We start from the raw sequence: 56,135 nt of genomic DNA, 5'->3' as shown, positions 1-56,135 counted from the left end.
GTGAATTTCCCGCGCGGCGACTGGTACGCTTTGGCGAGTTTAATCGCCGCTTCGACCGATTCGGTGCCGCTGTTGCTGAAGAAGCTGTATTTCAGCTTACCGGGCGTTAAGGCTGCCAGCGTTTTCGCGAGCATGGCGCGAAGCGGATCGAGCAGTTCCTGGCTATGGAGAGGTTGTTTCGCAAGTTGATTCTGTACGGCGGAAACCACAACTGGATTACGGTGCCCCACGTTGAAAATACCAAAACCACCCAGGCAATCGATAAACTCCTGTCCCTGGGTGTCGACAAGCGTATTCAGACTCCCCGCTTGCCACTCTACGGCTCCGTAATCCCCGCCGGCGGTAACAGATTTGCGATACTCCAGAAAACCAGGATTCACATGCTCTTTAAAGTAATCAATGACCTCACGGTTAAGTTGTTTCATCTCCTCATGATCAAGCGTTCGCTTTTCAATGAGATTCAGTGCGTGCGCGGTACAGGCAAGAGCCGAGGCGCTGGAAGGTAACCTGTTCAAAATATGCTCCCGGGGATCGCGTATCACATGATACTGAGTTAAGTATTGCAGGGATTACGCCACCTCAGATGCCTTAACAAAAATCGGGATAAACGCCAGGTGAAATCAGAGTTGCACAATATTTAATCATGCCATCGCGCGCCGCACGGGATAAGGGATAACGAGCCGGGGATGGGGTTTCGTCAATTGCACTGCTCCAGGGCAGGAAATGCGCCTTAAGTGTGCGCCGGGGGATCATGCTTTGTAGGTAGTTTCGTGTCGAAAGTATTTTAAATCAATTAATTAGAAAAGCGTACGAAAAGTGCGGTTTAACCGAGATTTGCGATCTCAATCATATTTAACAACTAAAGATAAATTTTTTATCGCCGAAAAAACATAAGCCACAAAATTAACATTCAAATAACCTGCAAGGGATGCTCACTATGTCCTCTCCTGACTATGTCACCCAGAATGAATATCCGCTGGACGATGACACCACGCTTATGTCGACCACCGACCTCCACAGCTACATGACCCACACTAACGACACCTTTGTGCAAGTGAGTGGCTTTACGCTTCAGGAGTTGCTCGGGCAGCCGCACAACATTGTGCGCCACCCGGATATGCCGAAAGCGGCTTTTGCCGACATGTGGTACACGCTGCAAAAGGGCGAGCCCTGGAGCGGGATTGTCAAAAACCGACGTAAAAATGGCGATCACTATTGGGTACGCGCCAATGCGGTACCAATGGTGCGTAACGGTCAGATGACGGGCTATATGTCCATTCGTACCCGCGCCACCGAGGACGAGGTCGCCGCGGTGGAGCCGCTTTATAAGGCGCTCAATGAAGGACGTAGCAAAAAACGCATTCATAAAGGGCTGGTGGTACGCAAAGGCTGGCTCGGCAAATTACCGGCGATGCCGCTGCGCTGGCGCGTGCGTAGCGTAATGGCGGTACTTTTTGCGGTGATGTCCGCAACGCTGATTGCCAGTGCCGCAGGCTGGGCTTCGCTGGTGGCGGCAGCCGTGGTGATGCTGCTTGGCACCCTGGTGTTTGAGCAACAGATTGTCCGCCCGGTGGAAAACGTCGCAAGGCAGGCGCTCAGGGTCGCTACCGGCGAGCGTAACAGCGTGCAGCATCTTAACCGCAGCGATGAACTGGGGCTGACGCTGCGGGCCGTCGGACAACTGGGGCTGATGTGCCGCTGGCTTATCAACGACGTCTCCAGCCAGGTGGTGAGCGTGCGCGACGGCAGCGATAGGCTGGCGCAGGGTAATGAAGATCTCAACGACCGCACGCGCCAGACCGTGGCTAACGTGCAGCAGACCGTGGCAACAATGAACCAGATGGCGGCGTCGGTGCAGAGTAACTCTGAGACCGCAGCCGAAGTCGACAAGCTGTCGATGGCTGCCAGCAGCGCGGCCACGCAGGGCGGCACCGTGATGCAGACCGTGGTGAAAACCATGGATGACATTGCCGACAGTACCCAGCGCATTGGCTCTATTACCTCGCTTATCAATGACATCGCCTTCCAGACCAATATTCTGGCGCTGAACGCCGCGGTTGAGGCGGCACGCGCGGGCGAACAGGGGAAAGGCTTTGCGGTGGTGGCGGGCGAAGTGCGTCATCTTGCCAGCCGCAGCGCGAACGCGGCTAACGATATTCGCAAGCTGATCGACGCCAGCGCCAGCAAAGTGCAGTCGGGCGCCGATCAGGTCCACGCCGCGGGACGTACCATGGATGATATTGTCGAGCAGGTGAAAAACGTCACGCAGCTTATCGCGCAGATCAGCCACTCCACCTCCGAGCAGGCTACAGGCCTGACAGAGCTGACCCGTGCCGTGGCAGAACTGGACAGCATTACGCAGAAAAATGCTGACCTGGTCGAAGAGAGCGCGCAGATTTCCGCGATGGTTAAGCACCGGGCCGGACGTCTTGAAGATGCGGTTACCGTGCTGCATTAAGAAATGCATGCTTCGATAAAGCCGTTTATTCCTCCGGGGTAAACGGCTTTTTTGTTTTTCAGAATAAGTTATGTTGTTAATGAAATATTAAGTAACTAAAAAAAGAACCCGATTTTTAATTGCTCCGCCCCGGATTTATTGATAGTGAGAAATAAAAAAACGATCAAAGTCATAAAGTTAGCGCGTTTCCTACCGATAACAGCGATCGTCTGAGAAATAATCACATCGATGGGGTAAATATGTTCATACATGACGTAAAGATCAGCACGAAATTATTTCTGGCGTTTGGATTATTTATTGTCCTGATGGTCGTCAGCGCAAGCTTGTCTCTGATGAGCCTGAATCGGGCAAACAATGGAATGCAAACCATTCTTACCAGCGACTATCCAACTACGGTAAAAGCGAACCAGTTAATCGACAACTTCCAGGAATTTATCAGCACGCAGCAGCTCATGCTGCTGGACGAACAGGGAACGTACACGACGCAATCAGAACAGCGTCTGAAGGCGATAAGCGAGCGCATCACCGCAATCCTGAGCGAGCTGGACAACGCTCTCAAGGATAAAAAATCCCAACAGGTGCTGGCGGACATCCACGGCGTACGCCAGCAATATCTTGACTCGCGCTACCGCATTTTGCAGGCCGTGCAGAATAACGACCGTGCGGGCGCGATAAACGAGATGATGACCAACACCCTGGACCTGCAACAGTCTTATAAAGCGAAAGTGCAGGCGCTGATTGCGATCCAGGATCATGAAATGCAGAGTGCGGGCGAGCAGGTGGAAGGCGATTTCCGCACTAATCGTCTGCTGCTGATCCTGATTACGCTTTTCAGCGTCGCGGCAGCCAGCCTGACTGGCTGGTTCATTGTGCGATCCATTACCCGCCCGCTGAACGACGCGGTGAATTTTGCGGAGGCCATCGCCGATGGCGATCTCACCGGCAGCATTACCTCGCACGGTAAAGATGAAACCGGACTGCTCCTCACCGCACTGATGGAGATGAAAACGCGCCTGCTGGAGATTGTGCAGCAGGTGCAAACCGGATCGGAAAACATCTCCAGCGCCGCCGCACAGATTGTCGCGGGCAACCAGGATCTGGCTGCCCGCACGGAGGAGCAGGCCAGTTCCGTTGAACAGACGGCCGCGTCGATGGAGCAGATTACCGCCACGGTGAAGAACACCGCCTCCCACACCGGAGAAGCGACGAACCTGTCTGCCGATGCGGCTGCCGTGGTCAAAAACAACGGCGAGATGATGAAGCAGGTCACCAGCAAGATGCGCCTGATTAACGAAACATCGAACAGGATGTCCGACATCATCGACCTGATCGACGCCATTGCCTTCCAGACCAACATTCTGGCGCTGAACGCGGCGGTCGAAGCGGCGCGCGCAGGTGAGCATGGTCGCGGCTTTGCGGTGGTGGCGGGCGAGGTACGCCAGCTCGCGCAGAAAAGTGCAACATCTGCGAGTGAGATCCGCCAGCTGATTGAAAGCTCCACAAGCCAGACGCAGGACGGCATGAACCTTGTGGAGAAAGCCAGCGGGCTTATCAACGGCATGGTCGGCAACGTGGAAGAGATGGACGTCATCCTGCGTGAAATTCGCCAGGCCAGCCATGAACAGACGGAAGGTATCTCGCAGATCAACAGCGCGATTGGCCTGATAGACGCCACCACCCAGCAGAACTCCGCGCTGGTGGAGGAGTCCGTTGCGGCGGCGGCATCCCTTAACGAACAGGCGATGCACCTGAAAGAGCTGGTCCGCGTGTTCCGCGTGAGCGACGGCGTGCTGGCTTAATCCAGCTGGGAGATCTCCAGTGCCGCGCGGTCAATCACGCCGATAATCTGTTTTAACTGCGCGTCGCTGAGTTCTCCCTGATTAACTTTCAGATCCAGAACCGCTTTGAAGTTATCCAGCGCCCGCTTCATCTGTGGGTTTTTGCGCAGCTGGAACCCGACGGAGCGCGCCTTGATACGCGTCTGGATCTGCTCCAGCTGTTCCCTATTGTCATCCAGCCATTGCTGCCCGGCGGCGTTAATTGCAATCCGCTTACGGCCGTTCTCTTCTTCGGTAATGGTGATCAGCGCCTGATCCTGCAAGTAATCCAGCGTCGGGTAGATCACGCCAGGGCTTGGCGTGTAATGTCCCTGCGTCAGGTTCTCGATCTCTTTAATCAGCTCATAACCATGGCTCGCGTTGCGGGTCAGGATATCCAGGATCACCAGCCGCAAATCACCATGGCCAAAAAATCGTGGCCGGCGTCCGCCGCCGTCGTGTTCGTGTCGCATGTTTCTTCCTCAATCTGATATATCTAAACTATATCTAAGATATATTCAGATGCAATCTAAAAGATCTTGATTTCTGAGTTAATAGCAATCATTATCATTAAAAATTCATTCCGATATATCGTATTCACCTGAGAAGGGCATCAACATGGCATCTACCCGTTACCCTCAACGTGTCCGCAATGACCTGCGTTTTCGTGAGCTGAACGTGCGGCGCACTGAGCGAGTCAGCGCAGGATTTCAGCGCATTGTACTATGCGGCGAGGCGCTGGAGGGCTTTAGCTCTCGCGGCTTTGACGACCATACCAAAGTCTTTTTCCCCGCACCGGGTACCCCTTTCGTGCCGCCTGTGGTGACCGATGAAGGCATCGACTGGGGCGATGGGGTGCGTCCGCAGGCGCGTGACTACACCCCGCTGTACGATGACGAAAAACACGAGCTGGCGCTCGATTTTTTCGTGCATGATGGCGGCATTGCCAGCAACTGGGCGGTAGAGGCGAAGGTGGGCGACAAGCTGACCATCGGCGGTCCGCGTGGTTCGCTGGTGGTGCCGGAAGATTACGCCTGGCAGTTGTACGTGTGCGACGAGTCGGGTATGCCCGCGCTGCGTCGCCGTTTAGAAAGCATCGCAAAACTGCCTGTTCCCCCGGCGATCCACGCCATCGTCACCGTGGGCGATGCGGCGTACCAGGACTATCTGGCGCACCTGAGCGGGTTCAACATCACCTGGGTTATCGGCCACAACGAGCAGGCGGTAGCCGACCATCTTGCAGCGCTGGCCGTGCCGGAAGAGGATTACTTTATCTGGCTGACCGGAGAGGGGAAGGTGGTGAAACGCCTGAGCCGTCAGTTTGAAACCGACGCAATTGACCCACAGCTGGTACGTGCCAGTGCGTACTGGCACGCCAAATAATCAGGCTGCGGGATCCAGCTGCGCTTCGCTCACCTGATGTTCGAGCGAGGCGCATACCTCTCTCAGCGCTTTCTCCTGCTGGGCAAAGTAGGCTTCCATATTGCTGAGCGACGAGACGAGCAGCCAGGACTCTTCCTTCTCCAGCTCTGCCAGCTCGTTCACCAGGGTGTCGATTTGCTCACGCACCTGCGCCATTTTTTTGCGAATACGTTCCAGGTCGTTCAGCCTGTCGCTCGCCATCATCGGTTCAAACCCTTGTTGCAGACGGGCGACCAGCGAGCGAATGGCCTTCACGTCGCCGCGCTGTTTGGCCTGGTTGAGTTGCACCATCATCCTGTTGGCTTCCTCTTTTAAATCATCGGCAACCAGATCCGGGTGGCATAGCTTGCTCGCCTGACGCCAGAGCCGCTTCAGCTCGTTCCGATCCTCTTCAGAGAGATCCTTGCCTTTACGCAGGCGCACTTCGGCATCATGATGCTGTTCGCGATACTTTTTGTACTCTTCGTTGGCCTCATCGCGCGCCTGACGTGCTGGCTCTTCTTCACGCGTTAAACCGGTCTCCAGCTCCATCGCTTCGGCCAGCAGGTTGGCAATCAGATTACTTTGCTGCTGAAGATGCTTGCGCGCCTCTGCCGCCTGAACGGAATCTGCAGGCAGATCTCGCCAGCGCCGGGTGAGCGTTGTCAGAACCTCTACGGCCTGCGCCATATAGCCCTGGCAGCGGCGGTAATCCTCTTCCCGACGACGCGTCTCCGCCTGCTGACGACGCAGGTTAAGCTCCGCCAGCGTTTTACGCAGGGCGAGGATCTGCTGCATCAACGGCCCGAGGCGGGAGAAATAGAGATCGTTGAATTCATCAAGCTGCTGTACCCGGGCGTTACGGCGATCAATCAGATCGCGCAAGCGCTCTTCCAGAGCCTTCAGCTCCAGCTTGCTGGCCGCCAGTTGCGGGTCACGCCACGGGGTAACGGCGCGCTGGCTTTGCAGCCAGGCGGTGATAGCGCGAAGGGCTGCGGTGTAATTTTTCTGCTCAAGCGCCGCGACGATGGACAGGAGATTATCGTCAAAGGCTTCCTCTTTGAGACGTTTCAACTGGCTCCGGATGATGTCGTCATCTTCCAGCTCAATGGCATTTTTAATGATTTCTAGCCGTTTGATCGGTGTGCTCATGATGCCTTTCGCTCTGGCGCTTAAGTATTTGAGTTAAGGTTAGTTGTTGTAAAAGCTACTGGAAATAATACACACGGATGATGATCGGCGCGATGGGGGATTTCTTTAGAATTGCAGAATGTGAAGATGGGCGCGTAAAAGATGAAATGAGCAGGTTGCTTTTGATGATAAGCGCTAATCCGTTGAAATAACTAGCAATCGCTTTAAAACCAAGACCAGTCCCTACTTAAAATTACCAGGTAAAACGCGTATTCCCCCGAATAGTTTGCCCTTTCGGGAGTGCTTACGCTTCGTGTCACTGACTTTTCCTGACACCGGCAGACGATGGTTCGCCGTGCGGAATGCTTTTCCAAAGGAGTGTTGATGAAGATGAAAGCTATTGTAGTCGCCCTGCCGATCGCGATGATCCTGGCTACCGTTCTGGCGGCAAACAGAAAGAGCACTTAGGCGGTGAGCGTCTGTATGTCGACCGGGGCACTATTTCGATATGGGTAAGATCGACAGTGGATATAACAACTATGCGAACATGCGTGGCTTAAAGGATGAGCAGATGAAGGCGCATATTGTCTCTAACGAATTTACGCTGGGCATGTGTTACGTGTTTTAACCTGTTGTGAATATCACTGCTTTAAAGCAAGGCCAACACCGTGGGAGTGTGGGGCTGGCTTTTTTCTTGTGCGCATGTGGCATGTGGGGTTCCTGATTTCCATCAAAACCAACGATTATGTTTTACATAAAAATAGGTAACGATGATGATCCATGTCAGGGTAAGAATACCAAAATAGTCAGGGATGAAACGCGCAAAAAGATAAGCACCAGCAACGATGAGCGCTATAGGGATATAATAAATATATGATTGCAAAAACCATAATATTGCTCGTTTCATCTTCTTAATAACTCATATAAAGCATCGCCGATTATTTCCTCATTGTTGCCACCTGATTCAATTTGATAAATTATTTTTGTCATTTGCGGTTCAATAAGAAAGTAAAGCATCTCCAGATTCTGTTGGTACAATGCCTGGTAATATGCAGAGTCCTGAAATTTGAGCTTATTAGCTGCTAGCGCCGCCACCTGTGCTTTCGAATAGATTATAGCACCGTTAACATACATTGATGATAAAGAATTAACCATTCTGATATGCGACTCGTGAAAATCGCCGCTACTGATTATCAGCTTTGCAATAGTTAAGGACAGCGCTAGTTTGCTAGATTTCTCAGCGTACTCATAAGCCTTATCGCCTAATTCCTTTTTAAGAAATGCAGCGAGATTGTTACTTTTTTGCTCTCCCAGTCTTTTGAGAGTTTTCTGAAAGTAAATCTCAACCATATCAAGAGCAACATCGTTTCGGTTATAGATTTCGGCAAGTGCTAATGTGAGACGGCGGTCTTCATTTATTAGCTCGCGACAGGTATTGCGGTAGTAATCGTCTGGTATCAGGCACGAACCATAGTTAATTATACGTTGTGTACCAAGCTTTAGATTTTCGATAGCACTCATATTGGTAGCTTGTATTTCTCGCAATGCTTTGGTTAGCGCCAGGGCTAGATTCCTTTCTGATTGCAACTTCATTTTTGCATAGCCGTCTGCCATTGTAATTTCCCTTGTTGTAACATTACCCTGTCAATAATTGATCATCATTGTCATAGGGGGCAAGGAAGGAAATGAAAAAAAGCGGTAGAGTGGCAATTTATGTTCTAGTGGTGATTATTTTCTTTCTAACTATTCCAGAGATCGTCGTTCGTGTACTCACTCCGGAGCAGTTTGCTCGATTGGGTGATTTTACAAGCTTTGGTGGCTTGTTTAGTCATATCCTTTCTTTATTGATTTTCCTTGGCTTATCTTCAATTCTGCTGGGCATACTCGCCATTTTTGTAACGAAAAAAATTTACCGCCATGTCACTCGATACAAAAGCTAATCTTCAAAACTGATCCACAAGGCGGCAGGTGAGGGGGGAGTTAAGTGTGTTCTGATCTGCGTCATACAATTGGGGTCTGGATCGAGATCGGGTTCAGTTAAGATGCCATGTAACGATAATGGAACACTGTCAGTTACATAGAAAAAGCCACTCGTTAGAGTGGCTTAATTATATGATTCTAAAGCTAAAATTTGGTGGCCCCTGCTGGACTTGAACCAGCGACCAAGCGATTATGAGTCGCCTGCTCTAACCACTGAGCTAAGGGGCCGTGGCGGTGAATTATAAAGTAACTCCCCTCATCAATCCAGCCATTCACACCTGCCTGCTGTTTTTATAAACAACGCATAATCAATCCTTTATACTTATCTTAAGATGCATAGACAGGAGTAGAGATGATCAACGATATTCTGGCCCCTGGCCTGCGGGTGGTGTTCTGCGGAATCAACCCGGGCAAGTCCTCGGCGTACACCGGTTTTCACTTTGCTCATCCGGGAAATCGCTTCTGGAAGGTGATCCACCAGGCCGGTTTTACCGACAAACAGCTTAAGCCGGAAGAAGAGCAGCAGCTGCTGGATACGCGCTGTGGCATCACCATGCTGGTCGAGCGTCCAACGGTGCAGGCGAGCGAAGTAAATCTGCATGAGCTGCGTACTGGCGGGCGGGAACTGGTGAAGAAGATTGAAGACTACCAGCCCGCGGCGCTGGCGATCCTCGGCAAACAGGCGTACGAGCAGGCGTTCAGCCAGCGCGGTGCGAAGTGGGGTAAGCAGAACATTACCATTGGCGTAACGCAGGTGTGGGTGTTGCCGAATCCGAGCGGGCTGAACAGGGCGACGCTGGACAAGCTGGTGGAGGCGTATCGGGAACTTGATGAGGCGCTGGTGGTGAGGGGGCTTTAGCTCCTCTGCGGCCTGATGCCCTCACCCTGACCCTGACCCTCTCCCACAGGGAGAGGGAATAAACAAAAAAAGCTCCCGATTGGGAGCTTTTTCATTTCAGGACCGATTAATCGTCCAGGAAGCTACGCAGTACTTCAGAGCGGCTCGGATGGCGCAGCTTACGCAGCGCCTTCGCTTCGATCTGACGGATACGTTCGCGGGTAACGTCAAACTGTTTACCCACTTCTTCCAGCGTGTGGTCGGTGTTCATGTCGATACCGAAACGCATACGCAGCACTTTGGCTTCACGGGCGGTCAGGCCAGCCAGCACGTCGTGCGTGGCAGCACGCAGGCTCTCGGTGGTGGCAGAGTCCAGCGGCAGCTCGAGGGTGGTATCCTCGATGAAATCACCCAGATGCGAATCTTCATCATCACCGATTGGCGTTTCCATGGAGATTGGCTCTTTAGCGATTTTCAGCACTTTACGGATCTTGTCTTCCGGCATCAGCATGCGTTCAGCCAGCTCTTCCGGCGTCGGCTCGCGGCCCATCTCCTGCAACATCTGGCGAGAGATACGGTTGAGTTTGTTGATGGTCTCAATCATATGCACCGGAATACGGATGGTGCGCGCCTGGTCTGCGATAGAGCGGGTGATCGCCTGACGGATCCACCAGGTAGCATAGGTGGAGAACTTGTAACCACGACGGTATTCAAACTTATCTACCGCTTTCATCAGACCGATGTTGCCTTCCTGAATCAGATCCAGGAACTGCAGGCCACGGTTGGTGTATTTCTTGGCGATAGAGATAACCAGACGTAAGTTCGCTTCAACCATCTCTTTCTTAGCACGGCGGGCTTTCGCTTCACCGATAGACATACGACGGTTGATGTCTTTCACCTGCTCGATGGTCAGGCCGGTCTCTTCTTCAATCTGATGCAGCTTTTGCAGGCCGCGCTGTACGTCTTCTTTCACGTCGTGCAGCTTTTCAGACCACGGCTTGTTCATCGCGATAGCGGCGTTGAACCAGGTTTCGCTGGTTTCATTGCCGGTGAAGAGGGTGATGAAATTCTTCTTCGGCATTTTGCACTGTTCAACACACAGCTTCATGATGATACGTTCCTGGGTACGTACGCGATCCATCATCACGCGCATGCTGTTCACCAGGTAGTCGAACTGTTTTGGCACCAGGCGGAACTGTTTGAACACTTCCGACAGCTTCAGGATCTCTTCCTGAGCGGCAGCATGGCTGCGGCCTTTCGCTTTGATGGTGTCACGCGTCACTTCGTACTGAGTACGCAGCTCGGCAAACTTCTCGCGCGCCAGTTCAGGGTCGATGCTGTTGTCGTCGTCGCTGCTGTCGTCGTCTTCTTCTTCATCTTCGTCTTCGTCGTCATCCATCTCTTCCTGAGACAGCTCAGAACCGACGTGAGTGGCGGTTGGCGCCATATCTTCTTCAGCGTTCGGGTCGACAAAGCCAGTGATCAGATCGGACAGACGCGCTTCTTCCGCTTCAACGCGATCGTACTGCTCCAGCAGATAGGTAATCGCTTCCGGGTATTCGGCAACAGAGCACTGAACCTGGTTGATCCCGTCTTCGATGCGTTTTGCGATGTCAATTTCGCCTTCGCGGGTCAACAGTTCAACGGTACCCATTTCACGCATGTACATGCGGACCGGGTCAGTGGTACGCCCGATTTCAGATTCCACGCTGGACAGTACCTGTGCAGCAGCTTCTTCCGCATCTTCGTCAGTGTTGTTGGAGGTTTCAGCCAGCAACAGATCATCGGCATCCGGTGCTTCTTCCATCACCTGAATGCCCATGTCATTGATCATTTGGATGATATCTTCGATCTGATCTGAATCGACGATATCTTCCGGCAGATGGTCATTGACCTCGGCATAGGTCAGATAGCCTTGCTCCTTACCGCGTTGGACAAGAAGTTTCAGCTGTGACTGCGGGTTTTGCTCCATAAGACGGTATCCACACTTAATTCGTTTGATTGGTGTCGGCGATAGGGCTGCCAACCTTTAAAGCGAGGGCGTACTTATATTTTTGCCGCTGCCTCTCAGTGCGGCTGCCGGGGGCTTCCCGATCGATATTCGGCACTTAAGCCGTTAAATTTTTTATTTCTTCGCCAGTTCCTGGTTAATCATCCAGAGCTCCCGGCGTTCTTCGCTGCTTAAGCCATGGGTGCGCTCGCGAGCTATCAACTCTTCCTGGCGCAACTCAAGCATCGAATCAAACATATGGTTGAGTGAGTCGGTGAACGTTTTTTCTGCGATATCCTTATCTGCTATATCGTCCCACATCGACAGTTTTTCAAGGGTAGCGGCCTCTTTTGTGCCGCGATAATGCTCTAAAAGTTGTCCGGTGGTCAGACCTGGCTGCGACAAACAAGTGTTGACCAATTCTGAAAATAAGCCAAGTCCGGGCAATTTTTCGTGGTTCAAACCCGCCAGTGACGGCACTTGCGGAGCAAGTTCGGGGTTTTGCACCAGCAACCCTATCAGTATACGCATGGTTGTGCGTTTTAGCTGAGGCGCGGGGCGTACCGTGCCGTTTTCAGCCTGTTTAGGCATTAAACGTTCAAGCTGGCTGTCATCCAGAATGCCGAGCTTGTTGCCTAACTCCTGACGCAGATAGATGCGCAGCGTTTCGCCGGGCACCTGGCTGATTAACGGCAACGCCAGCGTGCTGAGCTGCGCGCGCCCGTCAGGGGTACTCAAATCCACCTGCGGCATCAGGCTGTTAAACAGAAACGTGGAGAGCGGCTGAGCCTGCTCCATCCGCGCTTCAAATGCCGCTTTGCCCTCTTTACGCACCAGCGTATCCGGGTCTTCACCGTCGGGCAGGAACATAAAGCGTAGCTGACGCCCGTCGGTCATATACGGCAACGCGGTTTCCAGCGCTCGCCAGGCGGCGTCGCGTCCTGCGCGGTCACCGTCGTAACAGCAAATCACGTTGTTGGTGACGCGGAACAGCAACTGGATATGGTCCGCCGTGGTGGACGTTCCCAGCGACGCAACGGCATAGTTAATGTCGTACTGCGCCAGCGCAACAACATCCATATAGCCTTCGACGACCAGAAGACGCGGAGGTTCCGCATTATCCTGCTGTGCCTCATAAAGACCGTAAAGCTGGCGGCCCTTATGGAAAATATCGGTTTCCGGGGAGTTAAGGTATTTCGGCAGGGCATCACCCAGCACGCGACCACCAAAACCTATCACCCGGCCACGCTTGTCGCGGATCGGGAACATCACCCGTTCACGGAAGCGGTCGTAGCTTCGTCCCTGGTCGTTGGTGACCAGCATGCCTGCGTCGATGAGGGATTTACGATCTTCGCTATTGCCGCCAAAACGCTTTAACACGTTGTCCCAGCCGGGCGGGGCGTAACCAATAGCGAAACGCGCAATCACATCGTCGCTCAGTCCGCGCTTGTTCAGATACTGACGCGCAGGCTCAGCCGCAGAGTGCTTAAGAGACTGTTGGTAAAACGAATTCAGGCCATCCATCAACTGATATAGCGTTTGCCGCTGATGGCGCTCGATCTGACTTGGCCCACTGCCTGCTTCATACGGCACTTCAAGGTTATGCATCGCCGCCAGCTCTTCGACGGTTTCAACGAACTCGAGCTTATCGTAGTTCATCAAAAAATCGACGGCATTACCGTGTGCGCCACAGCCGAAGCAATGGTAGAACTGCTTTTCACCGTTTACGGTGAAAGAGGGGGTTTTTTCGTTATGGAACGGACAGCACGCATGGTAGTTCTTGCCCTGCTTTTTTAGCTTCACCCGCGCGTCGATGAGATCGACGATGTCGGTTCTGGCAAGCAGGTCATTGATGAAAACGCGTGGGATTCTTCCGGCCATATGCCCCAAAAATTTAAGCGACTTATAAACGAAAACAAGCCGCGCATTCCTTCCGGAAGCACGGCCTTACGACTACAACTCTGTCTGTCAATTGAGGGCTGTGGCCCTCAACAGATTAGTACAGACGAGTACGGCGTGCGTTTTCGCGAGCCAGTTTCTTCGCGTGACGTTTCACAGCGGAAGCTTTAGCGCGCTTACGTTCGGTCGTTGGTTTTTCATAAAACTCACGACGACGAACTTCAGCCAGAACACCTGCTTTCTCGCATGAACGTTTGAAGCGACGCAGTGCTACGTCGAACGGCTCGTTTTCACGTACTTTAATTACCGGCATGTAACTCTCACCTTTAATAAATTCGGTTTGCCGCTGGCATCAACGCCAGCTTATTTCAAAATGGTGCGGAATTTTACTGCAAATGCTGCTGCTTTGTAAAGCACCGATGCGATTTTGAAAGGGACTTTTATAAGGGGGAAGAGTATACACGAGGCTTCTTCCTGGGGCGAACAAAGTTTTACATCAACCCGCCCAGGCTCTACACTGCGCGGTATTGAAACGAGGTAAAACAAGTCATGCGTGTACTGGGTATTGAAACATCCTGCGATGAAACCGGCATCGCGATTTACGACGACGAAAAAGGGCTTCTGGCCAACCAACTGTATAGTCAGGTGAAATTGCACGCTGACTACGGCGGCGTCGTGCCTGAACTGGCCTCTCGTGACCACGTGCGTAAAACGGTTCCCCTGATCCAGGCGGCGCTGAAAGAGGCCGGGTTAAGTGCAAAAGATATTGATGCCGTGGCCTATACTGCAGGACCGGGCCTGGTTGGCGCGCTGCTGGTCGGCGCAACGGTAGGGCGTTCGCTGGCCTTCGCGTGGGACGTTCCGGCCATTCCGGTTCACCATATGGAAGGACATCTTCTGGCTCCGATGCTGGAAGCCAATCCGCCAGCGTTCCCGTTTGTGGCGCTGCTGGTCTCCGGCGGTCATACGCAGCTGATTAGCGTAACGGGCATTGGCAAGTATGAGCTGCTGGGCGAATCGATCGACGACGCGGCCGGTGAAGCCTTCGACAAAACTGCCAAGCTGCTGGGCCTGGATTATCCTGGCGGCCCGATGCTGTCGAAAATGGCCGCGCAGGGAACGGAAGGGCGCTTTGTCTTCCCGCGTCCGATGACCGATCGTCCGGGGCTGGATTTTAGTTTCTCCGGTCTGAAAACCTTCGCGGCGAACACCATTCGCAATAACGACGACAGCGAGCAGACGCGTGCCGACATCGCCCGCGCGTTCGAAGATGCGGTGGTGGATACGCTGATGATCAAGTGCAAGCGTGCGCTGGATCAGACGGGCTTTAAGCGCCTGGTGATGGCCGGTGGCGTGAGCGCCAACCGTACGCTGCGCGCGAAGCTTGCCGAAATGATGCAAAAGCGTCGTGGGGAAGTGTTCTACGCGCGTCCGGAATTTTGTACCGATAACGGGGCGATGATCGCCTACGCCGGGATGGTGCGCCTGAACGCTGGCGTCACGGCTGACCTGAGCGTGTCCGTGCGTCCGCGCTGGCCGCTGGCGGAGCTGCCTGAGGCGTAAGTCTTTTGCCCGGTGGCGCTGCGCTTACCGGGTCTGCAAAAATCGCAGGCCGGGTCAGGCGAAGCCGCCACCCGGCAATAAACCGCACTACATCCGCAGCATCCCTTTCTCTTCCAGAAACGCAATAATCGTCGCCAGCCCGTCACCCGCCTTCAGGTTGGTAAAGGTCCACGGACGCTCGCCGCGCATGCGATTAGTGTCGCGCTCCATTACCTCCAGCGACGCCCCCACGTACGGCGCGAGGTCGGTTTTATTGATCACCAGAAAATCGGATTTGGTGATCCCCGGCCCGCCCTTGCGCGGGATTTTTTCCCCTTCGGCCACGTCGATCACGTAGATGGTGAGGTCCGCCAGCTCCGGGCTGAAGGTCGCGCTCAGGTTATCCCCGCCGCTTTCGACGAAGATCAGATCCAGATTGCCGAACTTCTCGCTCAAGGCTTCCACCGCTGCCAGGTTCATTGAGGCATCTTCGCGGATGGCGGTGTGCGGACAGCCGCCCGTTTCCACCCCTACGATGCGCTCTGGCTCAAGCGCACCCGCCTCGGTCAGGATGCGCTGATCCTCTTTGGTGTAGATATCGTTAGTCACCACCGCAAGATGATAGGTGTCGCGCATCGCCTTGCAGAGCGCTTCCAGCAGGGCGGTTTTGCCCGACCCTACCGGGCCGCCCACGCCAACGCGCAGGGGATGTTTGTAATCAGCCATATTGACTCCTCAGGAACGGAATAGTCGTGAATATTGGGTTTCGTGGCGCGCGGAGGCGATGGCGGACAGCGGCGTAGCTGCCCCCAGCGCGTCGTCGCCACGTAAAAATGCCTGTTCAAACCCGGCGGCAAAATGGTCGCTCAGGTCGATAATCAGCTGTTGTGCGGCCTGCTGCCCAAACGGCACCAGCTTGACGCCCGCCATCACCGCGCTCTCAATCCAGCTGTAGCCGAGGCTCAGCGCCAGCTCGCGCGCGCTAATGCCCCAGCGCACGCCGAGCCACGCCATACCGCCGAGCTGGCTCTGCATCAACAGCGGCAGCCATTCTGGCGGGCAGGCGGGTTCCCAGCTTTTAACCAGGCGCGTAAAGGCTGCGCCGCGGTTGCGTTCTTCCTCGCGCAGTTCGCGCGTTTCCCGACAGGCGAGGAGGTATGCCGTCCAGCGTTTTGCTGTCGCGACCTCCTGCTTCTCGCAGGCATGATACAGGCGGATAAACAGCGGCAGGTCGACGCAGAAAAAGCTCTGCTCCATCTGCTGGATCTGCCAGCGCCTGAAGGCCTCAGCGTCCGTGATCCACCCGGCCTCGACAGCCCACTCCAGCCCCTGTGACCAGGTATACGATCCGACCGGCAGGCTACTGCTGGAGAGCTGCATCAGGCGCAGCCGCTGGCGGGCGTGCTCCATCAGCTCATCAGCGCCAGCAGGGCAGAGACGATCAGCCCGCCGCCGAAGGTCTTACGCAGGCCGTCGTGACGGCGCAGCAGCAGCCCTGCCGCGAAGCTGGCGCACAGCACCGTGGCACTGGCTAACATAAATCCGCTGGTAAAGAGCCAGAAGCTGTGGCCGGACATCTCCACGCCGTGCGCCCAGCCATGGAACATCGCCAGGGCTGGAACCGCCAGCAGCAGGCGATTTTCAGTCTTAAACATCATCACGCCGCAGACCGCCAGCGAGGCGATAATCAGCATCTCCATGCCGCTAAAGCCGCCGAGCAGGCTGCCCGCAACGGCGCCAGCCAGCATCATGCCGAGCGTTGCTAACGGCAGCAGCAGCTTGCGGCCGCTCAGGGCGGACAGCACGCCAGCCCCCGTCAGCATCAGCAGGTGATCCAGCCCGGTCAGCGGATGGAGAAAACCTGCCTGAAAGCTGTCGGTTCCGTGCCCGGGATGGGCAAGCGCCGGAACGGAAAAGGCCAGCAGAAACAGCGGTAAATACTTACGCATGATGAGTCCTTAATGTGAATGAGCGTGGGAGTGGCCATGGCTGTGGGCATCGCTGGTGTAAGCGCCCGCTTCCGGTTCAAAGGGCAGGCTGGCGAAGGTCACCTCCAGCCCGAACTGACGTAGCATGTCGTCGAGAACGTGATCGTGGTGGTAGCGCAGTTCGCCGGGCATGATTTGCAGCGGTACGTGGCGGTTGCCCAGGTGATAACAGGCGCGGGCGAGCAGGAACGGGTCGGCGCAGCGCACCACGGAAACCGACTCCGGGGCGGCGATCACTTCGATCACTTCGCTGCCGTCGTCGGTAGTCAGCAGGTCGCCCCCGCGCAGCAGCAGGCCGCGCGGCAGCATTAGCCCGGCTTCGCGGCCGTCGTTCAGCGCCACGCGGGCGCGGCTTTTTACCCGCACGTCAATCGGCAGCGTAACGCTGGCGGTGACGGGGTGCGCGTGGTCCAGGCGTTGGGTTAAATAAATCATCATCACTCCTCAAAACAGAAAATAGCGTTGCGCCATCGGCAAAACTTCTGCCGGTTCGCTGGTGATCAATTCGCCGTCGACGCGAACCTCATAGGTTTGCGAGTCAACGGTGATATTCGGCTGTAAATCGTTGTGGATCATGTCGGCCTTTTTCACCGTCCGGCAGCCTTTCACCACCGCAGTGGCGCTTTGCAATCCGAGCCGCTGCGGAATGCCGCTGGCATCAGCGGCCTGCGAGACAAACGTCAGCCGCGTGGCGTGGCGTGCGGCACCAAGTGCACCAAACATCGGGCGGTAATGCACCGGCTGCGGCGTGGGGATCGAGGCGTTGATGTCGCCCATCGGCGCGCAGGCGATCATCCCGCCTTTGACGATGGTGGCCGGTTTGACGCCAAAGAAAGCGGGGGACCAGACCACCAGATCCGCCAGCTTGCCCGCCTCAATAGAACCGACCTCATGGGCGATGCCGTGGGTAAGAGCCGGATTAATGGTGTATTTGGCGACATAGCGCTTCACGCGGAAGTTGTCGTTCTCGCCTGTCTCTTCCGGCAGTGCGCCGCGCTGCACCTTCATGCGGTGCGCCACCTGCCAGGTGCGGATAATCACTTCCCCCACGCGGCCCATGGCCTGTGAATCTGACGAGGTGAGCGAGAACGCGCCGATATCGTGCAGCACGTCTTCGGCGGCGATGGTTTCCCGACGAATACGGGATTCCGCAAACGCCACGTCCTCGGCGATATCCGGGTCGAGATGGTGACAGACCATCAGCATGTCCAGGTGCTCGTCGATGGTATTCACCGTGTAGGGCAGCGTCGGGTTGGTGGAGGAGGGCAAAATATTCGGGTGCGCGCAGGCGGTGATGATATCCGGCGCATGGCCGCCGCCCGCCCCTTCGGTGTGGAAGGTGTGGATGGTGCGCCCGGCGATGGCAGCCAGCGTGTCTTCGACAAAACCGGACTCGTTCAGCGTGTCGCTGTGCAGCGCCACCTGAGTATCCATCTCTTCAGCGACCTCCAGCGAGCAGTTGATTGCCGCAGGCGTCGCGCCCCAGTCTTCGTGGATCTTAAGCCCGATGGCGCCAGCCGCGATCTGCTCGCGCAGCGCGTCCGGGTTTGAACCGTTCCCTTTGCCCAGCAGGCCAATATTCACCGGCAGCGTATCGGCGGCCTGCAACATGCGGGCGATATACCACGGCCCCGGCGTGCAGGTGGTGGCGTTTGTACCTGCCGCAGGGCCGGTGCCGCCGCCGATCATGGTGGTGACGCCAGAGACCAGCGCCTCTTCCGCCTGCTGCGGACAGATCCAGTGGATGTGGGTGTCGATCCCGCCAGGGGTGACGATCTTCCCTTCGGCGGCGATCACTTCCGTTGCCGCGCCAATCGGGATCGTCACGCCGGGCTGAATGTCCGGGTTTCCGGCTTTGCCGACGGCGAAGATCCGCCCATCTTTTACGCCGATATCCGCTTTCACGATCCCCCAGTGATCGACGATCAGCGCGTTGGTGAGCACCAGATCCACGCAGTCGTCGGCGGTCATCTGCCCCTGTCCCATGCCGTCGCGGATCACTTTTCCGCCGCCGAATTTAACCTCTTCGCCGTAGATCGTGAGATCGTCTTCCACTTCGATCCACAGCTCGCTGTCGGCCAGCCGCACTTTATCCCCGGTAGTGGGGCCGAACATATCGGCATACGCCTGGCGTGAAATCTCAGCCATGTTTCACCTCGCCCATGACCTCGCCGCGAAAACCAAAAATGCGCTGCGCGCCCGTCACCTGCACCAGCGCCACTTCCCGCTTCTGGCCGGGCTCGAAGCGCACGGCAGTACCGGCCGGGATGTTGAGTCGGTAACCTCGGGTGGCTTCGCGATCGAATTTCAACGCCGGGTTGACCTCGTAAAAGTGGTAATGCGAGCCGACCTGGATCGGCCTGTCGCCGTGGTTTTCCACGATCACACTTCGGGTTTCGCGCCCGACGTTGAGCGCAATGTTGCCGGACTGGATCCGGTATTCGCCTGGGATCATCACGCGCTCCTTACACGATCGGATTGTGGACGGTGACGAGCTTGGATCCGTCCGGGAAGGTGGCTTCCACCTGGATATCCGGGATCATCTCCGGCACGCCCTCCATCACCTGATCGCGCGTCAGGACGTGGCGGCCGGCTTCCATCAGCGAGGCGACGGTTTCGCCATCGCGCGCGCCTTCCATAATAAAGGCGCTGATCAGCGCGACCGATTCTGGGTAGTTGAGCTTTACCCCGCGCGCGAGGCGGCGTTCGGCAACCAGCGCGGCGGTGAACAGCAACAGCTTGTCTTTTTCTCTGGGAGTCAGTTCCATAGCGTTTCTCTTATGTCTGCCAGATACGCGGCGAACAGGCGGTTTTGGGGGTTAAAAGCGGGCGAAGCGACTGCCAGATATCGCGCATCACCCGCTGGCAAATGAGGTTGTCGTGGGAGAGAAAACGCACCGACAGCAGGTCGTCGGTGAGCGTCGCCCCGCCAAAGTTTTCCAGCGGGGCGAGCCGCTCGCGCACTGTATCAAGATGTGCTTCCCGGGCCGGGTAGAACAGCAGCGTGCCGACCCACGGATGGCCTGCGACGGGCGACAGATCGCCATCGCTAAGATGCAGTCGCTCAATCAAACGCGGCTCGCCATCCACCCACACCTCAAGGCGGCTCTCCAGCGTGCCGTGGCTGAAGGATTCGTTTATCACCGGACGGCCCAGACAGTACAGCTCCCACGCCAGCAGCGTGCTGGTGGCCTTAAGGTGGAAGACGGAACGCAGCGCGGCGTTAGCGCCGGGGAAAATTATGGTGTCCTGCGGCAGCCACTCCAGCGTGGCCTCTTCGTCGAGGTAAAAATGCTGATTCAGACAGGCCTGCGGGCCGCTGCTGCGATAGAACTTGCTGGCGCCGGGCATGGTGATGAGGGCATGGCTTTTGGCGTCGAGCCGCACGGAAATATCCAGCGTATCCCCGCCCACAATCCCGCCTGGTGGATGCAGCAGGTAAAGATGGCAGGTCTCGCCTTCAGGGTAAAACGGGCGCTGAACGGTGAGCGGCCCGGTGTGACGCGCGGAATGGAGGAGGGTTTTTTCAGGGGTATAACAAAACTGGAGGGCAAGCGTGGCCTGCCAGCCTTTGTATGAATTATCAGTGACCTGAGTTGCTAACATGGTGCTTCCACTTCCGCACTATCGAGATACGTTTCAGTATGCCCTGGCGGAAATGAAGGCTGTCATATGAGTCGCTTATGGATAAAAAACCGGCTCATGTGAGCCGGTTTCAGTAGTGTAGGCCGGGTAAGCGCAGCGACACCCGGCAAGAAAGGCTAGCGATAATCCTCTGCATCCACATCATACCCCGACGGCTCCCAGCGGATCGCCAGCAGCGATACCAGGCCGATAAACGGCGCCAGCGCAATCACCCAGAACACGGCGGTATCCAGCGACGCGACCAGTAGCGGGAACAGAAACAGTGACAGCGTTGAACTGCTGCGCATCAGCGTCTGGTTAAGCCCCACGCCCACGCCGCGCAGCGAGGTCGGGTAGCTCAAGGAGGCAAACGTCATGGTATGCGCACCCGGACCAAAACCCTGGCCAAACAGGAACAGCGCCAGCATCGCGACGGCGACCACGCCTTCCGTGGCCCCGTCAGGGCGGCCAATCAGCGCCAGACCGAGCAGCGCCACCAGCTGGCAGGCGTAACCCGCCAGTGACATTCGCCACGCGCCGAAGCGCGGAACATAGCGCACTGCCAGCAGCCCGCCGACAAACGCAAACAGCAGGTTAAGCGCCAGCGAGATCAGAATGGTGGTCAGCATCGACTGCACAAAGAAGCTGGAAATGATCACCGGCAGGCCAAAGGCTACGGCGTTATAGGCGAACGAGGAGACAACCGACAGCAGCGTGGCGAGCGTGGTACGCCGCAGGTAGATACCGCGGAACAGATTCAGGTAGTTCGACCATTTTGCCTTATTGACCACCGGCGCGGGCTGGTCAAGCGCATCCTGCGGCACGTGGGCATTAATGTTGTACGACTGCCGCAGGATGGACGCCGCCTCCTTCAGATTGCCCTGATTCGCCGCCCAGACCGGGGATTCGCTCATATAGCGGCTGCGGATGGCGATAATCACCAGCGCGGGCACCGCGCCGAAGCCAAGGATCAGACGCCAGAGCCAGTCGCTGTGGCCTTCCGGCAGCACGGCGTAGAAGAAGAGCACCAGAAGATAAGAGATGCTGATGGCCGCATACCAGGTGGGGCACCACATTGCCACGATGGAGGCTTTATTCCCCGGGCCTTTCAGCCTGGCGAACTCGCTGAGAAACGCCATCGCCACGGGAAGGTCGATCCCGACGCCAAGACCCATCACAAAGCGCGCGCCCGCCAGCACATATTCGTTCGGAGCCAGCGCACAGGCGATAGCGGCGACGACAAAGAACACCATGTCGGCCATAAAGACGCGGTAGCGCCCGATTTTATCCGTAAGATAGCCGCCAAGCAGCGCCCCGACAATGGCACCAAAGGTAATGGCTGAAGCCACCATGCCGGTACCAGCGGGCGTCAGGTTAAATTCGCGGGTGATGTCTTTGATGCCGAATGCCAGCGCGCCGAGATCGTAGGCATCGAGAAAAATTCCCCCGAGCGCGATACCGACCACGATGCGGGCATTGGCCCGGCCCTGAGAGCCGTCATTAACGAGACGTGAAACGTCCGATGCGCTGCGTACCCACTTGATGTCGCCATCCGGGGTGTTTCCTGCCGTTGGGAGGGGAGTTGTGTCTGTGATTTCTGCCATTTTCTTTTATGTGGTTGTGTTGTGTACCTAACAGTTACCACAGGCAGAAGGGGACAAAAATCACATTTGGTTATAAGGCATAACGAACGGTTTACTGAGCGTCTTTCTTTTTACGCTTGAGCTTCGTCCAGATTTTGGTTTCCTGGCGACGCCACAGGCGCTGAATGTTGTCATGATGACGCAGCAGGATCAGGCACGAGAGCATCGATACCGGGAAGGTAAACTGCGGTTTAAACCACCAGACATAGAACGGGGCGATCAGCGCGCTGACGATGGCGCCCAGCGATGAATAGCCGCTCAGCAGGATGGTCAGCAGCCAGGTGCCCGCCATCACGCCAGTGAGATCCCAGCCGATCGGCGCAATCGCGCCAAACGCGGTTGCAACGCCTTTACCGCCTTTAAAACCAAAGAAAACGGGCCAGATATGGCCGACGCAGGCGGCGATAGCAATCAGCCCCAGCCAGAAGGGTGTGACGCCCAGCGCATACGCACCCCAGACGGGGAGCATTCCTTTCAGAACATCAAAAATCAAAACCGCTACGGCTGCTCCCTTGCCGCCAATTCGTAGTACATTGGTCGCCCCCGGATTCCCGGAACCACTTTCACGCGGGTCAGGCAACCCGGCGATGCGGCAGACCAGAATGGCGCTGGAGATTGAGCCGCAAAGGTAGGCGAGGATAATCATTCCAGGCGCGATTGCACTCATAACGCTGTTCCGTTTTGAAAATGTATCTGTATTCTCAGCATCTGTGGATAATACGCATAATTCGCCGGAAGTGGTATCCGGTTTAGCCAAAAAGCAGGCAGGTCGTGATGGATATTGTATTTATAGAGCAACTTTCGGTAATCACCACAATTGGTGTTTACGACTGGGAACAGACCATCGAGCAGAAACTGGTGTTCGATATCGAAATGGGCTGGGATAACCGCAAGTCAGCAAAAAGCGATGATGTGAATGACTGTCTGAGCTACGCCGACATCAGTGAAGCGGTCATCGGCCACGTGGAAGGGCAACGATTTGCGCTGGTGGAACGCGTGGCGGAAGAGGTAGCGGACCTGCTACTGAGCAAATTTAACTCCCCGTGGGTGCGCATCAAACTAAGCAAGCCGGGCGCGGTGGCGCGCGCCGCCAACGTGGGCGTGATTATCGAGCGTGGCACAAATCTGAAAGGAAAGATTTAACGTCATAATTGCTAAACCATTTTAGGTTATATCGGTCTTAAAGCTGTATCTTTCACGGTTGTCCGCGTGGGACACCGTTTTTTTATATCTTTTTAGGGGTTTATAGATGAGCGATATGCACTCGCTGCTGGTGGCGGCAATTCTGGGTGTGGTCGAAGGATTGACGGAGTTTTTGCCGGTGTCCAGTACGGGCCATATGATTATCGTTGGCCATCTCCTGGGCTTTGAAGGCGATACCGCAAAGACGTTTGAGGTGGTGATTCAGCTGGGCTCTATTCTGGCGGTGGTCGTCATGTTCTGGCGTCGTCTGTTTGGTCTGATCGGCATCCACTTCGGGCGTTTACCGCAGCGTGAAGGAGAGGGCAAGGGGCGCCTGACGCTGATTCATATTCTGCTGGGGATGATCCCGGCGGTGGTGCTGGGGCTGGTGTTCCACGACACAATAAAATCGCTTTTCAACCCGATTAACGTGATGTACGCGCTGGTTGTCGGCGGCTTCCTGCTGATTGCCGCCGAAGTGCTGAAGCCAAAAACCCCGCGTGCAGAAGGTCTGGACGATATGACGTATCGCCAGGCGTTTATGATTGGCTGCTTCCAGTGTCTGGCGTTGTGGCCGGGCTTCTCCCGTTCAGGGGCAACCATTTCCGGCGGGATGCTGATGGGCGTGAGCCGTTACGCGGCGTCTGAGTTCTCGTTCCTGCTGGCGGTACCGATGATGATGGGCGCCACCGCACTGGATCTCTACAAAAGCATTGGCTTCCTGACCGTAGGCGACATTCCGATGTTCGCCGTGGGCTTTATCACCGCCTTTATCGTGGCGCTGATTGCCATCAAAACCTTCCTGCAACTGATTAAGCGTATCTCGTTTATTCCGTTCGCGATCTACCGCTTTATCGTCGCGGCTGCCGTGTACGTGGTCTTCTTCTGATGACCGACCGCCCTCAGTCTTTCGGCTGAGGGCAACGTTTTTCCTTCCACGCCGCAACCGCATCAATCCGCCGTTTCGTCAGCTCTTCGCGGATCTCCGGGCCTTTAAACCCTGCCTCCACTACCTCTTTCGTTGGCACCGCTTTTGCGATTTCCCACGCCTCGCGCAGCAAACGACCCTGCGGATAATCGGACGCTTCAAACCCGGTACGACCGCGCACGTCCGCTTCGCTGGTCAGCGCAATTTGCTCCACGCGCTGCGGCTTGCGCCAGGCGTCGATGTTATCGAACAGCCTGACGATGGTGGCGGGTTTCAGGATCGGAAAGGTGTGGATCAGGTCGTGGAACTCGGCGACCAGTTTTGCCAGATCGCGAATGTCATTCGGCACGCGCAGGCGCTGGCAAAGCCCTTCAACCAGCTTTACGCCAGCCGGACCGTGCCCGTGGTGGCGTGGCCACAACTCCTTTGGCGTTAAACCTTTGCCGAGGTCATGGCAGAGGGTGGAAAAGCGCACGTCCACTTCAGGGCTGAGCATAGCGGCCATGCTAAGCGTCATCAGGGTGTGAATGCCGGTATCAATTTCCGGGTGCCATTTCGCCGGGGCGGGCACGCCAAACAGCGCGTCTATTTCCGGGAACAGCACTTTCAGCGCCCCGCAGTCGCGCAGAACCTGGAAAAAGACCTGTGGGTTGCGGGTGGTCAGGGCGTTTTCGGTCTCTTTCCAGACGCGTTCTGGCGTCAGGTGTTCCAGCTCGCCCGCGTCGGTCATGGCCGTCATCAGCGCCATCGTCTCGTCGGCGATACGGAAGCTCAGATGGGCATAACGGGCGGCAAAACGCGCCACGCGCAGTACGCGAAGCGGATCTTCAGAAAAGGCGGGGGAAATATGGCGTAAAAGACGATCGCGCAGATCGTTCTGGCCGCCGTAGGCGTCGATGATATGTCCGTTTTCGTCCTGCGCCAGGGCGTTAATGGTGAGATCGCGGCGCAGTAAGTCCTGCTCCAGCGTGACATCCGGCGCGGCATAGCAGGTGAAGCCGGTATAACCGGAACCCGATTTCCGTTCGGTACGCGCCAGGGCGTACTCTTCGCGGCTTTTCGGATGGAGGAACACAGGAAAATCGCGGCCTACCTGCTGGTAGCCCGCGTCAATCATCGCTTCGGGCGTGGCACCGACCACGACCCAATCTTTATCTTTGACCGGCAGACCTAATAACGCATCACGTACCGCACCACCGACCAGATAACTCTTCACGCCAACACTCCCGTTTTCTCTTTTCGCAAGATGATACGTAAGTGTGGCAGAGAAGACGAGTTAGTTCATCCAGCGGTCTTTACGTTTACGGCTTGGGATAAGGTGAGGAAGCACCAGACCCAGCACCAGACCGACGCCCAGTACGCCGCCGCCATACATAAACCACTGCATGATGATGGTGCGTTGTTTGTCATCCAGCTGTAGATTAGCGGCGTTTACTTTCTTCTGTGCGACGATCAGCTCGTTTTTCAGCTTCTGATTTTCGTCTTTCAGACCGGCGATCACGCTGTCGCTTTGCGCCACTTTCTGCTGCATCTCTGCGGTGCGCTGGTTCCAGGTACCGTCAATGTTGTTCAGCTTATCGGTCAGGGTTTTCACCTGATTTTCCAGATCCGGCACGCGGGTGCGCAGGCTTGGCACTGTGCTTAGCTCTTTCAGCGGGATCCATGAGGTGCGGCCAGAGCTGTCACGAACCTGACCGTAATTGGTGTCTGCGTTAGTTTGCAGCAGAGTCACTTCCTCGCCGGCATTTACCGTACCCACGAGGCGATAATTGTCTCCAGGGCCGCTGCGTACCCAGGTATTCAGTTCATCAGAAACGTAACGTTTCTCTTCAGCGTGGACCGCGGTTGCAGCGCTAAAAGCGAGTAAAGTAAGTCCAATCAGGCGTAATTTAAGCATATCAGTCGTTATTTTCATAAAAAGTGGAACGATAGTAGTGGTATCAGTGTCGCTACGCAAAGGATTCATCATCAATCGGAATCATCTGTGTCATGATTTCCACCGCTTTAAACTTTTACGCCCGTCAAATTGCTCATTGCGTGGCAATTTGGCGCAAAATACTATGTACTGACAAACAAATGGCGAGGAAGTTCGCCTTCATCGACGCGTCTGTGACGCACGCAAAAGTACAAGGCTATGGCACAAGAGATCGAATTAAAGTTTATCGTCGAAAAAGACAGCGCTGACGCGCTCCGCCAGCATCTGAATACGCTGTCCGGCGAGCACCATGAACCCGTACAGCTGCTCAACATCTATTACGAAACGCCGGACAACTGGCTGCGCAGCCACGATATGGGCCTGCGCATCCGTGGTGCGAACGGGCGCTACGAGATGACGATGAAAATCGCCGGTCGCGTGGTGGGCGGTTTGCACCAGCGTCCGGAATACAATATCGACATCAGTAAGCCAGAACTTGAGCTGGATCGTTTTCCGGCGGAAGTGTGGCCGGAAGGGACGCTGCCCGCAACGCTGTCGGCAGAGGCGCAACCGCTGTTCAGCACCGATTTCTGGCGCGAGAAATGGCTGGTGACGGAAGGCAAGAGCCGCATTGAGATTGCGTTTGATCGAGGTGAAATTAAGGCGGGTGAAGAGCAGGAGCCGATCTGCGAATTGGAACTCGAACTGCTGGAAGGCGAGGCGAGTGATGTGCTGAAGCTGGCGCACAAGCTGGTGAACCAGCCTGGCCTGCGTCAGGGCAGCCTGAGTAAAGCGGCACGCGGCTATCACCTGGCCGCCGGGAATGCGCCGCGCGTGCTGCGAGAAACCCCGATTCTGCGCGTTGTGCCGAAAGCCTCCGTTGAGCAGGGCATGGAAGCGGCGCTGGAGCTGGCGCTCTCTCAGTGGCAGTACCACGAGGAGCTGTGGGCGCGTAACGTGAAAAATGCCAAAAAACAGGTGCTGGCCGCTATGGGGCTGGTGCGTCATACCCTGACGCTCTTTGGCGGCATTGTACCGCGTAAAGCCAGCACTCACTTACGTGATTTGCTCACTCAAACCGAAACGCTGATGCTTTCCGACGTGTCGGCACAAACGGCGATCTACAGCCCGCAAAACGCCGGCGCGAAACTGGCGCTGACCGAGTTTCTGGTGACGCGCGGCTGGCGCACGTTCCTCGATGCGAAAGGGCAGACCAAAATCGCGGAAAACTTCAAACGTTTTGCGGATATCCACCTCTCCCGTCACGCGGCCGAGCTGCGAACCACCTTCGCGCATCCGCTGGGCGACCAGTATGGCGATCAGCTTCCCCGCCTGGCGCGTAACATCGACAGCATGTTGCTGCTGTCAGGTGCGTATGAGGGCGTTAAGGCGCAGGCCTGGCTGGAGAACTGGCAGGGGCTGAAGCATGCCATCGAGACCCGTCAGCAGATCGAAATCGAGCATTTCCGCAACGAGGCCATTTCGCAGGATCCGTACTGGCTGCACAGCGGAAAACGTTAATTCTGGCAAGGAACCCCTGATATGCCGCTTTCTTCGCAGTTACAGCAGCACTGGCAGACCGTTTGCGAACGCCTGCCTGAGTCGTTACCCGCGTCATCGTTAAGCGAGCAGGCGAAAAGCGTGCTCACGTTCAGTGATTTTGTGCAGGAGAGCGTCAGCGCTAACCCGGACTGGCTGGCAGCGCTGGAAAGCGCGCCGCCGCAGGCTGACGAGTGGCGGCATTATGCTGGCTGGCTGCAAACCGCGCTGGCAGAGGTGGCAGATGAACCCACGCTGATGCGCGTTCTGCGTCAGTTCCGCCGCCGGGTGATGGTACGCATTGCCTGGGCGCAGGCGCTGGAGCTGGTGAGTGAAGAGAGCACCTTGCAGCAGTTGAGCGAGCTGGCGCAGACGCTGATCGTCGCCGCGCGGGATTGGCTCTACGCCGCCTGCTGTAAAGAGTGGGGCACGCCGTGCAGCGAAGACGGGGTTCCGCAACCGCTGTTGATACTGGGGATGGGCAAGCTGGGCGGCTGCGAGCTCAATTTTTCCTCAGACATCGACCTGATTTTTGCCTGGCCGGAGAACGGCACCACGCGCGGCGGTCGTCGCGAGCTGGACAACGCCCAGTTCTTTACCCGCCTCGGCCAGCGGCTGATTAAGGCGCTGGATCAGCCCACCCAGGATGGTTTTGTCTACCGCGTGGACATGCGTCTGCGTCCGTTTGGCGACAGCGGGCCACTGGTGCTGAGCTTTGCCGCGCTGGAAGATTATTACCAGGAGCAGGGGCGCGACTGGGAGCGTTACGCGATGGTCAAAGCGCGGATCATGGGCGACAGCGACGATGCCTACGCCAACGAGCTGCGCGCCATGCTGCGCCCGTTCGTGTTCCGCCGCTACATTGACTTCAGCGTGATCCAGTCCCTGCGAAATATGAAAGGGATGATTGCCCGCGAGGTGCGTCGCCGTGGCCTGAAGGACAACATCAAGCTCGGCGCGGGCGGTATTCGTGAGATCGAATTTATCGTTCAGGTCTTCCAGCTGATACGCGGCGGGCGCGAACCTTCTCTGCAATCCCGTTCGCTGCTGCCAACGCTCAGCGCTATCGATCAGCTGCATCTGCTGCCGGAAGGCGACGCGCAAACGCTGCGTGACGCTTATCTCTTCCTGCGTCGTCTGGAAAATCTGCTGCAAAGTATCAACGACGAACAGACCCAGACGTTACCGGGCGATGAGCTGAACCGGGCGCGTTTGGCCTGGGGGGTGCGGGTGGATGACTGGGCGGCGCTGACGGAACGGCTGGAAGCGCATATGGCGGGCGTGCGCCGCATCTTTAACGATCTGATCGGCGACGACGAAAGTGAATCGCAGGACGATGCGCTCTCCGAGCACTGGCGCGAACTGTGGCAGGACGCGCTTCAGGAAGATGACACCACGCCGGTGCTGGCGCACTTAAGCGACGATGCCCGCCATCGCGTGGTGGCGTTAATCGCCGACTTCCGCCTCGAACTGAACAAACGCGCCATTGGCCCGCGCGGTCGTCAGGTGCTGGATCATCTGATGCCGCATCTGCTGAGCGATGTCTGCTCCCGCGAGGATGCGCCGGTGCCGCTGTCGCGCATGATGCCGCTCCTGAGCGGGATCGTCACGCGTACCACCTACCTTGAACTATTAAGTGAGTTTCCCGGCGCGCTGAAGCATCTGATTTCCCTTTGCGCCGCCTCCCCGATGGTGGCGAACAAGCTGGCGCGTTATCCGCTGCTGCTCGACGAACTGCTCGACCCGAATACGCTCTATCAGCCGACGGCGACGGATGCTTACCGCGACGAGCTGCGTCAGTATCTGCTGCGCGTGCCGGAAGAGGACGAAGAGCAACAGCTTGAGGCGCTGCGTCAGTTTAAGCAGGCACAGATGTTGCGCGTGGCGGCGGCAGATATCGCCGGTACTCTGCCGGTAATGAAAGTGAGCGATCACTTAACCTGGCTGGCGGAAGCGATCATCGACGCGGTAGTCCACCAGGCGTGGGTGCAGATGGTGGCCCGCTACGGGCAGCCGAAGCACCTTGCTGACCGTGAAGGCCGCGGTTTTGCGGTGGTTGGTTACGGCAAGCTGGGCGGCTGGGAGCTGGGCTACAGCTCCGATCTGGATCTGATTTTCCTCCACGACTGTCCGGTTGACGTGATGACCGACGGCGAGCGTGAAATCGACGGGCGGCAGTTCTACCTGCGCCTGGCCCAGCGCATCATGCACCTGTTCAGCACTCGCACCTCATCCGGCATTCTGTATGAAGTGGATGCGCGTCTGCGCCCGTCCGGCGCGGCAGGCATGCTGGTTACCTCGACGGAGGCTTTTGCCGACTATCAGAAGAACGAAGCCTGGACGTGGGAGCATCAGGCGCTGGTGCGCGCCCGCGTGGTGTACGGCGATCCGCAGCTCAAAACGCAGTTCGATGCGATCCGCAAGGCGGTCATGACGACCCCGCGCGAAGGCTGTACGCTGCAAACCGAAGTGCGTGAAATGCGTGAGAAAATGCGCGCGCACCTTGGCAACAAACATCGCGATCGCTTTGATATCAAAGCTGATGAGGGCGGGATTACCGATATTGAGTTTATCACTCAGTATCTGGTGCTGTTGCACGCGCACGATAAGCCGAAGCTGACCCGCTGGTCGGATAACGTGCGCATACTGGAACTGCTGGCGCAGAACGACATTATGGATGAGCAGGAGGCGCAGGCATTAACCCGCGCCTACACCACGCTGCGTGACGAGTTGCACCATCTGGCCTTACAGGAACAGCCGGGCCATGTGGCGCTGGACGGTTTCACCGATGAACGCGCGCAGGTGACCGCAAGCTGGCAGAAGTGGCTGGTGGAACCGTGCGTAACAAAACAAGTGTGATATTATCGCGCGCAAATTGTGAATCTTTCTGGAGTCAGGAATGAAAGTAACACTGCCAGAGTTTGAACGTGCTGGAGTTATGGTTGTCGGGGATGTGATGCTGGATCGCTACTGGTATGGGCCGACCAGCCGTATCTCTCCGGAAGCGCCGGTGCCGGTAGTTAAGGTCGACACCATTGAAGAACGTCCAGGCGGCGCGGCAAACGTGGCGATGAACATAGCCTCGCTGGGCGCGCATTCGCGGCTGGTGGGCCTGACCGGCATTGACGATGCGGCGCGTGCGCTGAGCCAGTCGCTGGCGGACGTGAACGTGAAGTGCGACTTCGTTTCTGTTCCGACCCACCCAACCATCACCAAGCTGCGCGTGCTGTCGCGTAACCAGCAGCTGATCCGCCTCGACTTTGAAGAAGGGTTCGAAGGCGTTGATCCTGAGCCGCTGCATGAGCGCATTAGCCAGGCGCTGGGCAATATCGGCGCGCTGGTGCTGTCTGATTATGCCAAAGGTGCGCTGGCGAGCGTGCAGACCATGATCCAGCTGGCGCGCAAAGCCAGCGTTCCGGTGCTGATCGACCCGAAAGGCACCGATTTTGAGCGCTATCGCGGCGCAACCCTGCTGACGCCCAACCTCTCTGAGTTCGAAGCGGTGGCGGGCAAGTGCAAAACTGAAGAAGAGCTGGTTGAGCGCGGCATGAAAATCATCGCTGATTTCGAGCTGTCTGCGCTGCTGGTGACCCGTTCCGAACAGGGCATGACGCTGCTGCAACCGGGCAAGGCGCCGCTGCATATGCCAACCCAGGCGCAGGAAGTGTACGACGTGACCGGTGCCGGTGATACGGTGATTGGCGTGCTGGCGGCGACGCTGGCGGCGGGGAACTCCCTGGAAGAAGCGTGCTACTTCGCGAATGCCGCGGCGGGCGTGGTCGTCGGTAAACTCGGAACCTCCACCGTTTCGCCAATCGAGCTGGAAAATGCGGTGCGTGGGCGTGCGGATACCGGCTTTGGCGTCATGACCGAAGACGAGCTGAAAGTGGCCGTTGCCGCCGCGCGCAAACGCGGTGAAAAAGTGGTGATGACGAACGGCGTGTTCGACATCCTGCATGCGGGTCATGTCTCGTATCTGGCGAATGCGCGCAAGCTGGGCGACCGCCTGATTGTGGCGGTCAACAGCGATGCCTCAACCAAACGTCTGAAGGGTGAAACGCGTCCGGTGAACCCGCTGGAGCAGCGCATGATAGTGCTCGGCGCGCTGGAAGCGGTGGACTGGGTGGTCTCATTTGAAGAAGACACCCCGCAGCGCCTGATTGCCGGAATTCTGCCTGACCTGCTGGTGAAGGGCGGTGATTACAAACCAGAGCAAATCGCAGGTAGCGAAGAGGTCTGGGCGAATGGCGGTGAAGTGATGGTGCTCAACTTTGAGGACGGGTGTTCAACCACCAACATCATTAAGAAGATCCAGAAAGACAGTCAGTAAAAAACGGGCCAGTTGGCCCGTTTTTTTATGTCGGGTGGCGGCTGCGCCTTACCCGACCTACGCGTTCATGTAGGCCCGGTAAGGCGTAGCCGCCACCGGGCACAACAGACCGCACTATGCCTGGTCATCCACCGGTGGAATAGCTGGCGCTGGCTTCACCTCTTCCGGCGCATTGCGGCTCTCCAGCTCGCTCAGACGCTGTTCCAGCAGCGCCAGCTTCTCGCGGGTGCGCAGCAGCACCTGCGTCTGCACGTCAAACTCTTCGCGGCTGACTAAATCAAGGCGAACCAACTGTGCCTGCAACGTCTGGCGAATTTTCTTCTCAACGTCATCACCAAACTCACGAATACCTTTCGGCATGGACTCATGAACCTGACGCGCGATCTGCTCAATTTTCTTTGGGTCAATCATTGTCGTTTCCCTTGATGAAAAGGTGTTAGTGCCTATTGTAGCGCGTCATGCCGCGGGTTAAACAAAATTGTTTGAAGCTTATGCATTGCCCAGGGTAATCAATAGCGTTATAGTTATCTCGCTTATTCTCAGGGCGGGGCGAAATTCCCCACCGGCGGTAAATCAGCTTAACGCTGAAAGCCCGCGAGCGCTTTGGGTGAATTCTCAAAGGTCAGCAGATCCGGTGTAATTCCGGGGCCGACGGTTAGAGTCCGGATGGGAGAGAGTAACGATCCAGTCGGGCATGGCCCGCTCACGTTATTTTTTTGCCGCTTGTACGGCGCTCCTAAGACTGCCCTGATTCTGGTAACCATAAAGTTAATGAGGTTTTTTTACCATGAATCAGACGCTACTTTCCTCTTTTGGCACTTCAACTCAACGTGTTGAACATGCACTGGATGCACTGCGCGAAGGCCGCGGTGTGATGGTGCTTGACGATGAAAACCGTGAAAACGAAGGCGACATGATTTTTGCCGCCGAGAACATGACCGTTGAGCAGATGGCGCTGACCATCCGTCACGGTAGCGGCATCGTATGCCTGTGCATCACCGAAGACCGTCGCCAGCAGCTTGATCTGCCGATGATGGTTGAAAACAACACCAGCGCCTTTGGTACCGGCTTCACCGTGACCATTGAAGCGGCACATGGCGTCACCACCGGGGTGTCGGCGGCTGACCGCCTGACTACCGTGCGTGCAGCGATTGCTGATGGTGCAAAACCCTCCGATCTGCACCGCCCTGGTCATGTCTTCCCGCTGCGCGCGCAGCCGGGCGGCGTGCTGACCCGTGGTGGTCATACCGAAGCGACCATCGATCTGGTGACGCTGGCTGGCTTCAAACCCGCAGGCGTGCTGTGCGAACTGACCAACGATGATGGCACCATGGCGCGCGCGCCGGAGTGCATCACCTTTGCGCGTCTGCACAATATGCCAGTGGTGACGATTGAAGATCTGGTTGAATACCGCCGGGCGCATGAGCGTAAAGCCAGCTGAACATGCTGATGTGAAAAAGCCGGGGAAACCCGGCTTTTTTGTTTCTAGTGGTAGTTAATTTTGAACAGTACCACGGTTTCAAACGGCCCGGACTGAATCGCTTTTCCTTCATCCCGCGAAAGTTCAGCCGTGTAGTTTTGCTCAAGATTCATCATATCGCCCGTAAAATCGGCGTATTCCTTGTACTGGTTGAATGTGTAAGGCTCCGTTCCGTTAAGAATACGCAGCTTTAACCCATTCCCTATCAGTACCGCGGTGTCGTCTGCGCTGAGCGTTTCGGTTGTGTAAAATGACGAGTCCATCTTAAATCCGTCCGAGCACTGGGCATCCTGCACTTTGGTGGTTCGAATTGAAAACGTGCGAATACGCTTCTGCTGATTCACAATGTCGCGCGCACTGAAGGTGCCGAAGTCGATCTCCTGATTCTCAGGGTAAATGCTAAACGTCGCCCCGCAATCCAGTACCGTAATGTTTTGCAGCCCGTTGATGTGATACTTCAGGTTCTTCGCGTCGGCCATCTGATTAACGCCACCCTTACCGTCAAATTGCACAACGATGTAATCGCTGAGCGAACTGACATAGCCATGCGGCGGCACAGCCTTTATTCTCACGAAAAGTCGTAATCGGGCGACGAACGTGCGCGAAATATGGATATCATCCGGATTACCAGAGCAAATGCGATTCTCCCAACCCATCTGGCGGATTTGAGCAGGGGTGTAAATAGTGATGTTATTGTTGTCCAGACACTGGCGGGTATCCACGCCGTTGGGCTGACCTGTAGCATCGTAATCTATACCTTCATAGGTGACGCCCAGCTCATAATAGGGATCAGTTGCGGTAGGATAAGGATTTACCCAGGCAAAGACATCTTCCGGCTTAAAATTGCTCGAGACGTTGTTGTCACACGTCACCGGAATCCTAATGTCATCAGACTCCCATATTTTTTGGCCAATTTGGGCGTTGCTGGGTATGGCAAAGGGGGAGATCGTTTTTGTCTCCTCGACGGAACCGCCAGAGCCACCCAGATAACAGTTAAGCGCCATCGCATCTTCCAAAGGTAGCGCTGAAAGCAGCAATGTAAGCAGGACACTAGCGAGCTTTCGCATCTTTATCGATTTTCCGTTCGGTAAGTTTACATTGCGCCGTTCCGGTGCACTGCACGTCGACTTTTTTCAGGGCACCGTAATCGTCGATATAGCCGATGCTGTAATAACTACCGTGGTAATCGCCGGTAGACGCGGTTGCCGTGGCGAAAGGCGCAATCATCAGACTGTCAAAACCCGGCAGCATGGTTTTAGCATTTTTGCTCAGCCACGCCAGCGTGATGTAGTACGGCGTAGGGTTGTGGACCGTGAGCCCATCCGCGTTGGCGGAAATTTCCATTCGCATTTCAGTCAGTTCGCCGGATTTTTTGCTAATCGCTTCTGGACGCCAGAACAGCTTAATTCGGCTCTGCATTGCTACCTGCATCACGCTGCGCTCCTCGCTGGCGCTGGTGTTTTTTGGCGGTACTTCACGCAGGTTGAAATAAAACAGCGATTCCCTGTCTCCTGGCAGCTGGCGAGTAGTGGCTTGTTTAACAATCCTTATCTGCGACGAGGTGCCCGCTTCGATACGTTGAATGGGGGGAAGCGCCATAAAGTGCGTATCTTCTTTTTGTCCCTTTTCATCTTCAATCCAGGAGAGCGCCAGATAAGGCAGCACCTTGCTCTGATTGTCCACTTTCAGGCTGCTGGCCTTGTCGCTTTCTGGAAAAACAATGCGCGTGCGGTCCAGATTAATGGCTGCGTGGGTAGCAAATGCTGTGCTGGTTAGCATCAGGCACAGGCTTTTAAACGGCGTTAATTTCATGATGATTTCTTACTGACACGGCAGTATCAACTGCATACTGTTTTCTAAGTGAGAAGGTAACGAGAAGCGACACTGTTGGTTGTCGCCCCATGTCACGCGAAACTGCTGTTCTGGCTCAACGGCGGCCAGCCAGACGCGGCCTTCATCGGCCACCATCCCAACCTGCAAATTGCTTGCTTCCAGGCGAACAATCGCCCCGAGAGGTGGCGCTCCTGATGACATTCGCAGAACGCCTGTCACGTCCTTACCTGCGCGCGTGGCAATCTGACGATAACCAATGGCTCCCTCAGTCCAGGTTGAGGTCACGACGCGGTTGTCTACGTCCACGCCATCAGGGAGGTTGTTCAGATTGACCTGCACGCTGGAGGGGGAATAGCTGGAGAATGACGGTAAAACGCCGATGCCAAAACGGTTGGTCTCATCTCGCGACATGTTCAGCGGGATATTGCCTACCCCGTCGGTGCTGACCATCACACGAGGTTCATTACCGTAGCTGCGCCGGTGCAGCGCGGCGCCTTTCGCCGTTGAGGTGAAGGAACCACTCCAGCTCGCGCTGAGGGAGTTATATTCGTCAGCTTTATAGCTGCCTGAGAGATTGAGATCGCCGTACGTAGAATAATGCTGATAATTCCCGCTGACCTGCGCGCCGGAATCTGGCTTTCCGCTCTCCGCGCCTGCGGAAACGCCCCAGGTATTATTGCGATCCGACGTGTCATACCACGACACGTTATGACTCAGCGTGTCGCTGTTACGCAGGTCATAGTTAAGACGATGATCGGGATCGAGCGGTACGCTGAGCGAGAGATAGAACTGAGTATCGTCACTTTCGTCTTCCTCATCGTAATGCGTTTTACTCCAGGACAGGGTTACGCCGAGGTTCTTCCAGCGGCCCATATCAAAGTTGTAGCCCGCCGTGATGCTGCCGGTCGTGGAAGGTGAATCATTCCACCATGTCTGACGCAGCATGTTGACGTACAGGTTCAGGGATAACGCTGAAATGTACTGGCTTGCCGTCATGCTCAGGGTTTGTTTCTCCGACTGGCGGTCACCGTCGTCATAATCAAGGTAGCGGGCGTAGCTCAAAAACTGGGGGTCTGAGTAGCGGTAGCTGGCAAGCGTAAGCTGACTGCCGGTGGTATCGAAACGCTTGCTGTAGTTAATGCGATAGCTGTAACCCGTCTGACTGCGCTGGTGTGGCAGCTGGCTGGTGGCCTGCGTGACGTCAAAAGAGAGCGCCCCCAGCCAGTCCATATTCTGGCCGATCCCGGCAGCGACGGAACGATAACCGTCGCCATCAGTCAGCGTGCCGCCATACAGGGAGGTGTGTGACAGCATGCCCCAGGAAAATTCGCCGCTCATGAAGGCGTTATCTTCAACGTCATGGGAGGCACCCTGGCGCACTTTACCCGCCGCGAACTTGTAGCGAACCTGACCCTTGCGCGTTAAAAACGGCACGGACTCGGCAGAGACCTGGAAGGTGCTGACGCGGCCGTCCTCTTCCGTGACTTTGACGTCCAGCGTGCCCTGAACCGACTGGTTAAGATCCTGAATAACAAACGGGCCTGGTGGCACTTTACTTTGGTAAATCACGCGATCGGCAAGGCTTACGGTCACCGTGGCGTTGGTTTGCGCTATCCCGGTAATCTGCGGGGCATAGCCGCGCAGCGACCATGGCAGCATACGTTCTTCGCTGATTAGCGATGCGCCGGTATAGGTAAAGGCGTCAAAAATTGCGGACTGGAAATCCGTTTCACCCAGCGTCAGTTTCGCTCCGATTGAGGGCAGAGGGCGGAACATATATACGCGTGAAAAACGGCCATCCTGCTCTGAGCCTGCTTCAGTATCGCTTCGCGTGTACTGGTAATCGCTTCGCAGGCGCCACGCGCCCATGTTCGCACCGACGGTGCCATAGGTATTGCCGTTATTATTGCTGCTGCCGCTATTGGGCTGATAATGGCTGGCAAAAAGATTGTAATCCAGCAGTACGCCCGGCACGCCGTTGTCCCAGGTGGATGGCGGCATCCAGTCCACCGCACGGTATTGCAGCCACGCCTGGGGGATCGTCACATTCAGGGATTGGCTATCTTGCTCAAACGTAAATCTGATGTCTGGTCTGGCGGCGAAATCAACGCATCCCTCTTTTTCTGGCAAAGCGTGACGAACCTCATCCTGTAACGCAAATGTATCGGCCAGTTCGGGAGGAATACAGACCTGAACTGCATTATTTATTTCTCTCCAGCGAAGGAGCCAGCCATTTGCCAGCGGAATATCATTAACTGAAACGGTAACGAAATAGCTTCCCGGCGTAACCGATATTTGATCTTTAAAACGTGATAAATCGACGCTGCCGCGCTGATCTTTATCGATGGCGTTTATATTAAATTCAGTGGCAGAGGTAAGTCTCGTCATTAACAGGGATGCAATGATGATTATCCATTGTAATTTGTACGTCATCATCCTGTTACTCGAATATATAAAGGATGCCGACCGGCATGAATTACCAGTCGGCTAATACTGTTACGTAACAGAATTATTTGTACAACAGGACGTAGTTAGCCGTGGCTTCAACCTGGCCTGCCGTCGCAGTTTTACCCGTGGGGACTTCCATAACCGCTTTGAAATGCAGCGTCTGGGTGGTTGATCCTGCCAGCAACTCAACCTCGTTGGATTCTCCCAGCGTGATAGCAGCCTCCGCATTATCCAGCAGACGTACACCCACGTTCTGCGCACCACTTGCATAGGTGTTACTCATCAGGCTGGTGTCCGTCGCGTCTGTCGCTGCGCTGGTGAAGGTGACATCCACTTTGGTAATTGGCGTGTCGGTTTCGTCTGCCGGATCGTCAAGCTGGCAGTTTTCCAGATTAATATCGACCGGAACCGGCGTGGATTTTTTGTTGGCGTTGATAACGGCCGTAGTCACTTCACCCAGATCGACTTCTTTATCAACGCTGTCTGGTGCGATGCTGCACGGTGCGTCAATAACAACACCTTTGAATTTGATTTTGCCAGAGCCTTGATCTTCAGCAAAAGCAGAACCCGACACAATGCCAGCCATAGCCGCTGCTAACAGTAATTTCTTACCCATATACATGGAAATATCCTTTTTCAGAGTGATTCATAATGTGAATATTAATTTCAGAATACTTGCAAAGTATACGGATTGGGGTGGGAATACGCGATTAACGTGACTTAAATATATTTGTAGGTGCTTTTAATTAATATTTTCAGGCTATCTTAAGAGACGCCTTTTTTTGAAATTCTAATGGGTTTATATTTGGTGGGTTATTATAGGGTAAATATATAGGATTGTTATTTTGAATAGTATAATGCCTCCGTATGAAACGGAGGCATTAATTCTTAACCTATACCTGCCGTTTGTAGCAGAACCAGACTCATCCCCATCACTGACATTCCACACAGCACGCCGTAGCTTGGGTTATTGTTGGGATCGATCTCTTTTGCCAGCGGCATCAGCTCATCGACAGATAGCGCGACCATAATCCCGGCCACGGCAGCCATAATTGCAGCCATTACAACCGGGGATACGAGGCTACCGAGGATCAGCCACGCCAGCACGCCGCCGAGAATTTCAGCCATCCCGGAGATACCCGCCCAAAAGACAGCTGTACGTTTTGAACCCGTGGCGGCATAAACGGGCCCGGCAACGGCAAGTCCTTCAGGAATATTGTGCAAAGCAACGGCCAGCGCGACACCAAAACCCATTTCCAGGTTGCTGCTGGCCGTGACATAGGTGGCGATACCTTCCGGAAAGTTATGCAGGCTGATACCCAGCGTCAGCAGAATGGCCGTGCGTTTGATATTGCCAGGGATGGGGGCAACGCTTTTTTGCATTAGATCCTGCGGGTGCGCGTGAGGAAGGATACGGTCGAGTGCAAAATAACCCAGCAGGCCAATGATAAACATGCCATAGCCCAGAACAGGCGACATCCCTTCGGCGTGAAGCGCGGCGGGCAGCATCTCCATCAGCGAGATAAGCAGCATGATCCCGGCGGCGAAACCCAGCGAGAAGGCCAGCAGGCGATTAGAGGGTTTTTGACCGAGTACCCCAAGGAACGCACCGATAAAGGTCGCGGCGCCAGCAAGTAAGGTCAAAATCAAAGGTACTGACATGCATTCTCCTTAAGCGATATCTGGCATTCAAATTTCCTGATGATGATCTTCACGGTTATCTACGTTCATCTTCACCTGAATGCGCGTAATGTAGGCCCATCACTTTGTCACTTCCTCTAAGGATATCACCATGTCTCCTTCTCGTATGCCAGCACTGTTTTTAGGCCATGGCAGCCCCATGAACGTTCTGGAAGATAACGTCTATACCCGCGCCTGGTGTCAACTGGGTAAGACGTTACCGCGTCCGAAGGCAATTGTGGTGGTCTCTGCGCACTGGTTTACCCGGGGTACCGGCGTGACGGCCATGGAAGCGCCAAAAACGATCCATGATTTTGGCGGTTTTCCGCAGGCGCTATACGATACGCATTATCCGGCCCCCGGTTCGCCTGAGCTGGCGCAGCGGCTGGTTGATCTGCTCGCCCCTGTTCCGGTTGCGCTGGACAAAGAAGCCTGGGGCTTTGACCATGGCTCGTGGGGCGTGCTGATTAAGATGTATCCTGATGCGGATATCCCGATGGTGCAACTGAGTATCGACAGCACCAAACCGGCTGCCTGGCACATGGAGATGGGGCGTAAGCTGGCTTCGCTTCGTGATGAGGGCATCATGCTGATTGCCAGTGGCAACGTGGTGCATAACCTGCGTACGGTACGCTGGCACGGTGAAAATACGCCGTACCCTTGGGCAACAGCCTTTAATGACTATGTAAAAGACAACCTGACCTGGCAAGGGCCGGTCGAACGGCACCCTTTGGTGAACTATCTGGATCACGACGGCGGTTCGCTCTCTAACCCGACGCCGGAACACTTCTTGCCATTGCTGTATGTATTAGGCGCATGGGACGGTCAGGAGGTTATTACAACACCGGTCGACGGTATTGAGATGGGGAGCTTGAGTATGCTGTCGGTGCAGGTGGGGTAAAACATGCCCGGTGGCGCTGCGCTTACCGGGCCTGCGCTCAACATGTAGGCCGGGTAAGGCGAAGCCGCCACCCGGCAAGTCTTATTCAATAAAAATATGCGGGTAGAAACGCGACAGATCCTGCGTAATCAGCGCGCGATCTTCGCGAATACCAATCCCGGCAGGCTGATCGTTAATAAGCCAGCTGCCGATCAGCGTATAGCTGTCGCCAAACTTCGGCAGTTGATAAAACGCCTGGACGATCATCCCTTCCTCACCGTACGGCCCTTCAACCGCTTCCAGCGTTTTACCGTTTTCGATAATCGAGACGTTCGCGCCTTCACGGGAGAAGATTGGCTTAACGACGTATTTCTCCATCGGCGGGAAATCATCTTCGGCAAAGTAAGCAGGCAGCAGGTTCGGGTGGTTCGGGAACATCTTCCACAGCATTGGCAGCAGGGCTTTATTGGAGATAATGCTCTTCCAGGCTGGTTCCAGCCAGCGCACACCGGCGTCTTCCAGCTTGGTAGAAAACATTTCGCGCAGCATGTATTCCCACGGGTAGAGCTTGAACAGGTTGCTGATCACCTGATCCTGTGTGTCCGTAAACTGACCTTTTTCACCTAAACCGATCTCTTCGATATAGAGGAATTCCGTCGCCACTTCCGCTTCGGCTGCGCAGTCCTGCAAATACTGAACCGTACCGCGATCTTCTTCGGTATCGCGACAGCAGGCGAGGTGCAACAGGTTGAAACCGTGCTGTTCACGCAGTTCGGCGAAACGCTCAATCAGTTTTTCCTGAAGGCTGTTGAACTGGTCGCTGCCTTCCGGCAAGTTTCCGGCATTCGCCTGATCTTCCAGCCAGATCCACTGGAAGAACGCGGCTTCGTACAGGGAGGTTGGCGTATCTGCGTTGTTTTCTAAAAGCTTCGGTTCACCCACGCCATCCCATGCCAAATCGAGGCGAGAGTAGAGCGAAGGCTGGTTCGTTTTCCAGGACTGACGAACAAAGCTCCAGGTGTGCTTCGGAATGCGGAATTTGGTCATCAGCTCATCGCTGTCGATGACTTTCTCTACCACCTTCAGGCACATCTGGTGCAGTTCTGCGGTCACCTCTTCAAGCTTTTCGACCTGCGCGAGCGTGAGCTTATAGTAAGCGTCTTCACACCAGTACGGCTCGCCGTACATGGTGTGAAAGTTGAAACCGTATTCGGTGGCTTTTTCGCGCCAGTCCGGGCGCTCGACAATACTGACTCGTTCCATGATCAGCCGCCCATTGAGCGAGTCGAAGAGCCGGTCGCACTACGCTGCATGGTGGTTTGTTTCGCCACAGACTCACCGAAGCCGCCACGGGTAATGGTGCTGGTAGTGGCTGGTTTCGGTGCCATCGCGGTTTTCGGTACGGTCATCGTACGGCCAGGCGTTGCCGCACCGTAACCCTTGCCGGTGGCATCGGTGTATTTACCGTACGCCGGGCTGTTTGGGTTTTTAGAACTAAACAGCGGTTGCTGCTGGTAGCCCGCGCCGCCGCTCATCAGACGGCCCATCATATAACCCGCCATCAGAGGCATCCAGAAGCTACCGCTGGACTGTGCCTGCGCCTGGTTTTCCGGCGCCATACCTGCCTGAGCAGGAGCCTGCTGGCACTGGCCTTCGCCGAATTCGGCTACACAGTCTTCGCGAGAGGCATATTTCGGCGCGGTACGTTCTGCCTCTTTCAGGGCGTTGTTATAGGCCGTCGTACACTCGGCGGCTTTACCGGTTGCGCTCGCACAATCGTCAACGTTTTGATAGAGCGACACCGTTTCGTCGCTTTGCTCACAGCCTGCCAGCATAAAGACGGCGGTGACCGCCAGCGCGACAGGTGTCAGGTGGCGTGCGTTCCAGCTTTTGCGGAACGACGCGTGATTCATCGTTTTTGTCCGTTTCATATTTGTCTTCCAGGACCCAGGGGTATTAACGCTCAGGATAGAGGATGAGTGGTTGAAAATGAAGCGAAGAGGGGCGAAATCCGGGGGATCTTTACGTTGGCTTACGTTCGGGGGGGGATTAATGTGCTCCCTCTCCCTGTGGGAGAGGGCTGGGGTGAGGGCATCAGGCCGCACTGGGCCTGATGACACACTTAGTTGCGGAACGGATTCGTGCCGCTGCTGGCAGGTGAGGTGCTGCGTGCTGCCGCTGGCTGTGCAACCGGGGCGCTGCCGTTAGCGTTGAAGTTATCAACCGCGGCATCCTGCTCTGGATTTTCCGGCGCCACGCTGTCAGGCGACGTGGATACCGGTTTACCCAGCGTACTGTTCAGCATTTGCAGATCCTGCTCGTTCAGCGTACCCAGCGCCTGCTTGATGTTCAGCTGGTTAATCAGGTACTGGTAACGTGCGCTGGAAAGCTGCTGTTTCGCGTTATACAGCGTGGTCGTTGCGTCTAACACGTCAACGATGGTACGCGTACCGACGGAGTAGCCTGCTTCCATCGCGTCCAGAGAGCTTTGCGCAGAGACAACGGCCTGTTTGTAAGCGTTGATGCTACTGATAGAGGCATTGACGTTGTTAAAGGAAGAACGCACGGTCTGCACCACGTTGCGGTGCGCGCTTTCCAGCTGCTCGCTGGCACCCACAAAGTTGTATTGCGCCTGTTTCACCTGAGAGTTAACCATCCCGCCCTGGTACAGCGGCAGAGAGAAGCTGAGGCCCACTTTGTTCTGGCCAACGTTGCTGTCGTCATAGGCCTGAGACGTCGTTTTAGACCCGCTGTAGCTGGTATCCGATACGCCGGTAGAGGCGCTCAGGCTCAGGGTTGGCAGGTGACCATCCTGTGCAAGGCGGATCTGCTCGCGTGCCAGATCCTGGCTCAGGCGCGCCTGCAATAAGGTCAGGTTACGGTTTTCCGCTTCTTTCAGCAGAGCATTAACCGCCTGCGGTTTGTCCGTTTTGAAACTGTCCACGTTCAGAGAGGCCAGCTCAGGATAGTAGTTACCGGTGACCTGACGCAGTGCTTCCAGTGCGTTGTCGAGGTTGTTACGTGCGGTCACTTCGTTAGCCAGTACGGTATCGTACTGTGAACGGGCGTTCTGCACGTCAGTGATCGCAACCAGACCCACATTAAAACGCTGGGTGGTTTGATCTAACTGACGGTAAATCGCCTGTTTCTGCGCTTCGGTATAGGAGAGCGCGTCAATCGCGCTCAGCACCTGGAAATAGGCGGTCGCGGTATTCAGGATCAGCGTTTGCTGATCGGTCTGATAGGTGACATCCTGAATGCCTGCGCTCTTTTCCTGCAAACTCAGTTCACGCCATTTGGACATGTCGAACAGGGTCTGTGTAAGCTGTAAAGAGGCGCTGGTGGCATTCGAGTCGATGCCATTGTTATCGCGAAAACCGTTAGTGTAGGTATAATCTGCACCTAAGCCTAACTGCGGCAGCAGTGGACTACGTGCTTCGTTAATCTTTTCAAACGCAGCATCACGATCGGCCGCTGATTTACGTAAATCAGGGTTGCCCAGACGTGCCTGCTGGTAGACCTGTAACAGGTTCTCTGCCTGGCTCATTGCACTGAAGCCCGTCAGGCTCAGGCCGATAAGGATGGGGAGCAATTTCTTCATTTGCATTCCTTGTTGTGAAGCAGTATTAGCGCTGATCTAATTAAAAATAATTGCCGATTCTAACAGAATCATCCACACCAAAAGGTTGGCGTAACGTGCCATCTGGCGGTAATTTGCTCCAATCTACCATATAGCCATACAAACGGCAGCCAAACAGCCTTGAAATTCACAATTTCATCACCATTGCTACCAGGACTCGACCGATGCAAAAACCAGAAAACGTGCCTGTCACCTTCGCCAAAAACGATGTAGAAATTATTGCACGAGAAACGCTTTATAGCGGTTTTTTTTCAATGGAACTTTACCGTTTCAGGCATCGCCTGTTTAACGGTGAAATGAGCGGTGAAATCAAACGCGAAATTTTTGAGCGCGGGCATGCGGCAGTCTTGCTACCCTTTGACCCAGTGCGTGATGAAGTCGTGCTGGTCGAGCAGGTCCGTATTGCGGCGTATGATACCAGCGAAACGCCGTGGTTGCTGGAGATGGTGGCCGGGATGATCGAGGAGGGTGAGTCGGTCGAAGACGTCGCTCGCCGCGAGGCGCTGGAAGAGGCAGGCCTGGCGATCGGTCGGACGAAACCGGTGTTGAGCTACCTGGCAAGTCCGGGGGGAACAACGGAACGCTCATCTATTATGGTGGGCGAAGTGGACGCCACGACAGCGAAAGGGATCCACGGTCTGGCAGATGAAAACGAAGATATTCGGGTTCATGTGGTGAGTCGGGAGCAGGCTTACCAATGGGTAGAAGAGGGTTTAATCGACAACGCAGCGTCTGTCATCGCCTTGCAATGGCTGCAACTGCATCATCAGAATTTACGAAACGAGTGGAAAAAATGAAGCGCTATACACCTGACTTCCCAGAAATGATGCGCCTGTGCGAAACCAATTTCGCCCAGCTGCGCCGCCTGCTGCCGCGAAACGACGCGCCCGGCGAAACGGTAAGCTATCAGGTGAGCAACGCGCAGTATCGGTTAACGATAACAGAATCAACGCGCTACACTACGCTGGTGGAGATTGAGCAAACGGCGCCGAGCATCAGCTACTGGAGCCTGCCGTCAATGACGGTACGTCTTTATCATGATGCGATGGTCGCTGAAGTGTGTTCAAGCCAGCAGATCTTTCGCTTCAAAGCGCGGTATGATTATCCGAATAAAAAGTTGCATCAACGCGACGAAAAGCATCAAATTAACCAGTTTTTAGCCGACTGGCTAAGATATTGTTTAGCACATGGAGCAATGGCGATTCCGGTTTGTTAGCGTCATAAACCTACCTAAGGACACCATTTGGAAAGCCTGTTGAACCTGACTGTTGCTGGTGGGGCGCCAGTCAGGATATTACAAATCACCGACACCCACCTTTTTGCCGAAAAGCATGAGACGCTTCTGGGCGTGAACACCTGGGAGAGTTATCAGGCGGTTCTTGACGCGATCCATGCTGAAAAGCGGCCATGCGATCTGATCGTCGCGACAGGCGATCTGGCGCAGGATCAATCCTCCGCAGCCTATCAGCATTTCGCCGAAGGAATTGCGAGCTTTAGTGTGCCTTGCGTCTGGCTACCGGGCAATCACGATTTTCAGCCCGCCATGTACAGTTCGCTTCAGGAGGCGGGGATTTCGCCGGCAAAATGTGTCTTTACGGGGGACCAGTGGCAAATTCTGCTCCTCGACAGTCAGGTGTTTGGCGTTCCGCACGGTGAGTTGAGCGACTATCAGCTTGACTGGCTGGAGACAAAACTGGCCGCCGAACCGAATCGTAATACGCTGCTGTTACTGCATCATCATCCGCTGCCGGCGGGCTGTAGCTGGCTTGATCAGCACAGCTTACGCAACTCTGCGGCGCTGGATAGCGTGCTGGCGAAATTCCCGCGCGTGAAAAATTTGCTGTGTGGGCACATTCACCAGGAACAGGATCTCGACTGGAACGGTCGCCGCCTGCTCGCGACGCCGTCCACCTGCGTGCAGTTCAAGCCCCATTGCGCTAACTTCACGCTGGACACCATCGCACCGGGCTGGCGCTGGCTGGACCTGCATGCCGACGGCTCGCTGACCACCGAAGTGTGCCGTCTGGCTGGCGCGCAGTTCCGCCCGGATACCGCTTCAGAAGGCTATTGATGTCGACGCTCCTCTATCTGCACGGGTTCAACAGTTCTCCGCGTTCCGCAAAGGCGACGCAGTTTCGCCAGTGGCTGAGCGAACATCATCCGCACGTGGAGATGATTATTCCGCAGCTGCCCCCTTATCCGGCGAACGCGGCAGAAATGCTGGAATCGATTGTGCTTGAACACGGCGGCGAATCGTTTGGCGTTGTTGGCTCGTCCCTCGGCGGCTACTACGCCACCTGGCTGTCGCAATGCTTTATGGTGCCCGCTGTCGTCGTTAACCCGGCGGTCCGGCCATTTGAGCTGTTAAGGGACTTTCTTGGCGAAAACGAGAACCCCTACACCGGCCAACAATATGTGCTAGAGTCACGCCATATTTACGATCTCAAAGTTATGCAGGTCGACCCGCTTGAAGCGCCCGATCTTATCTGGCTGCTGCAACAGACGGGAGATGAAGTGCTGGATTACCGCCAGGCAGTGGCGTATTACGCATCCTGCCGCCAGACTGTAGAAGAGGGCGGAAACCATGCTTTCACGGGCTTTGAAGATCATTTCACCCAGATTGTCGATTTTCTTGGACTGCACAGCCACTGACAATCAATGCGAATTGCTAGCTTAAATCATGACGCAAACCTATAACGCTGATGCCATTGAGGTACTCACCGGGCTTGAGCCGGTTCGCCGCCGCCCGGGGATGTACACCGATACGACGCGCCCAAACCACCTGGGCCAGGAAGTAATTGATAACAGTGTGGACGAAGCGCTGGCAGGTCATGCCAAACGCGTGGACGTTATCCTGCACGCCGATCAGTCGCTGGAAGTCATCGACGATGGCCGCGGCATGCCGGTGGATATTCACCCGGAAGAGGGGGTTCCTGCCGTTGAGCTGATCCTCTGCCGTCTGCATGCGGGCGGTAAGTTCTCCAACAAAAACTACCAGTTCTCTGGCGGCTTGCACGGCGTGGGGATCTCTGTGGTTAACGCCCTGTCAAAGCGCGTGGAAGTGAACGTCCGTCGCGACGGCCAGGTGTATAACATCGCGTTTGAAAACGGCGAAAAAGTGCAGGATTTGCAGGTCGTCGGGACGTGCGGTAAACGCAACACCGGCACCAGCGTCCATTTCTGGCCTGACGAAAGCTTCTTCGACAGCCCACGCTTTTCTGTTTCCCGCCTGACGCACCTGCTGAAAGCCAAAGCGGTGCTGTGCCCAGGCGTAGAAATCACCTTTAAAGATCACGTTAACAACACCGAACAGAGCTGGCGCTACGAAAAGGGTCTGAACGACTACCTGTGCGAAGCGGTTAACGGCCTGCCGACCCTGCCGGAAAAACCGTTCGTCGGGAATTTCGAAGGTGATACCGAGGCGGTGGACTGGGCGCTGCTGTGGCTACCTGAAGGCGGTGAGCTGCTGACGGAAAGCTACGTCAACCTGATCCCAACGCTGCTCGGTGGGACGCACGTCAACGGCCTGCGTCAGGGTCTGCTGGATGCGATGCGCGAGTTCTGCGAATACCGCAACATTCTGCCGCGCGGCGTGAAGCTTTCCGCAGAAGATATCTGGGACCGCTGCGCCTACGTGCTTTCCGTGAAAATGCAGGATCCGCAGTTTGCCGGTCAGACTAAAGAGCGCCTGTCGTCACGCCAGTGTGCGGCGTTTGTTTCCGGCGTGGTGAAAGATGCGTTTACCCTGTGGCTGAACCAGAACGTTCAGGCCGCAGAAATGCTGGCTGAAATGGCGATCTCCAGCGCCCAGCGTCGTCTGCGCGCGGCGAAGAAAGTGGTGCGTAAAAAACTGACCAGCGGCCCCGCGCTGCCGGGCAAGCTGGCGGATTGTACCGCGCAGGATCTCAACCGCACCGAGCTGTTCCTGGTGGAAGGGGACTCGGCGGGCGGATCGGCCAAGCAGGCGCGCGATCGTGAATATCAGGCGATCATGCCGCTCAAGGGTAAGATCCTGAATACCTGGGAGGTCTCTTCTGATGAAGTGCTGGCCTCGCAGGAAGTACACGATATCTCGGTGGCGATCGGCATCGATCCGGACAGCGACGATCTGAGCCAGCTGCGCTACGGCAAGATCTGTATCCTCGCGGATGCGGACTCCGATGGTCTGCACATCGCCACGCTGCTCTGTGCGCTGTTCGTGAAGCACTTCCGCACGCTGGTGAAAAACGGTCACGTCCACGTGGCGCTGCCGCCGCTGTACCGTATCGACCTTGGCAAAGAAGTTTACTATGCGCTGACGGAAGAAGAGAAAGCGGGCGTGCTGGAACAGCTGAAGCGCAAGAAGGGCAAACCGAACGTGCAGCGCTTTAAAGGGCTGGGCGAGATGAACCCGATGCAGCTTCGCGAAACGACGTTGGATCCGAACACGCGCCGTCTGGTGCAGCTGACGATCAGCGACGAAGACGAACAGCAAACCAACGCCATGATGGATATGCTCCTTGCCAAGAAACGTTCGGAAGACCGACGTAACTGGCTGCAGGAGAAAGGCGATATGGCGGATATTGAGGCCTGATGCTGAAAAAGCCCTGCGATGCAGGGCTTTTTTTTGCCCGGTGGCGCTGCGCTTACCGGGCCTACGATCGATCCCCTCGCCCCTCTGGGGAGAGGGTTAGTGTGAGGGGAACGCCTCGCACTGACGTCAAAACTCCATCTTCACCGTAAACTGCACTTCACGCGGGTCGCCAATCTGGTTGCCCAGGTTGTTGGTCGCAATCGACGACGTGTAGTAGGTCTTATCAAACAGATTCTTCACGTTCACCTGTAGCGTCACCGGATATTGCAGCTTCATTTTGTACGCCGCAAATGCATCCGCCACGAAATAGCCCGGCAGATAATAATCCGCACCGTTAGTCGCTGAACGACGGCTCACGCCGTGCCCGCCGCCGCCAATTGTCAGCGTATTCCCGGCAAACGCATTGTGAATATCGTACGTCAGGAACAGGGAGCCGGTATGGCGCGGCACGTTTGGCAGCGGTTTGCCCGCGTAGTCCGGGTCTTCCAGCACCTTCGCATCGGTATAGCCGTAGCTGGCGATAATGTTGGTGTTCTCGGTCAGCGATCCGGCGAGATCCACTTCGACACCCTGCGAGCGCACGCGGCCCGCGGTTTTGGCGACGGTTTCATCACCGATGCTCTCGGTGTACAGCACGTTGCGCTTGTGGATATCAAACAGCGCGATGTTGGCAGTAATGCCGTCGAACAGGTCGAATTTAGCGCCTATTTCATACGCGTTCGACGTTTCCGGCGGCAGGTCGCCGATGTAGCTCGCAATGGACGACTGCGGCATAAACGTCTGGGAATAGTTAGCAAACAGGGAGACTGCCGGCGTGAGCTTGTATACCAGGCCCAGCTTCGGCGTCCACTGGTCGTCGCGGCTGTCGGTGTTGACGTTAAACGGACGGCCTTTGCCCGCGTACTGGGTGTAATACTGGTAGCGCAGTCCGGCAACGGCGATCCATTTATCGGTCAGGTACAGCGCGTCCTGCGCGTAAGCGGAGTAGCTCTCCTGCTTGATGGTTTGATCGCTGTCGGATGCCGAGACGGTGGTGCACTTGCCGAGGCTGCCATAGCTCGGGTTGTAAATATTGAAATCCTTAACGTTCTTACAACGGATCATGTCCGTACGCAGCAGATCGTAATTCTCATACGACACGCCGGTCAGGATCTCATTGTAAAAGCCCGCGATGTCCACGTTCCCCTGCAAATCTGCCCGCGTTGTGTGCATACGCTGGGTCGAACCCTGGGTCGCATCCACGCGGCGGGTCAGGTTGCCGGTTTTTGAATCGTAGGCCATCACGCGAGCCTGGTTATCGCTGTACTTATCCTGGCTGTAGCTGTAGTCGAACTTCGCGGTCCACTGGCTGTTAAGGCGATACTCCGCGTTAAGCTGAGCGAGGTCGGACTGACCGTCGGTCACGTTAAATGGCTCATCAAAGCGGGTTTTGCGATCGACGTCGACGGCCTTTTTGGTGTTGAGATCGAAGATCGTTCCGCGATCGAACGGCGTTTTATAGTCGCGATGCGAATAGAGCACGGTCACGGTGGCATCATCGCCGAACCAGGTCAAAGACGGGGCAATAAAGGTGCTGCGTTCGGTGCCGAAATTACGCCAGTAATCCTCGTCCTGATACTCCCCCGTCAGGCGATAGGCCAGACGCGTACCTTCAATCGGACCGGTGACGTCAAACTGTCCGGTACCGCCGCCAAAGCTGGTTGATGTGGCAGAAATCGAGCCGCCGAAGGTTTTCTCCGGGCGTTTGGTCACCACGTTAATCAGGCCGCCGGGGTCGAGAATACCGTAAAGGGTCGAGGCCGGGCCTTTTAACACCTCCACGCGCTCGGTTGCGGCATTGAAGCTGCGCGGCAGCACGGTGCGCAGGCCGTTGGTCATGATCGAGCCGTCGCGGTTTGCGCCGAAGCCACGGCGCACGAAAGCATCCTGCGTGCCGCCCAGGGTGTTGGTCTGCACCACGTTGCTGACGTTATACAGCGCCTCGTCGAGCGTGGTCGCGTTTTGGTCTTCCAGCACTTTATCGCTGACGGTATTGACCACCTGCGGGATGTCCAGCATCGGCATGTTGGTCAGCGTGGCGGTGGAGGTGTTCAGGGGCTGATAGCCGCTGGTGGCGTCGGTGGAAGCGTAAGGGTCGGCAGTGACGGTAAGCGTCTCACCGTCTTTTGCTGCTGCGTGCACCAGAGGCGCCATGAACAGGAGTGAAAAGAGCGCGCGCCCTTTTACCCCGGCGAATGAAGGTGTGAACTTGGCCATTACATCTGTTTTCCCAAAATATCCTGCGATGAAATGCTCGCGGAAGAATGTGTGAGTCATTGCCCTTACGGTCTGTCCGTTAGCCTCTACGGCATCGGACTTGTAATTGAGAATCATTCAAGCATGAGGGGGTGTAGTAGTAAATGGAATAAATAAAAATTTCGCTACAGAGGTTTCTCTCTGGCTAATACGCGTTGGTTTCTTGTTTAAGGCATTGAAAATAGTTGATAAAAATGAATTTTAATTTGTGCAGAGATGCTCAATTATCCCTGGGGTTTACAGGGTGTATCTTCGCTTGACTACTACATGGCGCGGCGGCAAACTCACAAAAGAGAATGAGTTTTATTTTTATTTGTTGGTTTTTTTTCTTACGTTGGCGTTCACGTGGCTCACTACATCAAAAAGCCGGGACTGGTTCTTGAGAACCTCTCCGCGGGTTACCAGAAAAAAATCATCGTTGATGATATCTCCCTTGCGATCCCCCAGCAGAAAATGACTGTTCTGGTGGGCGCAAACGGCTGCGGAAAATCGACGCTGTTAAGTACCCTCGCGCGGCTGCTTCAGCCGCTCGGCGGCAGCGCGGTGCTGGACGGCAAAGCCATCCACTCGCAGCCAACCAAAGCGGTCGCCCGCCAGCTCGGGATCCTGCCGCAGTCTCCGCTGCTTCCAGAAGGGTTAACCGTATTTGAGCTGGTCTCGCGCGGACGTTTCCCCTGGCAGAACGTGATGCGCCAGTGGAGCGAAGAAGACGAGCGGGCCGTGGAAGAGGCGTTACGCCTGACCGGAACGGCAGAGTTTGCCCATCATCTGGTTGAAAGCCTGTCCGGCGGCCAGCGCCAGCGCTGCTGGATCGCCATGGTACTGGCGCAACAAACGCCCTATATCCTGCTGGATGAACCCACGACGTACCTCGATCTTCGCTACCAGGTGGAGATCCTCGAACTGCTGCACACGCTGACGCGCCGGCACGGGCGCACCGTGGTGGTGGTTCTGCACGATCTCAACTTCGCCGTGAACTACGGTGATTCGCTGGTCTTTTTACGTCAGGGAAAGGTTGAGGGGGTACTGCATGAGGGCGACGCCTGCACGCCGGAGCTGATCAAAGCGGTGTTTGATGTCGACGTGCATATGTCGGTTAACCCGTTGACCGGCAAGCCGTTCTTTATGCCGTTCCGTCAGGCTGTCGACAAACCATGATGCGCACGTCTGTGGCCTTTATTCTCTTTACGCTGCTGCTTCTGGCAGGCGCGATTGCGCACCTGAGCATCGGGGCGCGCGTTATCGCCCCCCGGACGGTAGTAGACGCATTTTTCCACTTCGACCCGCGCAATTTTGAGCATAGCGTGATCGTCAGGCTGCGCTTGATGCGACTGTGCGCCGCCCTGGTGACGGGCGCGGCGCTCGGCGTCGCGGGCGTGCTGCTGCAGTCAGTGATCCGCAACCCGCTCGGCGAGCCGCATATCCTGGGGCTAAATGCAGGGGCGGCGCTGGCGGTGGTGCTGACGAGTGCCCTCGGGCTGTCGCTGCCGTTTGGCCGCCCTCTGATAGCCGCAGCCGGCGCCGCCGCGCTCTTTTTGCTGGTGCTAACGTTCTCCTCATCCGGGCGTACCGGTCTCACGCCGATGAAAGTCACGCTGTGCGGCGTGGCGATGTCGGCATTTGCCTCATCGATAACCGCCACGGTGTTGATTCTGGATGAACAGACGCTGCTGGCCATGCGGACCTGGCTTGCGGGGGATGTGGCGGGAGTCATCGGCGAGACGACCGCTAGCGCCGCGGGGGCCGCTGCCGTGGGTTTTGCGCTGGCGCTCTGGCTGTCGCCGTCGCTGAACATGCTGGCGCTGGGGGACAGAATGGCGCAGGGGCTTGGCGTGTCGCTGATGAAAACGCGCCTGCTCGCGCTGCTGGCCATCGCCCTGCTGTGCGGCGCGGCGGTTTCAGTTGCCGGACCGATCGGGTTTATCGGACTCGTGGTGCCGCAGCTGATTCGCCGTCTGGTATCGGTGGACCTGCGCGTGATGGTGCCGCTCTCAGCCCTGTGCGGGGCGCTGGTTCTGCTGATGGCGGATATCGCCGCCCGCACGCTGTTTACGCCGTATGAGCTGGCAACCGGCGTGATGACTGCGCTGGTCGGCGCGCCGGTCTTTATCCTTATGGCGTCAAGGATGTTCAAATGAACCGGGCTGGATTGAGGGCAGTACGATTTTCCTCCTTCTCGGCGCTGGTTCGCCCGAGGGCGCTGCTGTATCTGACCGTTTTAACCCTTGCCGTTTTACTGCTGCTAAGTTTTGGCCTGACGCACGGCTCGCTGCCCATTCCTGCTTCCGCCATCGGACGTGCGCTGTTTTATCCTGAACGTCTGACGGCGGATGCGCATTACATTGTGATGGATATCCGCCTGCCGCGCCTGCTGATGGCGGTGCTGTGCGGCGCGATGCTCGGCATGGCGGGGGCGGCCATGCAGTCCATTACCCGCAACGGCCTTGCTGACCCCGGACTTATCGGCGTGAAAGAGGGCTGTAGCGCGGCGGTGCTGCTGCTGATTTTTCAGTTTCCGGGATTGGGGCCGTACTGGCGTCCACTTATCGGCATGGCCGGTGGGCTGCTGACCGCGCTGCTGGTAGTGGCGCTGGCGCGTGATATCTCGCGCCCGCGATTCATCCTGATCGGCATCGGCGTGTCATGGGCGTTTGCCGCCGCGATGGGGGTCTTTATGACGACCGCCGACGTGCGCGACGTCCAGACGGCGATGCTGTGGCTGGCGGGGAGTCTGCATGCGGCAAGCTGGACGCTGGTCAGCATCGCTGCTGCCTGGACAGTGCCGGCGTTTGCGCTGCTGCTCTTTACCGCGCGCGCCGCAGACGTAGCCTTGCTCGGCAACCACATTGCGACGGGGCTGGGCGTGCGGACTTCACGCCTCGCGCTGCTGCGCGTGTTTGCCCCCGTGGTGCTCACCGCGGCCTGCGTCTCCTGCGTGGGGAGTATCGGCTTTGTCGGGCTGATTGCCCCGCACATGGCGCGCCTGCTGCTGCGCGGAGGGCAAACGGCACTGCTGACGGGAAGTGCCGTACTGGGCGCGCTGCTGGTGCTGCTGGCGGATAACGTCGGGCGGCTGGCATTTCTCCCGTTGCAGCTGCCGGCGGGAATTGTCATTTCACTGATTGGCGGACCGTTTTTCCTGCTGCTGCTCTGGCAGCGTCGGGATCGATTTTAGGGGATAGAAATGCGCGTATTTTTTGCAATGCTGGTGCTGGTGGGTTTTGCTGCAGGAGCCGCAGAGCCAACGCAGACGTTTACTGACGACCTGAACCGCAAAGTGGTGGTGCCGGTTAACCCGAAGCGGATTGTGTCCCTGCACGACCTGGATATCACCATTCCGCTGATCGAGCTTGGCGTACCGCCGGTTGCCAGCCATGGCCGTACCCGACCGGACGGCAGCCATTTTCTGCGCTCCAGCGGCATGCTGACGGGCATCGATTTTGATAATTCCGACATCACATTCATCGGCACCGCCGATATCGATATTGAAGCCATCGCCGCGGCGAAGCCGGATCTTATCATCACCGAGCCGACCCGCAACACGCCGGTCGAACAGCTGGAAAAAATTGCCCCGACGGTGAGTATCGATCACCTCGACGGCGGCGCGCCGGAGATCTACCGCAAGCTGGCGCAGCTTACCGGGACAGAGACGCGGCTGAAGATTCTGGAGCGTCGCTATCAGGAGCAGATCGAGGCGCTAAAGGCGACCATCGATACGAGCAAACTGACCGTCTCGGTGATTCAGGCCAATCAGGGCAAAATCAACGCCATGCACAGCTACCACTCGCTTGGGCGCGTGCTGCGCGACGCAGGGTTCAGGTTCCCGCCGCTGATTGAGAGCATCCCGGAGGGCGGGCGCATCGACGTCAGCGCCGAGCGTCTGCCGGAGCTGGATGCTGATTTTGTCTTTGCAACCTGGCGCGGGGACACCGGCGGAAAACCGCAGGACGAGCTGGCGGCGATGGATGCGGTGATGCCGGGCTGGTGTCAGTTTCTCAACGCCTGCCGAACCGGGCATTACGTGCTCATCTCCCGCGAGGAAGCGATCTCAAATTCATTTGCCTCGCTGGGGCTGATGGCCGCGCAGGTGCAGTCGCAGATAGCGGGCCGTCCGCTGCCGGAGGCCGCAAGATGATCCGAAAAATTGATGTCTACGGCGACCGCCTCCGCTCGCGGGCGCACCAGCTGACGCCGCGCCTGCTGCAGGTGGCGAGCTATATCAATGAAAATCGTGAAGCGGTTATGGAGCAGACGGCAATGGAGATTGCCGCTGTGCTACACACCTCGGACGCCACCGTGGTGCGTGCCATTCAGGCGCTTGGGTTTGGCGGGCTGCGGGATCTCAAGCAGACCCTGGAGCAGTGGTTTGGCCCGGTGGTCACCTCCAGCGAGAAGATGTCCACGACGGTAAACACGCTTACCAGCGACGTCGACGCGAGCATCGATTTTGTGCTGGAAGGCCATCAACACACCTGCGCGGTGTTGTCCGAACCGGGCAACCGCTACGCGATGGCGCAGGCGGTGTCGCTGCTGGCGCAGGCGAGACAGGTCGCTATTTTTGGCATTGGCGCATCCGGCATTCTGGCTGAGTACACCTCGCGACTGTTTAGCCGTATAGGCCTGCCTGCGATCCCGCTCAACCGCACCGGTATTGGCCTCGCCGAACAGCTGATTGCCCTACAGCGCGGTGACGTGCTGGTAATGATGGCGCAAAAATCCGCGCACCGGGAGGGACAGACCACGCTGCGCGAAGCGAAGCGCCTGGGTATTCCCACCATTTTGCTGACCAACGCCACTGACTCGCGCTTTAGCAAAGAGGCAAGCGTAGTGATCCACGTCCCGCGCGGCGGCGAGAAGGGCAAAATCCCGCTGCACGGCACGGTGCTGCTGTGCCTGGAGATGATTATTCTGTCCGTCGCCTCCACCGAGCCGCAGCGCACCATCAAGTCGATGAAGCGCATCAACGAGTTACACCGCGGATTAAAGCCGGGCAAGAAGAGCGGTTGATTTCCCCCTCTCCCCGTGGGCTGAGGGATCCCCAGTAATTTTTTTATGCAGAAGCAATAAAGTTGCTTTCTAAATGACTGAGGGCTGTCAGCGA

Annotated in this window: 52 protein-coding genes, 1 tRNA gene, 1 pseudogene and 1 riboswitch (1 of these 55 running past the window's edge); of the genes and pseudogenes, 24 read left to right on the top strand and 30 right to left on the bottom strand. The window is 56.3% G+C overall.

The features are described from left to right. Positions 1-515, bottom strand: partial view of a putrescine aminotransferase gene (ygjG, locus tag IM282_RS19910; protein WP_022649457.1) — the start only. 865 nt of this gene lie to the left of the window's left edge; 515 of the gene's 1,380 nt are visible here — the first part of the coding sequence; it begins with the start codon at positions 513-515; the stop codon falls past the left edge of the window. 422 nt (positions 516-937) lie between these two features. Between ygjG and IM282_RS19905 the strand changes: the two genes are divergently transcribed. After that, positions 938-2,458 (top strand): PAS domain-containing methyl-accepting chemotaxis protein, encoded by a 1,521-nt coding sequence (locus IM282_RS19905; protein WP_192970754.1) that lies wholly within the window; start codon positions 938-940, stop codon positions 2,456-2,458. Between the two features lie 239 nt (positions 2,459-2,697). Further along, on the top strand, positions 2,698-4,257 hold the full coding sequence (locus IM282_RS19900; protein WP_192970753.1) for a methyl-accepting chemotaxis protein: 1,560 nt from the start codon (positions 2,698-2,700) through the stop codon (positions 4,255-4,257). Here the strand turns inward: IM282_RS19900 and IM282_RS19895 are convergent. Next, positions 4,254-4,748: a PadR family transcriptional regulator gene (locus IM282_RS19895; RefSeq protein WP_017382401.1), complete on the bottom strand. Its 495-nt coding sequence runs from the start codon at positions 4,746-4,748 to the stop codon at positions 4,254-4,256. The genes IM282_RS19900 and IM282_RS19895 overlap by 4 nt on opposite strands. 145 nt (positions 4,749-4,893) lie before the next feature. On the opposite strand from IM282_RS19895, the gene IM282_RS19890 reads away from it, so the two are divergent. Further along, on the top strand, positions 4,894-5,658 hold the full coding sequence (locus IM282_RS19890) for a siderophore-interacting protein (protein ID WP_023298676.1): 765 nt from the start codon (positions 4,894-4,896) through the stop codon (positions 5,656-5,658). Here the strand turns inward: IM282_RS19890 and IM282_RS19885 are convergent, their stop codons facing one another. Then, entirely contained in the window at positions 5,659-6,828 is a 1,170-nt protein-coding gene (locus IM282_RS19885; RefSeq protein ID WP_022649453.1) for a molecular chaperone DnaJ, read from the bottom strand. It abuts the gene before it with no gap. A 452-nt stretch (positions 6,829-7,280) separates the two neighbouring features. Here IM282_RS19885 and IM282_RS19880 point away from each other — a divergent pair. Beyond that, positions 7,281-7,435: pseudogene (locus tag IM282_RS19880) on the top strand (porin family protein); the annotation flags it as partial. 275 nt (positions 7,436-7,710) lie between these two features. Here the strand turns inward: IM282_RS19880 and IM282_RS19875 are convergent. Further along, positions 7,711-8,421 (bottom strand): hypothetical protein, encoded by a 711-nt coding sequence (locus IM282_RS19875; protein ID WP_022649452.1) that lies wholly within the window; start codon positions 8,419-8,421, stop codon positions 7,711-7,713. 71 nt (positions 8,422-8,492) lie between these two features. On the opposite strand from IM282_RS19875, the gene IM282_RS19870 reads away from it, so the two are divergent. Continuing rightward, positions 8,493-8,747: a hypothetical protein gene (locus IM282_RS19870; protein WP_126291430.1), complete on the top strand. Its 255-nt coding sequence runs from the start codon at positions 8,493-8,495 to the stop codon at positions 8,745-8,747. 192 nt (positions 8,748-8,939) lie between these two features. Here the strand turns inward: IM282_RS19870 and IM282_RS19865 are convergent. Further along, positions 8,940-9,015: transfer RNA gene (locus IM282_RS19865), tRNA-Ile, on the bottom strand. A gap of 124 nt (positions 9,016-9,139) precedes the next feature. Here IM282_RS19865 and mug point away from each other — a divergent pair. Continuing rightward, positions 9,140-9,646 carry a G/U mismatch-specific DNA glycosylase gene (gene mug / locus IM282_RS19860; RefSeq protein WP_126292108.1) on the top strand — a complete coding sequence of 169 codons (507 nt, stop codon included), beginning with the start codon at positions 9,140-9,142 and terminating at the stop codon, positions 9,644-9,646. Between the two features lie 106 nt (positions 9,647-9,752). Here mug and rpoD read toward each other — a convergent pair whose 3' ends face one another. The 3 genes from rpoD to rpsU all read right to left on the bottom strand — a co-directional run bounded on the left by rpoD (position 9,753) and on the right by rpsU (position 13,827). Further along, complete coding sequence (gene rpoD, locus IM282_RS19855; protein WP_006812010.1) at positions 9,753-11,597, bottom strand: RNA polymerase sigma factor RpoD; 1,845 nt, start codon at positions 11,595-11,597, stop codon at positions 9,753-9,755. Positions 11,598-11,750: 153 nt separating this feature from the next. Then, complete coding sequence (gene dnaG, locus IM282_RS19850; RefSeq protein WP_003862574.1) at positions 11,751-13,496, bottom strand: DNA primase; 1,746 nt, start codon at positions 13,494-13,496, stop codon at positions 11,751-11,753. Positions 13,497-13,611: 115 nt separating this feature from the next. Next, positions 13,612-13,827, bottom strand: a complete 216-nt coding sequence (rpsU, locus tag IM282_RS19845) for a 30S ribosomal protein S21 (RefSeq protein ID WP_001144069.1) — start codon at positions 13,825-13,827, stop codon at positions 13,612-13,614. Positions 13,828-14,063: 236 nt separating this feature from the next. Between rpsU and tsaD the strand changes: the two genes are divergently transcribed. Beyond that, positions 14,064-15,077: a tRNA (adenosine(37)-N6)-threonylcarbamoyltransferase complex transferase subunit TsaD gene (gene tsaD, locus IM282_RS19840; RefSeq protein ID WP_192970752.1), complete on the top strand. Its 1,014-nt coding sequence runs from the start codon at positions 14,064-14,066 to the stop codon at positions 15,075-15,077. An 87-nt stretch (positions 15,078-15,164) separates the two neighbouring features. Here the strand turns inward: tsaD and ureG are convergent, their stop codons facing one another. From ureG to plsY, 10 genes are all read right to left on the bottom strand, one after another. Beyond that, on the bottom strand, positions 15,165-15,782 hold the full coding sequence (ureG, locus tag IM282_RS19835; RefSeq protein ID WP_023298635.1) for an urease accessory protein UreG: 618 nt from the start codon (positions 15,780-15,782) through the stop codon (positions 15,165-15,167). A gap of 9 nt (positions 15,783-15,791) precedes the next feature. Beyond that, complete coding sequence (locus tag IM282_RS19830; RefSeq protein WP_023298634.1) at positions 15,792-16,466, bottom strand: urease accessory protein UreF; 675 nt, start codon at positions 16,464-16,466, stop codon at positions 15,792-15,794. Then, on the bottom strand, positions 16,466-17,005 hold the full coding sequence (locus tag IM282_RS19825; protein WP_003862561.1) for a HupE/UreJ family protein: 540 nt from the start codon (positions 17,003-17,005) through the stop codon (positions 16,466-16,468). The genes IM282_RS19830 and IM282_RS19825 overlap by 1 nt, the downstream gene beginning before the upstream one ends. A gap of 9 nt (positions 17,006-17,014) precedes the next feature. Further along, positions 17,015-17,479 (bottom strand): urease accessory protein UreE, encoded by a 465-nt coding sequence (gene ureE / locus IM282_RS19820; protein WP_045308003.1) that lies wholly within the window; start codon positions 17,477-17,479, stop codon positions 17,015-17,017. 9 nt (positions 17,480-17,488) lie between these two features. Next, positions 17,489-19,192: an urease subunit alpha gene (gene ureC, locus IM282_RS19815; RefSeq protein WP_192970751.1), complete on the bottom strand. Its 1,704-nt coding sequence runs from the start codon at positions 19,190-19,192 to the stop codon at positions 17,489-17,491. Next, entirely contained in the window at positions 19,185-19,499 is a 315-nt protein-coding gene (locus IM282_RS19810) for an urease subunit beta (protein ID WP_022649443.1), read from the bottom strand. Before IM282_RS19810 ends, ureC begins: the two co-directional genes overlap by 8 nt. A gap of 10 nt (positions 19,500-19,509) precedes the next feature. Continuing rightward, positions 19,510-19,812 (bottom strand): urease subunit gamma, encoded by a 303-nt coding sequence (locus tag IM282_RS19805; protein WP_003862556.1) that lies wholly within the window; start codon positions 19,810-19,812, stop codon positions 19,510-19,512. 10 nt (positions 19,813-19,822) lie between these two features. Continuing rightward, a complete protein-coding gene (locus IM282_RS19800) occupies positions 19,823-20,650 on the bottom strand; it encodes an urease accessory protein UreD (protein WP_046620802.1) in 828 nt (275 codons plus the stop codon). 155 nt (positions 20,651-20,805) lie between these two features. Further along, positions 20,806-22,272, bottom strand: coding sequence for an MFS transporter (locus IM282_RS19795; protein WP_192970750.1), 1,467 nt, complete (start codon positions 22,270-22,272; stop codon positions 20,806-20,808). A 91-nt stretch (positions 22,273-22,363) separates the two neighbouring features. Then, the gene (gene plsY, locus IM282_RS19790) at positions 22,364-22,978 is read right to left on the bottom strand and encodes a glycerol-3-phosphate 1-O-acyltransferase PlsY (RefSeq protein ID WP_022649440.1); all 615 of its coding nucleotides are present in this window, start codon (positions 22,976-22,978) and stop codon (positions 22,364-22,366) included. A gap of 107 nt (positions 22,979-23,085) precedes the next feature. Between plsY and folB the strand changes: the two genes are divergently transcribed. Together folB and bacA are read left to right on the top strand one after the other, a co-directional pair. Further along, positions 23,086-23,454, top strand: a complete 369-nt coding sequence (folB, locus tag IM282_RS19785) for a bifunctional dihydroneopterin aldolase/7,8-dihydroneopterin epimerase (protein ID WP_063149085.1) — start codon at positions 23,086-23,088, stop codon at positions 23,452-23,454. 106 nt (positions 23,455-23,560) lie between these two features. After that, positions 23,561-24,382: an undecaprenyl-diphosphate phosphatase gene (bacA, locus tag IM282_RS19780; RefSeq protein ID WP_003862545.1), complete on the top strand. Its 822-nt coding sequence runs from the start codon at positions 23,561-23,563 to the stop codon at positions 24,380-24,382. Positions 24,383-24,395: 13 nt separating this feature from the next. Here the strand turns inward: bacA and IM282_RS19775 are convergent, their stop codons facing one another. Continuing rightward, positions 24,396-25,637: a multifunctional CCA addition/repair protein gene (locus IM282_RS19775; RefSeq protein ID WP_023298627.1), complete on the bottom strand. Its 1,242-nt coding sequence runs from the start codon at positions 25,635-25,637 to the stop codon at positions 24,396-24,398. 60 nt (positions 25,638-25,697) lie between these two features. Continuing rightward, entirely contained in the window at positions 25,698-26,318 is a 621-nt protein-coding gene (locus IM282_RS19770) for a TIGR04211 family SH3 domain-containing protein (RefSeq protein WP_001303390.1), read from the bottom strand. Between the two features lie 237 nt (positions 26,319-26,555). Between IM282_RS19770 and IM282_RS19765 the strand changes: the two genes are divergently transcribed. From IM282_RS19765 to hldE, 3 genes are read left to right on the top strand one after another with little or no spacing between them, the layout of a single operon-like run. Continuing rightward, on the top strand, positions 26,556-27,857 hold the full coding sequence (locus IM282_RS19765) for an inorganic triphosphatase (protein WP_192970749.1): 1,302 nt from the start codon (positions 26,556-26,558) through the stop codon (positions 27,855-27,857). A 21-nt stretch (positions 27,858-27,878) separates the two neighbouring features. After that, entirely contained in the window at positions 27,879-30,734 is a 2,856-nt protein-coding gene (gene glnE, locus IM282_RS19760) for a bifunctional [glutamate--ammonia ligase]-adenylyl-L-tyrosine phosphorylase/[glutamate--ammonia-ligase] adenylyltransferase (protein ID WP_192970748.1), read from the top strand. Between the two features lie 40 nt (positions 30,735-30,774). Further along, positions 30,775-32,205, top strand: coding sequence for a bifunctional D-glycero-beta-D-manno-heptose-7-phosphate kinase/D-glycero-beta-D-manno-heptose 1-phosphate adenylyltransferase HldE (hldE, locus tag IM282_RS19755; RefSeq protein ID WP_015571898.1), 1,431 nt, complete (start codon positions 30,775-30,777; stop codon positions 32,203-32,205). Positions 32,206-32,319: 114 nt separating this feature from the next. Here hldE and ubiK read toward each other — a convergent pair whose 3' ends face one another. After that, the gene (ubiK, locus tag IM282_RS19750) at positions 32,320-32,616 is read right to left on the bottom strand and encodes a ubiquinone biosynthesis accessory factor UbiK (protein WP_000566823.1); all 297 of its coding nucleotides are present in this window, start codon (positions 32,614-32,616) and stop codon (positions 32,320-32,322) included. A 120-nt stretch (positions 32,617-32,736) separates the two neighbouring features. Next, positions 32,737-32,887, top strand: a riboswitch (FMN riboswitch). A 105-nt stretch (positions 32,888-32,992) separates the two neighbouring features. On the opposite strand from ubiK, the gene ribB reads away from it, so the two are divergent. After that, positions 32,993-33,646 (top strand): 3,4-dihydroxy-2-butanone-4-phosphate synthase, encoded by a 654-nt coding sequence (ribB, locus tag IM282_RS19745; RefSeq protein ID WP_003862538.1) that lies wholly within the window; start codon positions 32,993-32,995, stop codon positions 33,644-33,646. Between the two features lie 44 nt (positions 33,647-33,690). On the opposite strand, the gene IM282_RS19740 is transcribed toward ribB, so the two are convergent. The 5 genes from IM282_RS19740 to zupT form a co-directional block, all read right to left on the bottom strand. Then, positions 33,691-34,752, bottom strand: a complete 1,062-nt coding sequence (locus tag IM282_RS19740) for a type 1 fimbrial protein (protein ID WP_058646834.1) — start codon at positions 34,750-34,752, stop codon at positions 33,691-33,693. Next, on the bottom strand, positions 34,736-35,497 hold the full coding sequence (locus tag IM282_RS19735; protein WP_023306972.1) for a molecular chaperone: 762 nt from the start codon (positions 35,495-35,497) through the stop codon (positions 34,736-34,738). Before IM282_RS19735 ends, IM282_RS19740 begins: the two co-directional genes overlap by 17 nt. A gap of 9 nt (positions 35,498-35,506) precedes the next feature. Beyond that, positions 35,507-37,951, bottom strand: a complete 2,445-nt coding sequence (locus IM282_RS19730) for a fimbria/pilus outer membrane usher protein (RefSeq protein ID WP_126315313.1) — start codon at positions 37,949-37,951, stop codon at positions 35,507-35,509. A 76-nt stretch (positions 37,952-38,027) separates the two neighbouring features. Next, entirely contained in the window at positions 38,028-38,588 is a 561-nt protein-coding gene (locus tag IM282_RS19725; protein ID WP_022649431.1) for a fimbrial protein, read from the bottom strand. Between the two features lie 266 nt (positions 38,589-38,854). Further along, positions 38,855-39,628 (bottom strand): zinc transporter ZupT, encoded by a 774-nt coding sequence (zupT, locus tag IM282_RS19720; protein ID WP_022649430.1) that lies wholly within the window; start codon positions 39,626-39,628, stop codon positions 38,855-38,857. A 130-nt stretch (positions 39,629-39,758) separates the two neighbouring features. Here zupT and ygiD point away from each other — a divergent pair, with 130 nt between their 5' ends. Next, positions 39,759-40,547: a 4,5-DOPA dioxygenase extradiol gene (gene ygiD, locus IM282_RS19715; protein ID WP_038416743.1), complete on the top strand. Its 789-nt coding sequence runs from the start codon at positions 39,759-39,761 to the stop codon at positions 40,545-40,547. An 81-nt stretch (positions 40,548-40,628) separates the two neighbouring features. Here the strand turns inward: ygiD and IM282_RS19710 are convergent, their stop codons facing one another. The 3 genes from IM282_RS19710 to tolC form a co-directional block, all read right to left on the bottom strand. After that, positions 40,629-41,789, bottom strand: coding sequence for a glutathionylspermidine synthase family protein (locus IM282_RS19710; RefSeq protein WP_126315185.1), 1,161 nt, complete (start codon positions 41,787-41,789; stop codon positions 40,629-40,631). A 2-nt stretch (positions 41,790-41,791) separates the two neighbouring features. Then, positions 41,792-42,457, bottom strand: coding sequence for a DUF1190 family protein (locus IM282_RS19705; RefSeq protein ID WP_192970747.1), 666 nt, complete (start codon positions 42,455-42,457; stop codon positions 41,792-41,794). 191 nt (positions 42,458-42,648) lie between these two features. Continuing rightward, positions 42,649-44,127 carry an outer membrane channel protein TolC gene (gene tolC / locus IM282_RS19700; RefSeq protein ID WP_022649426.1) on the bottom strand — a complete coding sequence of 493 codons (1,479 nt, stop codon included), beginning with the start codon at positions 44,125-44,127 and terminating at the stop codon, positions 42,649-42,651. A gap of 203 nt (positions 44,128-44,330) precedes the next feature. On the opposite strand from tolC, the gene nudF reads away from it, so the two are divergent. From nudF to parE, 5 genes are read left to right on the top strand one after another with little or no spacing between them, the layout of a single operon-like run. Beyond that, positions 44,331-44,963 carry an ADP-ribose diphosphatase gene (nudF, locus tag IM282_RS19695; protein ID WP_022649425.1) on the top strand — a complete coding sequence of 211 codons (633 nt, stop codon included), beginning with the start codon at positions 44,331-44,333 and terminating at the stop codon, positions 44,961-44,963. Next, on the top strand, positions 44,960-45,382 hold the full coding sequence (locus tag IM282_RS19690) for a DUF1249 family protein (protein WP_003862516.1): 423 nt from the start codon (positions 44,960-44,962) through the stop codon (positions 45,380-45,382). Before nudF ends, IM282_RS19690 begins: the two co-directional genes overlap by 4 nt. Before the next feature lie 27 nt (positions 45,383-45,409). Then, positions 45,410-46,237, top strand: a complete 828-nt coding sequence (gene cpdA / locus IM282_RS19685) for a 3',5'-cyclic-AMP phosphodiesterase (RefSeq protein WP_023298619.1) — start codon at positions 45,410-45,412, stop codon at positions 46,235-46,237. Further along, on the top strand, positions 46,237-46,818 hold the full coding sequence (gene yqiA / locus IM282_RS19680; protein WP_126315184.1) for an esterase YqiA: 582 nt from the start codon (positions 46,237-46,239) through the stop codon (positions 46,816-46,818). Before cpdA ends, yqiA begins: the two co-directional genes overlap by 1 nt. 28 nt (positions 46,819-46,846) lie before the next feature. Continuing rightward, positions 46,847-48,739 carry a DNA topoisomerase IV subunit B gene (gene parE, locus IM282_RS19675; RefSeq protein ID WP_023306966.1) on the top strand — a complete coding sequence of 631 codons (1,893 nt, stop codon included), beginning with the start codon at positions 46,847-46,849 and terminating at the stop codon, positions 48,737-48,739. Between the two features lie 126 nt (positions 48,740-48,865). On the opposite strand, the gene IM282_RS19670 is transcribed toward parE, so the two are convergent. Beyond that, the gene (locus tag IM282_RS19670; protein ID WP_032671488.1) at positions 48,866-50,995 is read right to left on the bottom strand and encodes a TonB-dependent siderophore receptor; all 2,130 of its coding nucleotides are present in this window, start codon (positions 50,993-50,995) and stop codon (positions 48,866-48,868) included. 384 nt (positions 50,996-51,379) lie between these two features. On the opposite strand from IM282_RS19670, the gene IM282_RS19665 reads away from it, so the two are divergent. Genes IM282_RS19665 through IM282_RS19645 form a run of 5 tightly spaced genes read left to right on the top strand, consistent with a single transcriptional unit; the run spans position 51,380 to position 56,041 of the window. Then, on the top strand, positions 51,380-52,192 hold the full coding sequence (locus tag IM282_RS19665; protein ID WP_023306964.1) for an ABC transporter ATP-binding protein: 813 nt from the start codon (positions 51,380-51,382) through the stop codon (positions 52,190-52,192). Next, positions 52,189-53,172 (top strand): iron ABC transporter permease, encoded by a 984-nt coding sequence (locus IM282_RS19660; RefSeq protein WP_045307988.1) that lies wholly within the window; start codon positions 52,189-52,191, stop codon positions 53,170-53,172. The genes IM282_RS19665 and IM282_RS19660 overlap by 4 nt, the downstream gene beginning before the upstream one ends. Further along, the gene (locus IM282_RS19655) at positions 53,169-54,209 is read left to right on the top strand and encodes an iron ABC transporter permease (RefSeq protein WP_023306963.1); all 1,041 of its coding nucleotides are present in this window, start codon (positions 53,169-53,171) and stop codon (positions 54,207-54,209) included. The genes IM282_RS19660 and IM282_RS19655 overlap by 4 nt, the downstream gene beginning before the upstream one ends. Positions 54,210-54,218: 9 nt before the next feature. Then, complete coding sequence (locus IM282_RS19650; protein ID WP_063163865.1) at positions 54,219-55,169, top strand: iron-siderophore ABC transporter substrate-binding protein; 951 nt, start codon at positions 54,219-54,221, stop codon at positions 55,167-55,169. Further along, complete coding sequence (locus tag IM282_RS19645; protein ID WP_015571883.1) at positions 55,166-56,041, top strand: MurR/RpiR family transcriptional regulator; 876 nt, start codon at positions 55,166-55,168, stop codon at positions 56,039-56,041. Before IM282_RS19650 ends, IM282_RS19645 begins: the two co-directional genes overlap by 4 nt. Positions 56,042-56,135 lie beyond the last annotated feature (94 nt).

Source organism: Enterobacter cloacae complex sp. P29RS, assembly GCF_014893445.1.
Taxonomy (GTDB): Bacteria; Pseudomonadota; Gammaproteobacteria; order Enterobacterales; family Enterobacteriaceae; genus Enterobacter; species Enterobacter intestinihominis.
The sequence above is the reverse complement of the archived record's forward strand: the minus strand, read 5'-3'. Positions and strand labels throughout refer to the sequence as shown.

What these genes read in the sequence shown, in the direction of transcription:
- mug (WP_126292108.1), top strand. Translation starts at nt 9,140, where the DNA reads ATGATCAACGATATTCTGGCCCCTGGCCTGCGGGTGGTGTTCTGCGGA.
- plsY (WP_022649440.1), bottom strand. Translation starts at nt 22,978, where the DNA reads ATGAGTGCAATCGCGCCTGGAATGATTATCCTCGCCTACCTTTGCGGC.
- IM282_RS19800 (WP_046620802.1), bottom strand. Translation starts at nt 20,650, where the DNA reads ATGTTAGCAACTCAGGTCACTGATAATTCATACAAAGGCTGGCAGGCC.
- IM282_RS19705 (WP_192970747.1), bottom strand. Translation starts at nt 42,457, where the DNA reads ATGAAACGGACAAAAACGATGAATCACGCGTCGTTCCGCAAAAGCTGG.
- IM282_RS19900 (WP_192970753.1), top strand. Translation starts at nt 2,698, where the DNA reads ATGTTCATACATGACGTAAAGATCAGCACGAAATTATTTCTGGCGTTT.
- ureE (WP_045308003.1), bottom strand. Translation starts at nt 17,479, where the DNA reads ATGATTTATTTAACCCAACGCCTGGACCACGCGCACCCCGTCACCGCC.
- yqiA (WP_126315184.1), top strand. Translation starts at nt 46,237, where the DNA reads ATGTCGACGCTCCTCTATCTGCACGGGTTCAACAGTTCTCCGCGTTCC.
- zupT (WP_022649430.1), bottom strand. Translation starts at nt 39,628, where the DNA reads ATGTCAGTACCTTTGATTTTGACCTTACTTGCTGGCGCCGCGACCTTT.
- folB (WP_063149085.1), top strand. Translation starts at nt 23,086, where the DNA reads ATGGATATTGTATTTATAGAGCAACTTTCGGTAATCACCACAATTGGT.
- IM282_RS19905 (WP_192970754.1), top strand. Translation starts at nt 938, where the DNA reads ATGTCCTCTCCTGACTATGTCACCCAGAATGAATATCCGCTGGACGAT.
- IM282_RS19805 (WP_003862556.1), bottom strand. Translation starts at nt 19,812, where the DNA reads ATGGAACTGACTCCCAGAGAAAAAGACAAGCTGTTGCTGTTCACCGCC.
- IM282_RS19660 (WP_045307988.1), top strand. Translation starts at nt 52,189, where the DNA reads ATGATGCGCACGTCTGTGGCCTTTATTCTCTTTACGCTGCTGCTTCTG.
- IM282_RS19710 (WP_126315185.1), bottom strand. Translation starts at nt 41,789, where the DNA reads ATGGAACGAGTCAGTATTGTCGAGCGCCCGGACTGGCGCGAAAAAGCC.
- nudF (WP_022649425.1), top strand. Translation starts at nt 44,331, where the DNA reads ATGCAAAAACCAGAAAACGTGCCTGTCACCTTCGCCAAAAACGATGTA.
- IM282_RS19645 (WP_015571883.1), top strand. Translation starts at nt 55,166, where the DNA reads ATGATCCGAAAAATTGATGTCTACGGCGACCGCCTCCGCTCGCGGGCG.
- IM282_RS19655 (WP_023306963.1), top strand. Translation starts at nt 53,169, where the DNA reads ATGAACCGGGCTGGATTGAGGGCAGTACGATTTTCCTCCTTCTCGGCG.
- rpoD (WP_006812010.1), bottom strand. Translation starts at nt 11,597, where the DNA reads ATGGAGCAAAACCCGCAGTCACAGCTGAAACTTCTTGTCCAACGCGGT.
- IM282_RS19885 (WP_022649453.1), bottom strand. Translation starts at nt 6,828, where the DNA reads ATGAGCACACCGATCAAACGGCTAGAAATCATTAAAAATGCCATTGAG.
- tolC (WP_022649426.1), bottom strand. Translation starts at nt 44,127, where the DNA reads ATGAAGAAATTGCTCCCCATCCTTATCGGCCTGAGCCTGACGGGCTTC.
- hldE (WP_015571898.1), top strand. Translation starts at nt 30,775, where the DNA reads ATGAAAGTAACACTGCCAGAGTTTGAACGTGCTGGAGTTATGGTTGTC.
- dnaG (WP_003862574.1), bottom strand. Translation starts at nt 13,496, where the DNA reads ATGGCCGGAAGAATCCCACGCGTTTTCATCAATGACCTGCTTGCCAGA.
- IM282_RS19810 (WP_022649443.1), bottom strand. Translation starts at nt 19,499, where the DNA reads ATGATCCCAGGCGAATACCGGATCCAGTCCGGCAACATTGCGCTCAAC.
- IM282_RS19890 (WP_023298676.1), top strand. Translation starts at nt 4,894, where the DNA reads ATGGCATCTACCCGTTACCCTCAACGTGTCCGCAATGACCTGCGTTTT.
- IM282_RS19725 (WP_022649431.1), bottom strand. Translation starts at nt 38,588, where the DNA reads ATGTATATGGGTAAGAAATTACTGTTAGCAGCGGCTATGGCTGGCATT.
- IM282_RS19735 (WP_023306972.1), bottom strand. Translation starts at nt 35,497, where the DNA reads ATGAAATTAACGCCGTTTAAAAGCCTGTGCCTGATGCTAACCAGCACA.
- IM282_RS19730 (WP_126315313.1), bottom strand. Translation starts at nt 37,951, where the DNA reads ATGACGTACAAATTACAATGGATAATCATCATTGCATCCCTGTTAATG.
- IM282_RS19650 (WP_063163865.1), top strand. Translation starts at nt 54,219, where the DNA reads ATGCGCGTATTTTTTGCAATGCTGGTGCTGGTGGGTTTTGCTGCAGGA.
- ureG (WP_023298635.1), bottom strand. Translation starts at nt 15,782, where the DNA reads ATGGCTGATTACAAACATCCCCTGCGCGTTGGCGTGGGCGGCCCGGTA.
- IM282_RS19895 (WP_017382401.1), bottom strand. Translation starts at nt 4,748, where the DNA reads ATGCGACACGAACACGACGGCGGCGGACGCCGGCCACGATTTTTTGGC.
- ubiK (WP_000566823.1), bottom strand. Translation starts at nt 32,616, where the DNA reads ATGATTGACCCAAAGAAAATTGAGCAGATCGCGCGTCAGGTTCATGAG.
- IM282_RS19830 (WP_023298634.1), bottom strand. Translation starts at nt 16,466, where the DNA reads ATGGAGCACGCCCGCCAGCGGCTGCGCCTGATGCAGCTCTCCAGCAGT.
- IM282_RS19875 (WP_022649452.1), bottom strand. Translation starts at nt 8,421, where the DNA reads ATGGCAGACGGCTATGCAAAAATGAAGTTGCAATCAGAAAGGAATCTA.
- rpsU (WP_001144069.1), bottom strand. Translation starts at nt 13,827, where the DNA reads ATGCCGGTAATTAAAGTACGTGAAAACGAGCCGTTCGACGTAGCACTG.
- IM282_RS19690 (WP_003862516.1), top strand. Translation starts at nt 44,960, where the DNA reads ATGAAGCGCTATACACCTGACTTCCCAGAAATGATGCGCCTGTGCGAA.
- IM282_RS19870 (WP_126291430.1), top strand. Translation starts at nt 8,493, where the DNA reads ATGAAAAAAAGCGGTAGAGTGGCAATTTATGTTCTAGTGGTGATTATT.
- bacA (WP_003862545.1), top strand. Translation starts at nt 23,561, where the DNA reads ATGAGCGATATGCACTCGCTGCTGGTGGCGGCAATTCTGGGTGTGGTC.
- ribB (WP_003862538.1), top strand. Translation starts at nt 32,993, where the DNA reads ATGAATCAGACGCTACTTTCCTCTTTTGGCACTTCAACTCAACGTGTT.
- ureC (WP_192970751.1), bottom strand. Translation starts at nt 19,192, where the DNA reads ATGGCTGAGATTTCACGCCAGGCGTATGCCGATATGTTCGGCCCCACT.
- parE (WP_023306966.1), top strand. Translation starts at nt 46,847, where the DNA reads ATGACGCAAACCTATAACGCTGATGCCATTGAGGTACTCACCGGGCTT.
- IM282_RS19765 (WP_192970749.1), top strand. Translation starts at nt 26,556, where the DNA reads ATGGCACAAGAGATCGAATTAAAGTTTATCGTCGAAAAAGACAGCGCT.
- glnE (WP_192970748.1), top strand. Translation starts at nt 27,879, where the DNA reads ATGCCGCTTTCTTCGCAGTTACAGCAGCACTGGCAGACCGTTTGCGAA.
- ygiD (WP_038416743.1), top strand. Translation starts at nt 39,759, where the DNA reads ATGTCTCCTTCTCGTATGCCAGCACTGTTTTTAGGCCATGGCAGCCCC.
- IM282_RS19670 (WP_032671488.1), bottom strand. Translation starts at nt 50,995, where the DNA reads ATGGCCAAGTTCACACCTTCATTCGCCGGGGTAAAAGGGCGCGCGCTC.
- tsaD (WP_192970752.1), top strand. Translation starts at nt 14,064, where the DNA reads ATGCGTGTACTGGGTATTGAAACATCCTGCGATGAAACCGGCATCGCG.
- IM282_RS19825 (WP_003862561.1), bottom strand. Translation starts at nt 17,005, where the DNA reads ATGCGTAAGTATTTACCGCTGTTTCTGCTGGCCTTTTCCGTTCCGGCG.
- IM282_RS19740 (WP_058646834.1), bottom strand. Translation starts at nt 34,752, where the DNA reads ATGCGAAAGCTCGCTAGTGTCCTGCTTACATTGCTGCTTTCAGCGCTA.
- IM282_RS19795 (WP_192970750.1), bottom strand. Translation starts at nt 22,272, where the DNA reads ATGGCAGAAATCACAGACACAACTCCCCTCCCAACGGCAGGAAACACC.
- IM282_RS19770 (WP_001303390.1), bottom strand. Translation starts at nt 26,318, where the DNA reads ATGCTTAAATTACGCCTGATTGGACTTACTTTACTCGCTTTTAGCGCT.